Raw genomic sequence first — 57,671 nt, forward strand, 5'->3', positions numbered from 1 at the left:
TGACGTTGAACTGGCAGAAGAGACAGAATCAGCTTCGCAAGAGAATGACGAACTTGACGCGTTTGATATTGATGAAGAAGAGTTATCTCTAGAATCTGAAATGCCAACAGATAACGAGCTTGAAGATGACGTTATTGAAACGTTGAATACGGATACAGAAGAGCATAATGACGTTGAACTGGCAGAAGAAACAGGATCAGCTTCGCAAGAGAATGACGAACTTGACGCGTTTGATATTGATGACGAAGAGTTACTTCTAGAGTCAGAAATTCCAACAGATAGCGAAGACCTAAACGAAAGTACTATTAGTGATCTTCTTTCTGAACAAGAAGAACAAGAATCATTATTTGATGAGATTAATGTTGATGATGAACTTCTTTTAGATAACGAAGAACGTCCACAAGAGCAAGAAGTATCTTCTCAATTAGAAGAAACAGAGACGGCTACTGAAGAAGATGAGACGTTATCGGAACTGGATGATTTATTGGCTGATTTTGATACTGATGTAGAGATAAGTGATGAGGAAGCTGGCATTGAAACGCCAGAAATCGAAGAGCTTGTTACTGATGAAGAATCAGAGATACCATTATCTGACATGATTTCTGAAGATGAGAACGAAGACGAAAGTGATTTTTCATTGGATGATTTTGTTGCATCAAACGCAACTGACTTTACTGATGATTCACGTGAGCATGATACTGAGTTATCTGAAGCGAATAATGAAGAAGATATACTTCCTTTAGTTGATGATATAGAGAAAGAAGATCATCAATTTGATGGTTTATCAATTGAAGATGCTTTAGCTGCACTTGAAGAAGAAGATGATCTTCAAGTGACTCCTTTAACGGATGAGACGGCGGCACCTTTTAATTTTTCATCGCAAGTATCTGATGAAGAAAAAGAAGCATTAACGCATGTTGATAGTGCCGGTTTAGATATTGATAGTATGTTAGAAGATGGAGGAAGCGACTGGAGTGGTTTCTCTCTTGATGACACATCGAATGTTGACGACGCATTAGAAGATGAAGATTGGTCAGAGCAACCAAATTTAGAAAATACGCCGAATAGGGCGGATCAATTCCTAAGCATTGATGCTTTGATCGCTGAAGCTGAAAGCGGTGAAAGAACAGACATTGATGATGAAGAGTTAAACCTTGATGTTGGTTTGGATGAATTCCCTGATGTTCTAGGAAATGTAGAAGCTCATGATGTCGATATAAATAGCGATGCTCATAGTAAGCTAGACTTAGCGAAAGCTTACATTGAAATGTCCGATGATAAAGGCGCACTTGAATTATTAGAAGAGGTATTACGTTGTGATGATCCTCTGCTTAAAGTGGAAGCTGAGAAGTTGATGAAGCAACTCGATTAACTTTTACATCAACAATCTTAAAAAGGCGGTGGCAGTGAGCTCCGCCTTTTTTTATAATGGCGTATAACTGAATAAAAAGAATTGAAATCATGCGAATAGCTTTATGTATTGAGTACGATGGTGCCAGTTACCACGGTTGGCAGTCCCAAAAAGACGTAACAAGTGTCCAAGAAGAATTGGAAAAAGCCTTAATGGTCGTTGCTAATGAACCGATTGAGGTTATGTGTGCAGGCCGAACGGATGCTGGCGTACATGGAACAGGTCAAGTAGTACATTTTGATACAAATAGCGTGCGTAAATTGCCAGTGTGGATGGTAGGAGTGAATGCTAACCTACCAAAAAATATTGCGGTTCGTTGGGTTAAAGAAGTAAACGAAGATTTTCATGCTCGTTTTACTGCTACCGCGCGACGTTATCGTTATATTATTTTTAATAATCGTCAACGCCCAGCCATTTTTAGTCATGGTGTTAGTCATTATCATGAAACACTTGATGCTGATTTAATGCATGAAGCTGGCCAATATCTACTGGGAGAGAATGATTTTACGTCTTTTAGAGCGGTTCGCTGTCAGTCACGTACCCCTTGGCGTAATTTAATACACTTAAAAGTAACGCGTCATGGCGATTTTATTGTTATTGATATTAAAGCGAATGCCTTTGTTCATCATATGGTCCGAAACATTACAGGTAGCCTAATCGAAGTGGGCAGAGGCAAGAAAAAACCTGAGTGGGTGCAGTGGTTACTAGAAGCGAAAGACCGCAAGCTAGCAGGAGCAACAGCAAAAGCTGAAGGATTATATCTTATTGATGTTGATTACCCTAAAGAGTGGGATTTGCCTAGAGTTCCGTTAGGGCCTTTATTTTTACCAGATAATTGATTCAATTAATGATAAAGATTAAACCTTAAAATAGTGTAAAAAGTAGATGTGGATTCAATATTGAAAATAGGTACAACCAGTTTTTTATCTACACTGGTCATTATTTATGGTTTAATCATCGTTAATTGAATTTATTTCTCTTGCGATGGTGCGAGAGATCACTAATAGAAAAGGTCGTCCATGAGTTGGCTTGAAAAGATTTTTAATACAAGCAATATTGTTAGTTCACGTAAAGCATCTATCCCTGAAGGGGTTTGGACGAAGTGTACGTCATGTGAACAAGTGCTTTATTCAGCAGAGCTAGAGCGTAATCTAGAAGTATGCCCAAAATGTGATCATCACATGCGTATGAAAGCTCGTAAGCGCCTAGAAACATTTTTAGATGCGGAAGGTCGTGTTGAGCTTGGTCAAGAATTTGAACCAAAAGATCTTTTAAAATTTAAAGATTCAAAACGCTATAAAGATCGTATTTCAGCAGCACAAAAATCAAGTAATGAAACCGATGCGCTTATCGTAATGCAAGGCACATTGTTAGAATTGCCTATCGTTGCTTGTGCATTTGAATTCTCCTTCATGGGCGGTTCTATGGGTTCAGTTGTTGGCGCTCGCTTTGTTAAAGCAGTTGATGCAGCGATTGAAAACAACTGTCCATTAGTGTGTTTCTCTGCAAGTGGTGGTGCTCGTATGCAAGAGGCGCTTATGTCTCTAATGCAAATGGCAAAAACAAGTGCAGCACTGGCTCGTTTATCTCGTAAAGGCCTACCATTCTTCTCTGTATTAACTGACCCTACAATGGGCGGTGTTTCTGCAAGTTTAGCAATGCTGGGTGATATTAATATCGGTGAACCTAAAGCATTAATTGGCTTTGCTGGTCGTCGTGTTATTGAGCAAACAGTACGTGAAGATTTACCTGAAGGTTTCCAACGCAGTGAATTTTTATTAGAGCACGGTGCTATCGATATGATTGTTGACCGTCGTGAAATGCGTCAACGTATTGGTGGTTTGATGGCTAAAATGACAAATCAAGCATCACCATTAGTTGTTCCTGTTGATGGTTCTGTAAAAAATTAAATCAAATGTAAATTGTCTTAGGGTGTTATTTCTTTCTTTAAATAAGTACCTTAAGTCAATATACTGTAACTACGTTCCGTCAGTGAAGTAGTTGAACAATGACAACATTTGATTCTCCGACAGCCACATCTGATTTATCGGTGTGGCTTCGTTATTTAGAAAGTATTCATACTAGTGCGATTGATTTAGGCCTTGACCGTGTTCAGCGTGTCGCACAGAGAGCAAAATTGACAAAACCTGCCCCTACAGTGATTACTGTTGCGGGAACCAATGGTAAAGGATCTACCTGTGCGTTAATGGAATCTATTTTACTCAATGCAGGTTACCGTGTTGGTGTTTATAGCTCCCCTCATCTTATTCGTTACAATGAACGTATTCGTATCAATGGTAACGATCTATCTGATTCGCTTATCTCTCAATCTTTTGCTGCCATTGAAGCGTGGCGTAAAGACACACCATTAAGCCTTTTTGAATTTGGTACCTTAGCTGCGTTATGGGCTTTTAAAGCGCATCAAGTGGATGTGCTATTGCTTGAAGTCGGTCTTGGTGGCCGTTTAGATGCAACTAATGTTGTTGATCATGATGTGTCTATTATCACAAGTTTAGCGGTTGATCATGTTGATTGGCTTGGTGATGATATTAATGTGATTGGGTTTGAAAAAGCGGGGATATTCCGTTCAGACAAACCCGCAATATGTGGTCAACCTAATCCACCATCGAGCGTTGCTGCCCATGCGGATGATATTAATGCAGATTTGCATCAAGTAGGGTATCAATTTACTTATAAGGTAAATGAAGACAATAAAACATGGTCTTGGCAGAGTGGGGCATTTGACTTAACGGGTCTTCCTCTACCTAAATTACCGCTTGCTAATGCGGCAACGGCAATTATGGCGCTTGGCTGTGCTGATTTAGAATTAACGGATGTTAATATTGTCGAAGGGTTGAAAGCCGCACATTTACCGGGTCGTATGCAAATACTAACCCGTGGTGAAGAGATCATTGAGCCACTTATTCTTTTAGATGTCGCACATAATCCACATTCTGCTCATTATCTAGTACAACAAGTAAGACTGCGTTACCCAAATAAGAAAATTCATGCAGTAGTTGGTATGCTACATGATAAAGACATTGAATCGACAGTGAATGAGTTCACGGGCGTTGTTGATGTTTGGTATCCTGCTTCTCTTTCTGGGCCCCGTGCCGCGAAAGCAAGTGAACTTGTTGCATTTATAGAGCAAGAAACAACAGAATACAGTTCACCAGTTGAGGCATTTAAAGTTGCACTTCAACACGCTGGTAATGATGAATTAATTTTAGTTTTTGGTTCTTTCCATACGGTTGGTGAAGTATGGAATTACTGGAAACAAGGATCGTGAGGTACATGAGTGTCTAGTCCATTTCAACGACGTTTAGTTGGCACCATTATTTTGGTTGCTATTGGAGTTATTGTATTACCCGACTTATTTGATGGTAAGAAAAAATCGTATCAAGAAGAGTTTGCGAGTATTCCGATTAAACCTGAATTGTCTAAAGATGTAGAGCAATTCGCAATACAAGAACCGATTGATTTTGATGCAGAACTTCCAGGAGAACCTGTTGAAGTGACTGTTGGTAGTTCGCCGACAGAACCTGAGAAAGAAGTCCTAACCATTGTTACAAAACCCGCGTCGATTGAGGCAGAAAAAACACCTAAAATTGATTATGCTAAAAGTGCATGGATTATCCAACTCGGTGTTTTCAGAAATGCGGATAACGCAAAAAACTTGGCTTTGAAGTTAAGAAAACAAGGTTTCCAAGCGCATACTTTTCCTAAAAACCCTAAAGAAGGCGATTTAGTTAGAGTGGCAGTAGGCCCTGATGTGTCAAAACCCGATCTAGAGAAACAGCTACCTAAACTAAAAGAAATTACGGGACTAAATGGTCAATTGCTTAAATTTACACCACTAAACCCATAAGAAAACGTTTGCGTAGCGGATTTTTCTGTTAAAATGCGCAGCAAGAGAGAAAATATATATTATGATTTGGATCGATTTTGTCATTTTAGGCGTGATTAGCCTATCTGCTTTTATCAGTTTGATTAGAGGTTTTGTAAAAGAAGCCTTGTCATTGGTTATTTGGTTTGGTGCTTTCTTTGTTGCGAGCAACTTTTATCCAAAACTGGCGGCATATTTTACAAATATCCATGATGAAATGGTCAGAAACGGCAGTGCAATAGCTGCCTTATTTGTGGCCACCTTGATTGTCGGTGCTGTGGTTAACTATGTGGTTGCCCAGTTGGTGCAGAAAACAGGGCTGTCTGGAACAGATCGAGTGTTAGGTGTCGTTTTCGGTGGATTAAGAGGGGTGCTAATTATAGCGGCTGTTCTGTTTTTTATTGATGCCTTTACCTCATTGTCAGATTCGGAGTGGTGGAAGCAATCTCAATTGATACCGCAATTCTCGGTAGTAATTGAATGGTTCTTTGATTACTTAAAAGATACATCAAGTTTTCTTCCTGGCGCTAAATAGCGCCAGTTTTTTATCAAATAAAGGACTCTAGGACATGTGCGGTATTGTTGGAATCGTAGGCGCAACACCTGTAAACCAGTCAATCTATGACGCTTTGACTGTGTTACAACATCGTGGCCAAGACGCTGCTGGTATTATTACCGTAGAAAGCAATCGTTTCCGTCTAAGAAAGGCGAACGGTTTGGTTAAAGATGTATTTGAAGCAAAACACATGCAACGCCTAAAAGGTAACGTTGGTATCGGCCATGTTCGTTATCCTACTGCAGGCAGTTCTAGTGCTTCTGAAGCTCAACCTTTCTATGTTAACTCACCATTTGGGATCACATTGGCGCACAATGGTAATCTAACCAATGCGAATGAAATCCGTGAGACCTTATTTGAACAAGAACGTCGTCATGTTAATACAACGTCAGATTCAGAAGTATTATTAAATATTTTTGCTCATCATCTTGATTCAACCACTCATTACCCTCTTACTGCTGATGACATTTTTAAAACCGTCGCTAACGTGCATGAGCAAATTCGTGGTGCGTATGCGGTAACTGCAATGATAATCGGGCATGGTATGGTTGCATTCCGTGATCCAAATGGCATTCGTCCTTTGTGTTTAGGGAAGCGTGACGTTGAAGGTCGTACCGAGTACATGGTTGCGTCTGAATCTGTTGCTTTGGATGCGGTTGGTTTTGATTTTGTTCGTGATGTCGCTCCTGGCGAAGCCATTTATGCGCCATTTGAAGGCGGATTGTATACACAACAATGTGCGCACGATCCAAAGCTGAATCCATGCATTTTCGAGTTTGTGTATTTTGCTCGTCCAGATTCTTTTATTGATAAAATTTCGGTCTATAGCGCACGTCTTGAAATGGGCAAACGCTTAGGTGATAAAATTAAACGTGAGTGGGATGATCTCGACATTGATGTGGTTATTCCGATCCCTGAAACATCGTGTGATATTGCACTAGAAATCGCTCAAATTATTAATAAACCATACCGCCAGGGGTTTGTGAAAAACCGTTATGTTGGTCGTACGTTTATTATGCCAGGTCAGCAAGAACGTAAAAAATCAGTACGTCGAAAATTGAATGCAATCCGTTCTGAATTTAAAGATAAAAATGTACTGCTAGTCGACGATTCAATTGTTCGTGGCACAACATCAGAACAAATTATCCAAATGGCTCGTGATTCGGGTGCTAAAAATGTTTACATGGTGTCAGCAGCACCTGAGATTCGTTTCCCTAACGTATACGGTATTGATATGCCGAGTGCAAACGAGTTGATTGCTCATGGTCGTGAAGTCGATGAAATCTGCCAGAAAATTGGTGCAGATGCATTAATTTTCCAAGATTTATCTGATTTAGTTGATGCGGTTGGCTGTGGTAACCGAGAAGTTGAACAATTTGAAACATCGGTATTTAATGCACACTATGTTACCGGTGATGTAGATCAAAACTACCTAGAGTACCTCGAAAGTTTACGTGGGGATGATGCTAAGCAAGAAAGCGAAGCTCAAGATGTGGCAAGTTTAGATATTTACAATGAAGGCGTTTAAATTCGTTTAGAAATGAACGTATTTTAATTATGTTACGCCTATAAAGTTAAAAAAGCCTGTGATGTATTCACAGGCTTTTTTGTTATTTTGGAATATGATTACTAACAAAATCAATAAATAATCGTACTTTTTCAGGCTGATGATCTTTGTAGTTATAGATCATGTAAATGTCTCTAGGGTTTGCTGACCAATCTTTTAATACGCGAACTAATGAACCGTCTTCAAGGTACTTACTGATCATAATATCAGGCATTAACGTAATGCCTAAACCATCAGAACAAGCCATACGAATAACATTAAGCTCACTGGCTTCAAAACGACCCGCATCAGTAATCGTTACAGATTCACCCTCAATGTTAGTTAAGCGCCAGCGCATTAATGGGTGGCCTTTCAATAAGCTGTGATCATGCAATTCTTGCGCATGAGTCGGTTCAGAACGTTGCTCTAAGTAAATAGGGCTAGCGACTAAAATATCTTCTAATGAACCAATTTGGCGAGCAATAAGAGATGAGTCACGTTGTTTTCCAACTCTGAAAATGATGTCCCAATCTGTTGGGTCTAGCTGTTCAGGTTGATTGCTCATGGTTAGGTTGATATTAATATTAGGATAAATCAGCATAAATTGATTTAAAATAGGCTGTATCATGCGTTTTGTTAAATTAGAGGGAGCCGCAATATTAAGTTTCCCAGCGGCACCACGACACTCTTCGCTCAAATATTCACTGATATTAACTAGGTTAGACAGAATTGGAGAACATTCGTCATAAAATTTTTGACCAGATTCGGTGAGAGACAGTTTTCTTGCATGGCGGTTGAGAAGGCGAATATCTAAGGAATCTTCTAAGGCTTGAATGCGACGAGTAATTGTTGCAACAGGGATTAGAGTCTTTCTTGATGCTGCAGTATAGCTGCCATTATCCACTACTTGTCGAAACAAATTTAAATCATCTAACTTCATGATATTGAGATTCTCTCTGGTTTAGCGAATGTAGAATTGTAACTAAAACACTAAAGTAGGTGTTGTTATAAGTCAACTAAAGTGGAAATCTATCAGTAAAAGTCAGGTAATGATAATTTTGCGAGTAATATTGGTTAATTTATTTGTGCTCATTGAGATATCGAACTAAATTCATAAGATGAACAATAAAAAGGCGTCTTAACATTATTCGCTAATAAAACGTGCAGAGGGTAGTCGTATGTCGATAGAGCAAATAAAAGAAAAAACAAAAGAAGACAATACACCAGTCGAAGACTTATTGGTGAACAAAGACGTGTTAATTGTAGACGATGATCCCATATTCCGCTCTATGGTCAAAGCAGTTTTAGAATCTTACTCATGTAATGTTAAAGAGGCGAATAATGGTCTTGAAGGATTACAAATGCTACAGCATTCTTTGCCTGATGTTTTGTTGTGTGATTTATCTATGCCGATCTTGAATGGCCTTGAATTTGTAGAAGAGGTAGTGTTGGAATACCCAATGCTGCCAATCATTGTCATTTCGGGTACGGGAGACATGCAAGATGTAGCTAAGGTTTTAAGACTGGGAGCAAAAGATTTCTTGGTTAAACCAATCAGCAATGTATCCCTGTTAGTTAAATCATTAGTGTCGGCTTTAAAATTGAGTGAAGAAAGCAGTTTAAGAATGCAGGACTTTTCAAGTCAATGGTTCCGAACGTCTGATCTTGATAAAAGTTGCACTGAAGAATTGCATTGGCACTTAGAGCATTTGCAAAATGAACCGAACATTGGCCGAGAATTGTTATTTGAACTATTACCTGAGAGTGATGCTCAGCACGGCGAGTGGAAATTAGCGTACCGGTTATTGCAATCAACAGATGGTATGCCACTTATTTTTGATTATGAATGGTTATTGGATGGCCGTTTGTTTTTCTATCTTGTTGATTCTCAATCTGGTGGCGAGAATAGCGTCGTTTCTTGTTTACTTATACGAGCATTTTTTAATGATTTTATCCGAGATCAACATATTTCTCTGGACGTTATTTCTAAAATGGTCGAATCAATAGAGAAAGGGATGGGAACGATGGAAGAGAGCGAATCTATCTCTGCTCTTTTTGGTTATGTTGATTTTGCAGAGCAGGCGTTGTTTATTTTGTCAGCGGGTTTAGGGGCCGTATGGGAAAGCACACATTCACGTCATGTACTCCAGATCGGTGAACTCTTAACGTCTGAAAGATCCAATAATAAAGTGCAGCGCTTCCCAATAGCTAAAGCCAATAATAGCCTGTCTTTAAATTGCGTGGGTTGCAGTAGTTTTAGAATGGAATTGAATTCGTTTTAAAGGTTGATTCGTTTTTTTAAATAGAGCGATAATGGCAGTTAGTTGTATTTAAATTGTAGAGATACTTTGCTTAAATTTTCTCATAAAATGCTGTGGTTTTTCTTTGGTGGATTCTTTTTATTGTTAGGCATTATCGGTATTGTTTTGCCTTTATTGCCGACAACGCCTTTTGTTCTTCTGGCTAGTGCTTGTTTTATGCGGGCTTCTCCAAAAATCCATTTGTGGTTAATTTCACATCGCTATTTAGGCCCCCCAATTGTGGAATGGCAAAGTAAAAAAACGATTAACAAAAAGATTAAGAAGAAAGCCGTTATTATGATCGTTGGCAGCTTTGTTTTTTCTATCTGTATAGCCCCAGTAATCTGGGTTAAAGGGATTATTGCTGTGATCGGAATAGCACTCTTAATTTGGTTTTCAAAAATACCGTCGTCCTAACTTGCTCATAGTGAAGAAAGTGAATACCATTAGTCGGTTAATTTTTTAAGATACCGGCTATCGGTACAATTAGGTCTTTAAACCATGTCTACAGAAACATTAGAACTTATCAAAAATAGCATTAAATCTGTTCCTGATTATCCAAAAGCAGGCATCATGTTCCGTGATGTTACAAGCTTGATGGAAGATCCAAAAGCTTACCAAGCAACGATTCAGTTATTGGTTGAAAAGTACAAGCAAGGTGGTTTTACCAAGATCGTTGGAACTGAAGCTCGTGGTTTCTTATTTGGTGCTCCTTTGGCACTAGAATTAGGTGTTGGTTTTGTCCCAGTTCGTAAACCGGGTAAATTGCCACGTCCAACGATTGCACAAACGTATGATCTTGAATACGGAACAGATACGTTAGAAATTCACACAGACGCAATTGTTGAAGGTGATAAGGTTCTTGTTGTTGATGATTTACTTGCAACTGGCGGAACCATCGAAGCAACAGTGAAACTTATTCGCCAACTTGGTGGTGATGTTCAGCACGCTGCATTTGTTATCAACCTTCCAGAAATTGGTGGTGAAACGCGTTTAGAAGGCTTAGGTCTAAACGTGTACAGTATTTGTGAGTTTCCTGGTCACTAATTCTTCATATACACAATAAATGTAATGAGATCTCTCTATCAATGAAGATCTCATTTTTTTGCTGTGCTACGATTTAGATCTATTTTATTTTGGGCTGTATTCTATGAGCTATCAAGTTCTGGCACGTAAATGGCGACCACATCATTTTAAAGATGTTGTTGGTCAATCCCATGTGCTTACGGCGTTGGAAAACGCGCTTGACCATAATCGACTTCATCACGCTTACTTATTTAGTGGCACTCGCGGTGTGGGTAAAACTACTATTGCTCGTTTGTTCGCTAAAGGACTAAACTGTGAAGAGGGGATTACATCAACACCTTGTGGCGTGTGTTCTACCTGTAAAGAAATTGATGAAGGACGATTTGTCGATTTACTTGAGATTGATGCCGCTTCTAGAACCAAAGTAGAAGATACTCGTGATCTATTAGATAACGTTCAATATAAACCTGCGCGTGGTCGTTTTAAGGTTTACTTGATCGATGAAGTTCACATGCTATCGCGACACAGTTTCAATGCATTATTAAAAACATTGGAAGAGCCGCCAGAATACGTCAAATTCATATTAGCCACGACCGATCCACAAAAATTGCCTGTGACGATTTTATCTCGTTGCTTACAGTTTCATCTGAAACACATCAGTGTTGATCAAATTCATGCGCAATTAGATCTCGTTTTAGACAAAGAAGAAGTGTCTAAAGATGGAAGAGCGTTAGGGCTGATAGCTCATGCTGCAGATGGCAGTATGCGTGATGCATTAAGTTTGACCGATCAAGCTATTGCGTTAGGTAATGGTAATGTAACTGCTGATATTGTGTCTATGATGTTGGGTACGTTAGATACCGATCAAGCGATTCGTATTCTAGAAGCGATCAGCACAAAAAACATGCAAACGCTGATGAGCTGTATCAATGATTTAGCAGATATTGGTGTCGAGTGGGATGGGTTAGCAAAAGAAATTGCGGCACAACTGCATAAATTGGCGATGTACCAAGCGTTACCTGCAACGTTAGATAAAACTCAACCGGATGCTGAGAGAATTGAATTATTGAGTGGTCAGTTATCACCACAAGAAGTTCAATTGTTCTACCAAATTGCATTACAAAGCCGTAATGATTTACCTTTAGCCCCAACCGAAAAAACGGGCGTAGAGATGATGTTATTGCGTATGGTCGCATTTCGTCCTGTGCATGCTCAAGCAATAGAGGCATTACCGATTGCCGTGCCTAGTATGGAACCTGCTGCCGTAAATGTTGCACCTCAACAACCTGCGCCAGTCTCTAGAGTTCAGCAAGTTATTGCATCAGCTCCAAATGCTGAAGTGCCTGTTGCTCCTAAGCCAATGCAACTGCAAGCAGTATCTCAAACGGTGTATTCTCCGGTTTCTAATTCGCAACAATCTAGTTCAGCACCGTTAGATTCTACAGAGGCTCAACCGCCAGTATATGATGCACCACCATTGGGGGAATCATCACAATCTGATTCCGCACCAGTGCAAAATATACCTCAAGAGCCTATAGCAGCCCCAAGAAGTGGGTTGTTAGGTGTGCGTAATCAATTACGTAGTGCAAAAAATAATTTATCAAATACAACCACCGGTACTAGCCCAAAAAAGGGTAGTGCGGCATCCGATAAGAAAAAAACGAGCTCAGTGTTAGAACGTATTGCTGAAAAGCAACATCTCGCTCCTCGTACTCAGGTGTCGCAACTTGGAACGTCTGTTTCTCAAGAGAAAAAGCCAGAAGAACCATACCGTTGGAAAGCCAGTCAGCCTGAAGTGAAAAAAGTAGTGAGTGATATTACTCCTACGAAATTAAAGCAGGCACTTGAACATGAAAAAACACCTGAGATGGTTCAAGAACTTGTTGATGAAACAATAAAGCAAGATACGTGGTCTGCATTAGCGATGTCATTAGCGTTGCCTAAATTGGTACAACAACTTGTATTGAATTCTTCTTTTGAAGAACATGACGATCAGGTTTCATTGCATTTACGTTCTGCACAATCACATTTAATTAATGACAAGGCGCATGAATTGGTTAGCCAAGCGTTGAGCTCTGCTCTAAACAAAGAGATTAAATTAAATATTGAGATTAGTGCAGAAGGTACAAGTCCGTTAGAGTTACGTGAGCAAATGTATCAAACTAAATTACAGACGGCATACCAGAGCTTGCAACAAGATCCTCATGTTAATTTCTTTATGCAGCGTTACGGTGCAGAAATAGATCAAGAAAGCGTGAGACCAATTTAAAGAAAGATAAGGTAAGAATGGGTTGAAATTCTACATATCATCCCCATTTTTGTAGTATTAAAGATATAAACACTAAGAGAGAATGAATATGTTCGGTGGAAAAGGCGGCATGGGCAACTTAATGAAGCAAGCCCAGCAAATGCAAGATCGCATGCAGAAAATGCAAGAAGAAATTGGAAACATGGAAATCACTGGTGAATCTGGTGCTGGCCTTGTTAAAGTAACAATCACTGGTTCTCACAGTGTTCGTCGTGTTGAAATTGATCCAAGCTTAATGGAAGAAGACGAAAAAGAAATGCTAGAAGATTTGATCGCAGCAGCGTTCAATGATGCATCTCGTCGTATTGAAGAAACACAAAAAGAAAGAATGGCGGGTGTAACTGGTGGAATGCAAATGCCACCAGGATTTAAAATGCCATTCTAATTTATCTTAATTGATAAAAACTAAGATGAATAACGCATTATTTATCTTAGGGTAATTAGGCGGCTCATAGCTGCCTTTTTCTATTTAGGAATATAAGAAATTATGCGAACCAGTGGTTTATTAGAACAATTAATGGAATCGTTACGATGCCTTCCCGGTGTTGGACCAAAATCAGCCCAGCGAATGGCATTTCATCTTCTACAGCGTAATCGACAAGGTGGTATGCAATTAGCCGATGCACTTTCTCGTGCCATGTCTGAAATTGGGCATTGTTCAGAGTGTCGAACGTTTACCGAAGAAGACACGTGTGCAATTTGTCTTAATCCTAAGCGTCAAATGAACGGTGAGCTGTGTATTGTTGAAAGCCCTGCCGATATCGTTGCTGTGGAAGCCACGGGACAATTCTCAGGTCGCTATTTTGTATTGATGGGGCATTTATCCCCATTAGACGGTATTGGCCCAAGTGATATTGGACTGGATTTACTTGACCACCGCTTAGGGCGTGGGGACATTAAAGAAGTCATTCTTGCCACAAACCCAACGGTGGAAGGTGAAGCTACGGCGCACTACATTGCGGAGATATGCCAAGAGCATCACGTGTCTGCAAGTCGTATTGCTCACGGTGTGCCAATGGGAGGTGAGTTAGAGTTAGTTGACGGTACTACGTTGTCTCATTCTATTTTGGGTCGTCAGAAGCTTTATTAGCCACTAAAAAGACACACAATTGGAGCATTCCACCACTGAGTGCTCCAAATAAATGAGCGTCTGTTGCGACACTGGCGTTAATTAGGGAAATCGTGGATGCGCTTGCTCCAAATAGTTGCTCCCAACCTATTTTAGCGAGAACGCCCAGTAAGAGAAGCCAACCAGTATAACGTTTGTGCTTAATGTCTTCGATGGCAGCCCAAACAAAGAGCCCATGTAATACGCCAGATAAACCTACGTAGCGCTCAATTGGTGAGAGAAGTAAAAGTGAACCAACCATAACACTGAGGGCAAGCAATAATCCCCACAGTTTCTTTGTATTTAGATAATCTTTAAAGATGACGCTAAAAATACACAGTGCGGCACTGTTCATCAATAAATGGGGGAGGTTAGTGTGTGTAAAGTTACCTGTAACAAGCCGCCAAAGCTCACCATTGATGATTAAACTCTTATCCCATACAAGATAACCAGAAATTACGTTTAGTTGAGCTAGAGCAAGCACAGCTAAAATAGGTAATAGTAATTTAATCAAACAAAAGGTCCTCTGTGATTCGATTTTGCCTGCAATGCTTAAAAACAAAAAAAGCCTGTATTTGTGAGTGGATAACACCAATCACAACGGATGTTGAATTAATCATACTACAGCATCCAACAGAAGCTAAGCGCCCATTAGGTACCGCGAAAATATTGTCGTTAAGTCTGGCAAATTGTCGTACGTTTATTGGTGAAAACTTTACCGAGCATAACGAGTTAAATCAATTGTTAGCACAAGATGACTATCTTCATCAGGTGCTCTTTCTCGATAGTGAAAGTAAGGAAATTAACGGAAAAAAGATAGATTCAGATCAGAAACAACGGATTATCTTATTGGATGGTACGTGGAAAAAAGCGTATAAAATGTGGCAATTATCGACCAATTTACATGGACTTCCAAAAGTTCATTTGGATACCGAGTTATCAGGTAATTATCGAGTGCGTAAGGCACCTAAAGATAATGCGTTATCAACCGCGGAAGCGGGATACCATGTTTTGAGTCAATTGGATTTAGACGGTTCGATTGTGGAAGATGGAGATAAGTTCGATTCAATTTTGATTGCGTTCGATAACATGATCGAATTTCATATTAGTCAAATGCCTGAAGGGGTTTACCAAAAGAACTACCGTTCAGAGTAGTTCTTTTGGTGGTATCAACAGATCGTTAAATTGGCACAAAGAGTTGATTATATAAACGCTGCGCATAACCGTCAGTCATACCAGCGATATAGTCGGCAATGATCCGGTGGTGGTTTGTGCCACTTTCTTTTGCTTCACGCCATTCTCTTTTATCATTTTCGGGTAATAGACGCTCTGGATCTGAATTCAGTGCGTCAAAAATTTCCATTACAATTTGTTGGCCTTTATATTCAATACGTTGCATTTCAGAATTATGAATTACGTATTGACCGACAAATTTCTTAAGAATGTCTAGAGCGTAGCTCATTGATGGGCTTAGATAAGCATTCCATTTTAGTAATTCTGATTCGAATGATTGCTCTTCTTCAAAGGTGCTTTTTTGGATGGTAATGGACGTTAATAACGCATTAACCATGCCGCCGATGCCGTCTTTACGTTGATATTGCAGGCCTGAAAACAGCTTATCTCCAATGTTATTTATATGCGCTTCAAACCACTCATCCCCACATTCAGCAAGTTTGCTTGCGACTGATTCTTGCCATTGGTTACGAGTCACTATACCCATGACTATCGCGTCTTCAAGATCATGAATGCCATAAGCAATGTCATCGGCTAGTTCCATGATTGAGCAATCAATGGATTTGAAACGGGTTTTTTTATGTACTTTGTCATTTTCTTTTTGAAAGCGAAAAGTAGAGAATAACGCTTTATCGGCTTCAGATAATGGGGCGGTTATCCAATGTAGAATGTCCTCATCATCACGATAAATTCCTTTAGGCGGATGCCATTCAATGGATTTTAAGTGACGTAAATTAGTCACATCATCCGGTCTGTATTTAGAATGAACTTGGTCAAGAAAAGCAGGGTATTTTAATACACCCATTAATGTTCTTCTTGCTAGGTTCATTCCGAAATGTTCGGTATAAGGTTCTAATTTACTCAAAATACGCAGAGTTTGTCCGTTGCCTTCAAAGCCGCCATGATTACGCATCATGTAATTTAGCGCGATTTCCCCACCGTGGCCAAAAGGCGGATGACCAATATCATGAGCGAGACAAATACTCTCCATCAAACTGGTTGAGGTTAATAAATGACGAAACTCTGGTTGCCTCAATTTCAATTGAGCCACAATACCGGTCCCAATTTGAGAGACTTCTAAAGAATGAGTAAGGCGAGTGCGATAAAAGTCATTTGCGCTGCCGGGGCCATGGACTTGAGTTTTTGCTTGCAGGCGACGAAAGGCAGCCGAGTGGAGAATACGAGCGCGATCTCGTTGAAAAACGCTGCGTTGATCATTACGACGTAACTTTTGTTCGTTACTGATGCGGTCTTCCCAATGGGGAGAAAGGGTAATATCTATCGTTTTATTCATTATTATTGTTCTCGAATTAATTATTACCCTGTGATCATTACAGACTTGGCATAAAAAGATCAATCAGTTATTTGAGAAATAGAAGCATCACATAATTGAACATTATTGTTATTTAGTCGTTTAGATACCTTGCTATAATCATGTTCTATCTGTTGAATGGAATAAGAAAAATGGATGATGTAGTTAAGTTAAAATCAGAGTTTACGCAATTTCAAGACGCTTACCAACGTAATCCTTATCCAATAAAAGAGGAGAGGTTGGGCCATTTATCGACATTGAAAGCCGCATTACTGGCAGAGCAAGTTGCGGTCATTGACGCGTTAACCGCAGATTATGGGTTTCGTAGCAAATTTGATTCGACGATTTGTGATGTTATGCCAACCATTCAACACATCAATTACACCGTAAAACGTGTACCAAAATGGCTTAAACCTGAAAAACGCAAAGCGGGATTATTGCTGTCACCATCAACGCTATCGATTACTTATCAGCCGCTTGGGGTTGTTGGTATTATTGTGCCGTGGAACTTTCCTATATTTTTAAGTATAGCGCCTATTGTGACGGCATTAGCGGCGGGTAATCGAGTGATGGTAAAGCTAAGTGAATATACACCAGAAACAAATCAGGTATTGCGTCGTGTATTTTCATCATTGACTGAACATATTTGCGTCATCGAAGGGGACGGAAATATAGCCGCTGAATTTTCTCAATTACCCTTTAACCATTTATTATTTACAGGCTCAACTCAAATAGGAAAGTTAGTTGCGAGTTCGGCGGCTAAGAACTTAACCCCTGTGACTCTTGAGCTTGGAGGAAAATCTCCTGTAATCATTGCTGATGATGCTGAAATAAGTACCGCTGTAGATGCCATTATGCTCGGTAAATCGATTAATGCAGGGCAGATATGTGTTGCGCCTGATTATGTCTTTATTCCGAAAGACAAAGTAGATGCGTTTATTCAGCGTTATTCGCAGCGTTTTCTACAGGCATTTCCTGAGAAAAAAGGAAAAAGAGAATACAGTCATATTATTAATCAGACTCAGTATGATCGGTTAACTCATTACAGCCAAGACGCTCAAAATAAAGGGGCAACAATTATTTCTATTGGTGAATCAAGTAATGACCAAGGACGATTATTTTTACCGCAACTGATGACGAACGTCAGTGATGAGATGTTGGTGATGCAAGAAGAGATTTTTGGTCCTATTTTACCTATCATTGGTTACGATAACGTAGATGAAGCGATCACTTATATTCAAGCGCACCCTCGTCCGCTAGCGTTATATATCATGTCGAACGATAAAGAGATGATTCAGAATATAATAAAACAGACTCACAGTGGTGGGGTCGCCGTGAATGATACTATGATGCATGTGGCAGCAGATGATGCGCCTTTTGGTGGTATTGGTGATTCTGGTTTAGGGAGTTATCACGGTATTGAAGGCTTTAAAACCTTTTCTCATGCGAAGACAACCTTACAAACACCTAAATGGCTCCCTCGTTCAAGATTGCTATTAAAGCATAAAAAATGGATGCTGAAATTACTGAGCATCAAATTCATAAAATAGCCTGCGTTATTATAGGTTGGCAAAGGAGGGGATAGGTCGTATGATCTGATTCCCTTTTTTATCACGAATCGTTTATTTATGTCTCAACATCAACCAGTCCAAGGGGCATCTTGGATGTTAACTGCGGGCCTTGCCTTTGCTATCGTTAACAGTATTGCCCAATATTTAAGCATTAATTTTGGATTGCCTTCAACCATGGTTGCTTTGGTGCAATATGCGATTGCTTTAGTGGTTATTTTGCCTTATTTACGCACATTAGGGATCCGAAATTCACTAAGAACTGAATACTTTGGTATGCATGTTATACGTGTCTCTCTCGCTGTTGTTGGTATTCAATTGTGGCTATGGGCATTAGCCTACCCAGTGCCTATTTGGCAGGGTATTGCACTGTTAATGACATCCCCATTATTTGCGACGATAGGTTCAGGGCTTATTTTAAAAGAGAAAGTAGGTGTCGCTCGTTGGTGTGCAACATTAGCAGGCTTTGTTGGTGCAATGATCATTCTTGAACCGTGGGCTGATGATTTTACATGGGCAACATTATTACCCGTTGGAGCTGCGTTTTTTTGGGCGTGCTATTCATTAATGGTAAAGAAAATGTCATCAAAAGATTCACCATCAACCATGGTGGTGTATTTGCTGATATTGATCACGCCGTTTAATATTTTATTAGCGTTACCTGAATGGCAAGTACCTAGTGATATGACGATGTGGATGTTGTTATTTGGTGCTGGTGTCATGACGGCGTTGGCACAATGGGCTATTGTAAAAGCATATTCAGCGGCAGATGCGTCTTTTGTACAGCCTTTTGACCATGCCAAATTACCATTAAATGTCTTGGCCGGTTGGATGGTTTTTGGATGGGCTCCTCCGGGACGTTTATGGCTAGGTGCTGCGATTATTATTGCATCGGTAGCCTTTATTACGCAGTGGGAACGTAAGAAACAGACCGTAATTAAATAACATAAATACATTTGCTGACGTTAACAATGAGAAAAGCCGATTCAACTAACCGTATTGTTAAGTTGAACAGGCTTTTTTATGTTGATGCTAAGTCAGTTGTAAAAACTACTTCACCGCATCTTCAAGAATTGCACGAGATACATCAAGAGTAATTGCTTGGTTCTCACCTAAAGCAACCATGCCATGAGTTTCAAGTTGTTTGATGATGGTATCAATTGCTGATGCTTTATCATCACCGTGCTCTGTTAACTCAGTTGGTGAGTTTAGGCTATGGTAGAAGGTTTCAATTGCAATAATTGTACGTTCTGCTAAATCATCAGACGCTTCTAGGCCAAATACGTTTTTACCCATTTGCTCTAATTTTGCTCGTTTCGCTTCAATTTGGTTACGAAGTAAAGACGGTTGAATGATAGAAAGAGAACGAGCGTGATCAACGTGATACAGAGCCGTTAGTTCATGACCGATCATGTGTGTTGCCCAGTCATGTGGAACACCAGAACCAATTAAGCCGTTTAATGCTTGGTTAGCTGTCCACATTAGGTTTGAACGCCACTCGTTATTATCACGGTTATCGTATTGAGCGCCAAGAGTCAGTAGGTTACGAAGTAAGGTTTCAGCATAACCGTCTTGAACCATTGCACCGATTGGCATTGTTAGGTATTGCTCACAAGTATGAACCCATGCATCGACTAATCCATTGATTAATTGACGTTCAGGTAGCGTCTTCATTGAATCAGGATCAAGTACCGCAAATTTAGGCTGTACTGCTGCTGCCATGAAAGGCAGTTTTGTTTGAGTTGATTTTTGTGTAATAACTGAACCAGAGTTAGATTCAGAACCTGTCGCTGGTAGCGTTAGAATAGCACCCAGTGGAATTGCTTCTGTCACGGTGTGCTTACCGATCAGAATATCCCAACCATTGCCATCGTATTTTGCTGCAGCGGCAACGTATTTAGAACCGTCGATAACTGAACCACCACCAACCGCCAGAATGTAATCAATCTTTTCTGCTTTTGCGATAGCAACGGCGTTATCTAATGTCTCAACCGTTGGGTTAGGCTCAACGCCTGAAAACTCAATCCAAGAGTGGTCAGCTAAAGCGGCAACAACTTGGTCGTAAACGCCATTGTTCTTGATAGAGCCGCCGCCATAAATGACTAATACTTTTTTATCTTGTGGGATAGATGTTGCGATGGCAGCGATTTGACCTTGGCCAAAATGAATTTGGGTAGGATTAACATAAGAAAATTTCATTGCTGTACCTCATTGGTTCCAAAAGAAGAATGCCCTGTTTTTTACAAAGCTTATTATTTCAATAAGTGCATATTAGTCTTGAACTGTAACTTTAGAAAGGTGAATTACTGTATTTTTATTGCCTATTTCTACAATTGGCTGTATTTTTTAAAACAGAAGTAAATAGATGTGATCATAGTCTAATAAAGGAAAAATGATGGAATCTCTTGGTGATTTAATGCAAAGTTATGCCGACAGCTATGGTTTTAATGATCTTGAAGGGATCAGGGAAACGGCAGTACCCGGAGTGTGGTTTTATCGCAGTAGCAAAGGGAATCAACGGCAACCATTTGTTTACCAATCAGGGATTATTGTTATGGGGCGAGGGCATAAGCACATACATATCGGTAATCAACCTGTTCATTATGGTCCTGATGATTATTTGGTTGTTGGTGTCCCAATGCCATTAGAGTGTGAAGCCTTTCCAGAAAAAGGTGAACCATTATTGGGATTAAGTATTGATGTTGATTCGGCCTTATTGCATCGATTAGTGAGTGAATTAGAAAATGCCAAGTTTCAGGTTTCAGCGCATTCTGAGCAAGACGGCTTTGGATTAATATCGGTTAAAATGGCTGATGATATGCTTGAGAGTTGTAAGCGTTTAATGCTCGCTTTACACAGTGATTTAGATACTCAAATGCTCGGAGAGTCATTACTTACTGAGATTGTTTATCGAGTGCTTACTGGTCCAGAAGGACACGTATTATTTAACCTTGCTCATCATGACAGTCAATATGCTCGTGTAGCAAAAGCCTTAAATAAAGTGCACCAATCTTACGCTGATGGGCTTACGGTTCAGAATTTGGCTGAAGAAGCGAACATGAGTGTTTCTGCGTTTCATTCGGCATTCCGAAAAGTGACACTAGAGTCACCATTGCAGTATTTAAAGAAAGTCCGTTTGAATAAAGCGAAAGAGCTTATTCAATTGGAAGGTCGAAGAGTAAATGATGCTGCTCACCTTGTAGGTTATACCAGTACATCTCAATTTAGCCGTGAGTTTAAGCGTCATTTTAATATGACGCCTAAAGGGGTAATTGCTTAGTTTGAGTGCTTAAGGGCGACACAATAGAAATGCAGTGGCCCTTTTATATATTCTGTAATATTGATTAGTTCTGCTTGGTTGCAGTTTAATGCAAGTGCAAATCCGTGTAAGTAATCAGCCAGTAGATCGAGCGCATTTTTCTTTGCTTCATCGCTTAAGTTTAATTTTCGGATGACGGCATTGAAGCGCTCGGTAAATACCGCCGCAGGGCTGTGAGACGACATAGAAAGCAGGGTTTCAAGTAGGCCTGGGTAAGTCTGAAGTAATGCTAAGTAACTGGCACATAATAGATTTAGCTCATTCTCCCAATCCTCTTTACTGTCAGGTTGATATATATCTTCAATTAATGATGTTGTGATGGTTTCAAGTAAGGCATTTTTATTGCTGAAATAATAATAGATTGCCATCGCGTCGACATTCAAATGTAAAGCCAACTTACGAATACTGGGGACTTTCCCATCTTCTTTCATCAAACTCTTTGCCATATTCATAATTGAATCTTGGCTAAGATGCTTATTTGAACCACTAGGTCTTCCGCGCTTTTTCTCCTTGACAGACATCGAATCCTCTCGTTAAACTAATCTTTAATTTCTACAGTGTAGAATAATTATATAGAAAGAAATATATAAAGCCAAGTGAAGATCATAAACGAATAAAATTCGGAGCCTACAATGTCAAACAGCGTATTTATAGCAACAAGTTTAGATGGATATATTGCAGATAAGAATGGCGGTATTGATTGGTTACATACAATACCAAATCCAGATCAAAATTCGATGGGGTATGTAGAACATTTTGACCGTATTGATGCAATGGTGATGGGACGAAATACGCTTGATATGGTATTAAGTTTTGGTGTCGATTGGCCGTATTCCAAACCTGTTTTTGTATTAAGCAATACAATGACCTCCGTCCCTGTTGGTTACGAAGATAAAATTTTTTTAGTTAAAGGCCCATTAAAAGAGGTTCTTAAAGGTATCAATGAGCAAGGATTTGAACATTTATACATTGATGGTGGTGTGACGATTCAAAGCTTCTTAAAAGAAGATCTGATTGATGAAATGATCATTACCACTATTCCGGTACTTTTAGGTGGTGGATCGCCACTGTTTGGTGATTTAAACGCTCCCTTAAATTTCAAATTCGTGAAGAATGAGATTTTTCTTAATGCCATCGTTCAGAATCATTTTGTGCGAGAGCGTTGAGTTATTTTTTTAATCATTAATTTAGTCCTGAAGATCCTTATTTTTGTTATTTAATTCTTCACTACTTATTTCTGTATGGCAGAGATTGAGCAGTGAAGTCATATATAAGATAGCTTCCACTTCAATCCAATTTGTTGTCATGATTAATTTTGATTGGTAATAATCTTTTAGTGCTGTCGTATGTATTGTTGGTAATAATTTCATAATTGAACCTAATATTGTTATTGAAGAAACAAATTATTTCAAATTATAAGGAAGCAAAAAAGAGAGTTTATTTATTAATTTACTTCCTTTTAATGCGTTTTTTGGCTGTTATTTCGCTCAAGTTTGGTATGTTTGCTTTAAATGAGGAAGTTTATTCGATAAGGTAGGTGATGTTTTGGTTGAAGATAAATTAGCTCTTTATTATTTTAGAATCGTGAAGTTAGGTGTTAGAACTGAGATTTCGATTACATTAAATGAGGTAGCCGATCTTGTTTTTACTAGCGCAAGGCATTGTCGTACTATTTTAAAAGAGATGAGTAGTTTGGGATGGCTAGAGTGGCGACCTAAAGTTGGTCGGAATCAACGCTCTATTCTTTACTTAAATTATCACGCTGACGAGTTACAATCAGAACTCGCTAAAATAATGATTTCTAATGGTAAGTATGAAAAAGCTCTTTCTTTAATCAATAATGATCGAGCTTTATTTGGTTCATTACTTCAAAACACATCTGGTGTGGTTCGACGTGAAGGTCAGCTGCATATTCAGCTTACTTACCGCCGCTCTTTTTCTGCATTATTGCCACATCGGTCATTAAGAAATAGTGAGCGTTTTCTTTTACGACAGGTTTACTGTTGTTTAACCGAATGTGATAGCAATGGCAAACTCTCTTCTCAACTCGCACATCATTGGGTTTACGATGGTGAATTGTATCAATGGCGTTTTTATCTACGTCCGAATCTATCCTTTCACGATGGAAGTGTAATTACCGCTGAATGTATTGTTGAATTATTTCAAAAGTTAAAAATCTTGTCAGAATATCAACATGAATTGGCGCATGTTGTTGCTATATCCGCTACCAATTCACACTGTATTCAGTTTCAATTAGACCAACCCGATCTTGGCTTTGCGGGATTACTTGCAGATGCTCGTTATTCTATTCAACCAGTTTCTCAACTATTTTCCTTAAAAGGAATTGTTGGTAGTGGTGCATTTCAAGTAGAAGAGCATTCAGAAACACGATTACAATTGCAGGCATTTGACCGATATTATGGATGTAGAGCATTGGCTGATAGCGTCACTATATGGAAGGTGATGAGAGATTCATTAGGTAAAATAGGAATGCAAAGTGGCGAAGCCGATGTAGATAAAGAGGCTACTTGCACTCATTATCTTGAAAAGAATGAAGATAATAAAAAAGTTGAAAATAATGAAATAAAAACACGAATTGAAGATGGATGTTTACTTGCACTTTTTAACCATAATTCAGGCTTATCACTATTACAGCGTAAATATTTAAGCCAGATCTTAGCACCAGATAAATTGCAGGAACAATTCATTCAGTCTAAAGGTAAAATAGAAGCAGTACCGGCGTATAATTTACTTCAAAACTGGATGACAACAATTCATTCGCCTTCGGAAAAACAGGAATTACCTAAGATACTGACGATTGCCGTATTTGATCATCAAGCTTTGTTTCGATGTGCGAGTATCATTAAGGAAGTATTAAATCAAAGTGGCGTTAAGTGTCAGATTAATAGTTATGCATTTGATGATTTTTACCAAAGGGCGAGAGAGAAGACACTTCTTGAAGACATCATCTTAACTAGCTTAGATTTAGATGATAACAGGCCTACATCAGTATATCGTTGGCTTTTATCAAATCCAATTTTACATCAAAGTCTTTCTACTGATATTCAGGAATGGTTGAAAGCAGAGTTAATAAATATTAGGAACGGGAGTGAGTTAACGGATTACTTAGGTAAATTAGAATCTGTCGCTTCAAGTATGATTAGTGATTACAGGTTATTACCTTTATTTCATCATCGGCAGACTCTCCGTTTTCAGGGAGTGCTTAAAGGCGTGTCTATTACTGGGTGGGGTTGGCCTGCAATTCAAGATGTTTGGACTGAAGATTAATTAGCATAAAAAAGGTCTGCAATTATGCAGACCTTCGTTTGTTTAGTACGTATTTATTATTGCTTATAAGTATGTAAGAAACGCTCTAAGCGTCCGATCGCAACTTCTAAGTCATCTACGCGAGGCAGTGTAACGATACGGAAGTGATCAGGTGTTGGCCAGTTAAAACCGGTACCTTGAACGAGTAATACTTTTTCTTTGATCAAGAAATCCAGTACGAATTTCTGGTCATCTTTAATTTTGTACATCTTCGGATCAAGTTTAGGGAACAAGTACATTGCGCCCTTTGGCTTAACACAACTCACGCCTGGAATTTGTGTGATTAATTCATACGCTTTATCACGTTGCTCCAATAAACGGCCACCCGGAAGCAGAAGTTCATTAATACTTTGATAACCACCCAATGCGGTTTGAATAGCATGCTGCATTGGTACGTTGGCACATAAGCGCATTGAAGCCAACATATCAAGACCTGCAATATACCCTTGAGCATGATCTTTAGGGCCATTCAAGAACATCCAGCCACCACGGAAACCACAAACACGATAAGCTTTAGATAAACCGTTAAATGTTACGGTAAGTAAATCGGGTGCTAGTGTCGCCAATGTCGTGTGAATTGCGCCGTCATAAAGAACTTTGTCATAAATTTCATCAGCAAAAATGATCAAATTGTTTTGACGAGCAATTTCGACTATTTGCAATAAGAAGTCACGGCTGTATACCGCACCTGTTGGATTGTTTGGGTTAATTAATACAATCCCTTTGGTGTTCGGTGTGATTTTCTTTTTGATGTCGTCAAGATCTGGGTACCAATCAGCACCTTCATCACATAAGTAATGAACAGGATTACCACCAGATAACGATACTGCCGCAGTCCATAAAGGATAGTCAGGTGCAGGAACCAGCATTTCGTCGCCATTGTTAAGCAACGCTTGCATTGCCATTACGATTAATTCAGAAGCCCCGTTACCGATGTACACATCTTCTACGTCAAGATCTAATAAACCACGACGTTGATAGTGTTGTACAACCGCTTTACGCGCTGAATAAATGCCTTTTGAGTCACCGTAACCTTGTGAGGTTGGTAGGTTTTTAATTACATCAACAAGGATTTCTTCAGGGGCGTCAAAACCAAACTGGGCGGGATTCCCAATGTTTAGTTTAAGAATTTTCTGCCCTTCTTCTTCCATTCTTTTAGCATGTTTAAGAACAGGACCGCGAATGTCGTAGCATACACTGCTAAGTTTTGATGACATTGCAATATTTTGCATGGTTTAACCTTGTTGATATAAAAAACGATATAAGCCCAAATTACACTATTTCTTATAGACTGAGAAACAATTTTTAGAAAAAAATCGTGTAAAAATGGCTCTTGCAGTATTTACGTCTGGAGGGTGAGGATAATTTAGATTGATTTAGCCTTCACAAAGAGACACATTTTGATACCAGTTTTATTTTTTAGACATACTATTGATGTGAATTATTTTTTATTTGCTGCACTTTTGCTAGAATCACTACATCTAACAAGGAAATAGCAAGCAATTCGGCTTGTGTATAACGGTGCCATGATGGCTGAAAACGATCAGGAGAGGTTAATTTGTCCACTTTTCAAGATGCCATTGAATCGATTCGTCATCAAATAGCACAAGCAACATCATCTCATACCATTTGTATTGACTTAGATTGGGCGGTTGGTGATCAACTTATTGATTGGCTTGAAGCGCAACCGATTTACCCTAAGTTTTATTGGCAATCTCGTGATGGTGAAGAAGAAGTTGCGGTGTTAGGCCAAGTGAAGACTTTTACTGACCCAAAGGCGGCGCAACAAATATTAGCGCCTCAACAACGAGTGTGGGGTGGGCGATCGTTTGATGGACGCACTGAGCGAAACCGTCGTTGTATGTCTTCTTTTTTCTTTTTGCCTAAAGTTGAAATTACGCGTTTAAAATCATCGTGGCATTTCATGGTCAATTTGTCAGATGATAATTCTCGTTTATTGTCAACGTTAGATAAGTTAAGTGAGCAATTTACGTCATTATCTGAATTGCATTGTCGTGTTCAACAACGTATCAATACGCCTGAAAAAGAAGATTGGTCAAACATGGTCAATAAAGCGTTGACTGCCATCTCAAATAAGAAATTTGAAAAGGTGGTATTAGCACGAAAAACAACACTAACGCTTGACCAACCGTTGTCGTCTGCACAATTTTTAAAAGCGAGTCGTAAAGCCAATAGCCACAGTTTTCATTTTATGATGGCGTTGGATAGCGAACATTGTTTTATCGGTTCAACCCCTGAGCGTTTATATGTTCGTAATGGGTATGCGTTAAAAACAGAAGCGTTAGCGGGAACCATTGGTCGTGGTCATGATGAAGAAGAAGATGATCAACTTGCATCATGGTTAATCTCTGACAAGAAAAACCAATATGAAAACCGTCTTGTAGTGGATGATATTGTTAATCGCTTATCTAAATTCAGTCTTTCAATGAAGGTAGCTGAAAAATCTGAGCTGGTTAAATTACGTAAAGTTCAACATTTAAAACGTCCAATTTCAGCTGAAATTAATCAAGAATGCAGTGATTCTCAATTGCTTGATAATTTACAGCCAACAGCGGCTATTGCGGGGTTACCTCGCATGTCTGCATTGGACTTTATTATTGATAACGAACCTTTTGCTCGTGGTTGGTACAGTGGTGCCGTTGGTTTTTTAAGCCAACAACGCAGTGAGTTTTGTGTCGCGATCCGAAGCGCATTGGTTATGGGCAATAAACTTCATCTTTTTGCTGGTGCAGGTATCGTTCCTGGTTCAGAGCCAAGCAGTGAATGGGATGAATTAGATAGAAAGACATCAACGTTATGCACCTTATTAGAATCTGATATTACAATGAATCCAGAAATTACGGAGTCGCAAGTCGCATGATGCAACCAGAGCAACAAGTTATGCTAAACCAAGTTTGGGCTGAATTAATTATTGAAGAATTGGTTCGAAATGGAGTAAAGCATGTTTGTATTGCTCCGGGATCTCGCTCAACACCATTAACTCTTGCTGCCTCAGAGCATGAGAACTTATCGATTCATACGCATTTTGATGAGCGTGGATTAGGGTTTTTAGCCTTAGGTATTGCGAAAGCTTCGCTGCAACCTGTTGCTGTTATTGTGACTTCGGGTACCGCCGTAGCCAATTTATTGCCTTCAGTGGTTGAATCTGGATTAACCAAAGAAAAACTTATTCTCTTAACGGCAGACCGTCCTGTTGAATTGATCGATTGCGGAGCCAATCAAGCCATTAATCAACATAATATTTTCTCTTCTCATGTGTGCCATTCTCTTTCTTTACCTTCTCCTAGTTTGAATGTACCTGCTCAATGGGTATTAAGTCGTTTGGATCAAGCTTGCTTTACTCAGAAAGAGCAAGGCGGGGCGATTCATGTGAACTGTCCTTTTCCTGAACCTTTTTATGGCAAAAAAGACGAAACCCTTTTACTCGCGTATTTAGCGCCGATTCAAGCGTGGAAAACAACAACGCTTCCTTATGTCGAACAATTAACGCCAAACTATGATGTCGCTGTATCTCCTCAGTGGATGCAAGTCGCTCAAAAGAAAGGGGTCGTGATCATCGGCAAAGTGACGTTAGTTGAGGCGCAAGCGGCTGCAGAACTAGGTCGAGAGTTAGGTTGGCCTGTTTTGTCTGATCCTCAATCTGGTTATTGTTCTGAATGGGCTCATTATGATTTATGGATGCAAAACCAAAACTGTTTAGCGTTATTGGGTGATGTAGAGTGCGTGCTTCAATTTGGTGCGCGTTTGGTATCAAAGCGTCTTAGTGCGTGGTTATCTATGTACGATCAACAGTATTGGATAGTGGATACACATCCCGAGTTACTTGATTCAACGTTCCGTCAGCATACTCGTTATCATGCCTCTATTATTGATTGGTGTACGGCACACACAGAACGCTTACAAGGAAGAGATTGTTACTTTGATCATGCCCCATTAACGCAATGGAGTGAGTCATTAAAAGTGGCCTCTCAAAATATCTTGGCGCTTACGTGCTCAATGGTTTGTCATACTGAGACATTATCTGAATTAAGTTTCGCACTGACGGTTGGCCAAAAGGTAAATCACTGTGACTGGTTTATTGGTAACAGTTTAATTGTTCGTTTATTAGATATGGTTGGTGAGATTAATCAGCAACCCGTTTATACCAACCGTGGTGCTTCTGGTATTGATGGGTTAATGGCAACAGCAATGGGGGTTCATCTTTCGAATCAGAGCCCTTTATTGTGCTTAGTGGGTGATACGTCATTACTTTATGATTTGAATTCATTAGCATTATTAAAACAAGCGACACAACCGATTGTTGTCGTCGTTTTAAATAATGATGGTGGTGGTATTTTTGATTTACTGCCTGTTAATGAAAAGAAAAAAGATGATTTCTATCGTATGCCTCATCATTTAGAATTTAGCCACGCGGCTGCCATGTTTGGGTTGACCTACCATAAGCCCGAAACTTTAAGCTGTGCAATATCCATGATCAATGACGGTTTAAAAAGCGGTGTTCACTTAGTTGAAATTAATACACCGTCAGGTCAAGCAGGCGAAGAATTAACACGATTATTCCAAACCATTCAACATGCCACTTTATTCTAAATTGATTGAACCCATAGAAAGCACTACACAACCTTGCGTGGTGTTTTTACATGGACTATTGGGCTCAACAAAAGAGTGGGATCAGATAGCTTCCGTCATTGCTCAATCACACCCTGTATTATTAATTGATCTTCCTGGGCACGGTAAAAGTCAGTCGGTGGAATTGGAAGAGTCAACCGGATTTGAACAAGCATGCCAGCTTATTATTGAGCAGTGCCACAGTTCTCCGTATCAAGAGTTTGTGCTTGTCGGTTACTCTTTAGGAGGGCGTTTGGCGATGTATCTGAGTGCTTTTTTTCAGCTTCCTAATGACATAACCCTCCGAGGTTTGTGCGTTGAAGGAGGGAACTTTGGTTTAATCTCAAAAGAAGAAAAGCACATTCGTTGGCAAAATGACACGATGTGGGCAGAACGATTTGAACAACAACCGATTGCTGATGTTTTAGACAATTGGTACCAACAAAAGGTATTTTCTTCACTAAACCCTGAGCAAAGACAAGTTTTAGTGGTAAAGAGAAGTGATAATCTTGGACTCTCGATTGGAATGATGTTGAGATCAACCTCACTGGCTAAGCAACCATATTTGCTTAACGAGCTGCATCGTTGCACCATCCCTACGCTTTATATTTGCGGTGAAGCAGATCAAAAATTTCAACACTTGGCTGAGCAAAGTCAATTAACGTATCAAATCATTGCTCAGGCTGGTCATAACGCTCATGTGGAACAGCCCGAACGCTTTACACATGTACTTAATACATTCTTACAACAATGGACATAACCCCATGGCAAGAACTGTTGGCATTTCAGAAGAAGAACTTTACGCTCCAGTAAATTGGACAGATTGCACTGCGCAATATGAAGACATTCAATATCATAAATCTGCAGATGGCATTGCAAAAATTACGATTGCACGTCCGCAAGTACGTAACGCATTCCGTCCTGGTACGGTTAAAGAGATGATGGATGCGCTAGCAGATGCTCGCTATGACGAGAAAGTTGGCGTTATTATTCTAACGGGGTTAGGCGAAGAGGCTTTCTGTTCTGGTGGTGATCAGAAGATCCGTGGCGATTACGGTGGTTATCGTGATGACAGTGGCACACACCACTTAAACGTATTGGATTTCCAACGTCAAATTCGTACGTGTCCAAAACCAGTGATTGCTGCGGTTGCAGGCTACGCTGTTGGTGGTGGTCATGTTCTTCATATGATGTGTGATTTAACTATCGCAGCAGAGAACGCTCAATTTGGTCAAACAGGCCCTAAAGTCGGTTCTTTTGATGGCGGTTGGGGTGCATCTTACATGGCTCGTATCGTAGGCCAGAAAAAAGCCCGAGAGATTTGGTTCTTATGTCGTTTCTATGATGCTCAAGAAGCACTAGACATGGGTTTAGTAAACACCGTCGTCCCTGTTGCTGATTTAGAGAAAGAAACGGTTCGCTGGTGTCGTGAGACGCTACAACATAGTCCAATGGCATTACGTTGTCTAAAAGCAGCATTAAATGCAGATTGTGATGGTCAAGCCGGTCTTCAAGAACTTGCTGGTAATGCAACAATGATGTTCTACATGACTGAAGAAGGTCAAGAAGGTCGTAACGCATTTAATGAAAAGCGCCGCCCTGATTTCGATAAATTCCCTCGTAATCCATAAGCGACACTATCACTTATTTTGATAAGTTTGAGAGGCTCTCTGAGTCTCTTTTTTCTTTTTATTGGTTGGAGTAACAAATGAAAACAGCCAAGATATATCAATATCAACTCCCTATGGACAGTGGAGTGATTCTTCGTGAGCAACGTCTTCAACAAAGAGATGGGTTGATCATTGAATTAAGTGATGGAAAACACACAGCAAAAGGTGAAATTGCGCCTTTACCTGAATTTAGCCAAGAAAATTTAGAACAAGCACGTGAAGATCTAATCTCATTAACTCAAGCGTGGTTAAATGATGAAGTTCTGGATGTGGATGCCAATTGTCCCTCTGTTGCTTTTGGTTTTAGCATGGCATTACTTGAGCTTGAAAATAATCTACCTGAAGTTGGTAATTATCAAGCAGCTCCTTTGTGTTCTGGTGATCCAGACGATTTAGTGGTGAAGCTAAATGAGATGAGCGGTAAGAAAGTCGCGAAAATTAAAGTTGGAATGTATGAAGCGATTCGTGATGGAATGGTTGCGAATATGTTTTTAGAGTTGATCCCCGATCTCTCTTTGCGTCTTGATGCTAATCGCGGTTGGACTCCTAAAAAAGCAGAGCAATTTGCGAATTATGTTAGCCCGCAATACCGTTCTCGCATTGAGTTTTTAGAAGAGCCTTGTCATAGCCCAGAAGAAAGTCTTGAATTTTCTAAAGCGACGGGAATTGCCATTGCGTGGGATGAAACCGTACGTGATGAAGGTTTTGAAGTGAAAGCTCAAGATGGCGTGGCGGCAATCGTAATTAAACCGACGCTAGTTGGCTCTGTCGGTAAATGTATTGAACTTGTTGAGCAGGCACACCAATTAGGAATGCAAGCCGTGATCAGTTCAAGTATTGAATCAAGTTTAGCGCTAACACAACTTGCACGACTTGCTGCTTGGAAAACACCGAATACGATCCCTGGTTTAGATACCATCGATTTATTTAAAATGCAGTTAGACACACCGTGGCCTCATTGTGAGTTACCGATGCAAGCGCTGTCCGATCTCGAGGTGATATGGGTAAGTTAATTACGCCTGAATTTACAACTTGGCCGTGGGTTAAGTGGAGTGAAACACGCGAGCTTGAAATCGCATTACGAGATGGTGATACGATCTGGACATGGGCTGAAGTATCGACTCAAATAAATCGCTACGCGAACGGATTACTCCAGCAAGGTGTTAAACGTGACGAAGTCGTTGTCGGTATTTCTAAGAACTGCATTGAATTAGTCTGGTTGCAACTTGCTTGTGTCCGTATCGGAGCACGTTTTGCAAGTATTAATCCCAAAAAACCAGAGTGCGAACTTCATCAGTTAGTTACGAGTATTTCTGCGAGTTATATTTGGTTTGGTAAAGACCAAAAAACAATCTCGGGAACGTGGCATCATTTACAATTGATTAATGCTGAATATGGCGTCATAGCAGCCACTTGGCAGTTGGGTCGGTTAGCCACATTGACCTTTACTTCTGGGTCGACTGGCTTACCAAAAGCCGTTGCACACAGTGCGAATAATCATTTACATTCTGCGGCAGGCTTACTTAGTTGGATGGATTTTGATGTATGCGATTCGTGGTTATTATCGTTACCACTATTTCATGTATCTGGTCTTGCGATTGTGTGGCGTTGGCTACTCTCCGGTGCAACATTAGTCATGCCGACATCGAACGGACTTCTTCATGATTTATCTAGTGTCACTCATGCGTCATTAGTGCCAACACAGCTAGCTCAAATCTTGGCGGACGACCAAGTATCCCGTTTAGCCTTAAAGCGCGTATTGTTAGGGGGAGCCGTTATCCCTCCTGAACTAACGGACGCGGCTGAATTGCAAGGTATTGAATGCTGGTTAGGCTATGGTATGACAGAGATGGGTTCTACTGTTACCGCTAAGCGAGCGGATGGTCATACTGGCGTTGGAAATGTCCTCCCTTATCGAGAGATTAAAATTGATCATGGTGAGGTTTTAGTTCGAGGCGAAACGTTAGCACTTGGCTATTATCGTTCATCTGGCATCATCGATATTGCTGAAGACGATGGCTGGTTTAAAACAAAAGATTTAGGTGATGTTTCTACGGGTGAGCTGCATATTAAAGGACGTGCTGATAACATGTTTATTTCTGGAGGGGAGAATATACACCCTGAAAAAATTGAACAAGCGTTATTATTGCATCCAATGATTGAGCAAGTGATTGTCGTTGAAAGCGTGGATGAACAATTTGGTTATCGACCTGTTGCCGCTGTCGTTACTACATCAGAAATTAAGGAAGAAGAGCTTACTTATTTCTTATCTGACAAACTTACCTCGTATGAATTGCCTATTCGTTATGAATTAATGCCTGAGTCGTTACTCAATACGGGCATTAAAATATCTCGACAAAAAGTAAGAGAGTGGGTGAACGATTTATTACCCGCATAAATAAATTATCAGGGTGTGCATTTTATTAAAGATATCGTGCTTTAATAAATCGAGATACACGCCCTGAAAATCGGTAAAAAAGATACACGGTTACGCATAAATTCATTGCTGATAATAATCCAAAAAACTGCGGTATTGATAAATTTACGACAGAAAGCATTATAATTCCGAGAAGGGCACTGCCTACCATGAACAGGGCATTATAAATGTTATTTGCAGCAATAATTTGAGAACGATACTTTGGTTGTGGGTAGGTTTGAATCATGACATAAAGTGGAACAATAAATATCCCACCAGACACGCCGAGTAAAAACAAACTGATGAAAACAGGCAATAAATCCAAGTTAGATAATAATTGAATAAAACCTATAGCATCAACGGGTGCGGTTGGGGTCATGACATAAAGGATTGAGCCAAATACAGAGATACCTAAACTGCCTAATGGAATTATCCCCAATTCAATTTTATGCTTTGAAATCACATCGCAAGCTAATGATCCTATCGCAATACCAATAGAAAAAAGAGCTAATAACACGGTTACCGTTGTTGCATTGCCATTCAAATGTAAATGGGTGTAATTTGGGAATTGAGTAAGGTAGCTTGCGCCTAAAAACCAGAACCAACTTATTCCCATAATTGCTAAAAATACCACAGGGTTACGTTTGGCTATTTGAATTGTGTGTTTTGTTTGCTTAACTGGACGCCATTGGAAGTTAAGCGTTGGGTTCATGGCTTTGGCGTAAGGAATCGAACGGCTCGTTAAATAGCCTAAGATAGCCAAGAGTACGACAGCGGCGGCGGCGATATAGTGAGCATATTCTTGTGATGCAATAAACCCCGCACCAATGGTCCCAAACAAAATAGCGAGAAAGGTGCCTGTTTCTACTAATGCATTCCCAGAGACTAATTCTTCTTTTTTTAATTGTTGAGGGAGTAGTGCGTATTTTACTGGCCCAAAAAAGGCGGATTGTGTGCCCATTAAAAACAATAAGATTAACAGTAGAGTGTAGTTTTGCAGAATAAAGGCAACAGCTCCCAATAACATAATACCAATTTCGGCCAATTTTACTTTACGGATAAACGCTGATTTTTCATATTTGTCGGCTAAAATTCCGGCAGGTGCGGAGAATAGAAAAAAAGGAAGAATAAATAAACCAGCGGCTAAATTTATAAATAAATTGGATGAGATAGGCAAAGAATCGGCACTGGCAAAAGCTACAAATAATAAAAGGGTATTTTTATAAATATTGTCGTTAAATGCACCTAAAGCTTGAGTCATGAAATATGGAAAAAATCGACGCTGAGTAAGTAGTTGCGCTTGCTTCGCCATAAAAATCCTTTTAGTAACTCAAAAATTAAACTAGCTGATCTTCCATTGATTAATGTAATTATCAAATAAGTTATCGATTAATTGGTGCCCATCAAATGGTAAGCCGGAGAAAAATAAATCATCAACACTTAATTGTGTAATTCCGTGAACGCTTGCCCAAATAACACGACTGGTTACGACTATATCACCATCACTCTTTGAGGGGTTAATGGTTCGAATAATACTTTCTAGCATTGTCATTATTTGATTGATGCGGTCTTCTTGCCATTCCGGTAATAATTCACCATTCATATTATGCTCAAAGATTAGCTGCCAGCGATTAGGGTGTTGTTTTGCAAAGTCGTAATAGCAGTAAGCAATGGCTTTTAATGCTTCTTCTGATGTTGTGCTATTTTCTATACCTAATGCGATTCGTTGCATCAGTTCATCAAGTGTTTGGGCAATGGAGCGAAGCAGTAATAAATTGTAACTACCAAAAATATTGACGAGCGTGCTAGGGACATAACCAATGCTTTTGGCTAATTTTCTTAAACTGAGTTCGTGATGTGAGTGTTCTTCAAGATACAACTTCACATTATTTAATGCCATTTCACGTATTTCTTGATGAGAATGGTCATTTCTGCGAGCCATAATAACCTTTAATGAGTAATGTTGAACAATGTTCTTAATTCTAAATGTAATTGGTGATTCTTCAAGTAAGAGTTTTATCAATTAGGGCGGAAAGCACAATGTTGAGAATCAAACTAATATCGTTTTAACACTCTGAAACATACTCATCCATATTAAAGCTCCCAATGTGCAGCGATGCAGGCTATTATCGGATCAAATTATTTTAATAGAGTAAAGGAAGAGATAATGAAACGTCTTTTATCTGTTGCTGCCCTTATGTTTGTTTTTGTTTTTGCTGCTCCTCATGCAGAGGCAAAGAAATTTGGTGGTGGTAAATCATTTGGTAAGAGCTTTAAAACAGCCCCTGCACCAAAACAAAAACAACAAAATACCAACACAATTGGTAAGCAAGATACCGCTAAAGGAGCATCAAGTAAGAAAGGCCTTATGGGCGGATTACTTGGCGGCCTTCTTGTCGGTGGCCTTCTAGCATCAATGTTTGGCGGCGGCGGCTTTGAAGGTATCCAATTTATGGATATCATTATTATGGCTGGTGTTGCATTTGTTTTATTCAAACTTTTCCGTATGTTTATGGCGTCCAAAGCCGGAAGCATAAATCAGAGGCAAGGGGCCGCCTACGCAGGCCCACAAGCGTCTCATGATGAAAAGCCGAGTTTCCGTGATAACCAACAGTATTTCCAAGGCGATCAAGCTCAACCACAAACACAAGCAACAGGTGGTTTTGGTTCGATTGGTTCTGATGAAGTGCCGCATAACTACCCACCGGGTTTTGATTTGCAAGGTTTCATCAATGGTTCTCGTGAGCACTACCGTATTTTACAAGGTGCATGGAACCATAACCAACTTGAAACTATTCAAGAGTACGTATCAATCAGTCTTTACAATGATTTGGTTCAAGAACGTGCAAACCTTGAAGGTGAGCAACATACTGACGTTATGTTTGTTGATGCAGAAGTTGTTCGTGCTGAGCACAATGCAAGCAGTGCACAATTAAGCCTACAGTTCTCAGGACGTTACCGTGATTCAGTGGAAGGTCTTGAAGAAGACATCACTGATGTTTGGCATTTAGAGCGCGATCTTACGCAGCCTAATGCACCATGGTTAATCATCGGTATTCAAGCTTAAGTGCTTTAGATACAAGAAAGTTGATTAAAAAATATCCTCATAGAGAGTAATCCTATGGGGATTTTTTATAGGTGTGATCTAGCTCTGTTTTAATCTTTGAAAGACAGTCTATGCTGAAATCAGTTAATAAATAAGAGAGATTATATATGCCATTTAATAAAGATATTATTGAAGAAATGAACCTTCTCAAGCAATTCCCACTAGAAAGCACTCAAGCGGGTTTAAAAGTTCATTCAGACGCAGCACCCGAAGCAATCGAAGCAATGAAGCGTCTTTTCACGAAAGGATTGGTAACACAAAATGATGGTGGTTATTTAACAGCCCACGGTACTGAAGTCTCAGAGCAAGTACAAAACGTTATTCGCGTATTATCGTAATTAAAGCGTCATTGATTCTAATTCAGTGATCGTTTGCAATGCTTGTTCTGAGGTTGAACCACACACGTCAGGGCAAGCTTTAAATTGGTGACACACCTTTGGGCGTTCAGCCTGACCAAATAGCTTACACAGATTCTCATCGTTCAATTGAACACAACGTACACCTGCAGGTTTCCCATTTGGCATTCCAGGAATAAATGAAGTAATACTTGGGGCAATACAGCAGGCACCGCAATATAATCTACATTCCATACATCATCTCATTGCATCAATTAAAGGATGCGCAAAATACCACTCTTCATCTTTCAGGTCAAAGTTAGTCTGGATTCTTATCTTGTGATCTGTAAACCACTTGCACTTTTATCGCAAGATGGGTATAAAACCGCCTCTTCCCATAATGAGTGTAAAGCAATGACTGAGCAATTTTGGCAACAAAAAAAACTAGAAGAGATGACAGAGCAAGAGTGGGAATCTCTTTGTGACGGCTGTGGGAAGTGCTGTTTACATAAATTAATGGATGAAGATACCGATGAAGTTTACTACACCAACGTTGCGTGTAGTTGGCTAAATAGCAAAACGTGTTCATGCAAGGATTACGCTAAGCGTTTTACCTCTGGTGAAGAGTGCTTAAAACTGAGTCGTGAGAATATCGCCGAGTTTAACTGGCTCCCAGTAACTTGTGCATATCGTTTATTAGCAGAAGGCAATCCGATCCCAGAATGGCACCCATTGATTACCGGATCTAAATCAGCGATGCATGCAGCTGGCGAAAGCGTTAGAAATAAAGTTGTGTATGCGATTGATGTGAAGAACTGGGAAGATCACATTACAAATCATCCAAATAGATAACGTGTATGTCTGATAAACCAAAAACACAAAAACCTGACCGTAAAACTGCGATGCTGAATATCATCGAATTAGTGAAAGCGGATTTTCCATTTGATGCGCCAGAAGCTCAGATATGTGGTGATACGTGTGTTGGTTGTCCGCGTAAATTGATTGAATTGGTGGAAGGTGAATTATTGTATTGGGAGTCTTACGTTGAACGTGGAGAAATCCCCAATTTTTCAGAGATCGAAAGTTTTGCCAAACTGTGTAAAAACGTTCGTCGTGGCTTAGTTAGAAATGGAATTTTAGAGCCGCTACCAAGGTAACTTAGTACTATCAAAATTTAATAATTACCCGCTATTGTTAATCGATAGCTGGGTAATATCCCTCCATGAATGTTCTTCTTTTTCTCTTCATTGTTGTTGCACGGAATACTTGTGTTTCTCTATGTAAACAAATTGTTGTCTGTTTTTAGACATTAGCGCTTGAGGCTATCTGCGCATCTTAATACAATTTAACAATACATTATAAGAAACAAATAATAGAAACCAGTCAGCCAACAATAAGATAATTATTATGAAATTAGAAGCGATCGATTACACTGCTGAAAATGCAGCAGAGCTGTTTGTTAAGTCATTAAGAGAAACGGGATTTGGTGTACTGAAAAATCATCCAATTCAACAAGATCTTGTACAAAGTATTTACGATAATTGGTATTCATTCTTTAATAGTGAAGAGAAAGAAAATTTTCAGTTTAATGTAGACACGCAAGACGGTTTTTTCCCAGCCTCAGTGTCTGAAGTTGCGAAAGGTCATACAAAAAAAGACATTAAAGAATACTTCCATTACTACCCTACAGGGCAATGTCCTGCTGAATTGAAAGCACAAATTCAAGAGTATTATGATAATGCGAATACTTTAGCATCAGAATTGCTTTCTTGGGTTGAAGCGCACTCACCATCAGACGTGTCTGAGTTATTCTCTCAATCGCTTTCTAGCATGGTTGAGCAGAGTGATAAGACCTTACTTCGTATTCTTCATTACCCACCGTTAGAAGGCGATGAGGAGCTTGGTGCTATTCGTGCTGGTGCACATGAAGACATCAATTTATTAACGATACTTCCTGCCGCTAATGAACCAGGTTTGCAAGTTAAGACAAAAGAAAACGAATGGTTAGATGTGCCGTGTGATTTTGGTAATCTAATTATTAATATTGGCGATATGCTGCAAGAAGCGTCAGAAGGGTATTATCCATCAACAACACATCGCGTTGTGAACCCTGAAGGTGCTGACAAAACAAAATCTCGTATTTCATTGCCTTTGTTTTTACACCCTAAACCAGATGTGGTTTTATCTGAACGCCACACCGCAAATAGTTATTTGATGGAACGTTTACGTGAGTTGGGCGTAATTTAATTGCCCTAGTAGTTTATAAAAAGCGAGTAGCCTTGGTTACTCGCTTTTTTTGTATCTGTGTGACCTAGATTGTCTATTGATGTTTACTCTGTGGAGAGGCGCGTACATAAGTGATTTTATTTTTCTATAATGACATGAGATGAAAAATGAAGGAGTAAAGATATGGAATATCGAATCGTCAAGATAACCCCTGAACATGATAATGATATTTGTTACATCATCAAAAATGTTGGCGTTGAGTTTGGTGCGGTAGGAGAGGGTTTTGGCCCTTCAGATGATGAGGTTCTTGAAATGAGTAAGCATTATCATGAAAAGAATCGAAGCCGATATTTAATACTATTGCTGAATGGGCGAGTTGTTGGCGGTTGTGGTATTGCCCCTTTTGATAGCAGTGAAACGACCTGTGAGCTAAGAAAACTCTTTTTGTTACCAGAGGCTCGTGGGCGGGGTTTTGGTAAAACCATGGCAGATAAAATATTAAACTTTGCTAAAGAAGCGGGTTTTACTCAATGTTATTTAGATACACTTTCAAGTATGAAATCAGCCGTTAAATTGTATGAGAATTTGGGTTTTGAGCATTTACCAAAACCGATTGATGGAACGTTACATAATGGCTGTGATGTTTGGATGTTAAAAAGCTTAGTTAAGGAAAGATAGATTCGATATCTTTCTTTTATAGACAAAAGCAATCGTTTGCTTATATTGTCTGTTCATGTATTATCCGCCGCATATTTTCGTGTAACAATGTAATTCAAACAGGGTATAAATATATGAAAGGCTTTCGTTGTTGTTTTATTGCTTTAACTATGATGTTTTCATTTTCGGTAAGTGCAATGCCACAACCCATTCTTCTTCAAGGCGCAATGGATATTGAAGTTGAGTATATGGTTGCTCAATTGGAAAATAAAAAAGAAGAGACGATTGGGTCTTGGACTTTTTGGGAAGGAACAATTGACGGCTATCCAGTGGTTGTCTCAAGAACGGAAGTGGGTATTGCTAATGCTTCAGCCTCTACCGTACTTGGGATTGAAAAGTTTTCACCAAGTATGATTGTTAACCAAGGTACATCGGGTGGACATGATCCTGAATTGTATCGAGGTGATATTGTTTTAGCTGTAAAGAGTTTCAATATGGGGGCAAACCGCTCTGAGTTTTCTGAAGCGAGTGCTGGTATTCAACCTGAAAAATGGAAAAATTTTACCGTTACTATGCGTCTTAGAGAAGATAACAAGCTAGTTGAGCATGATGCATTTTACTCTGAACCCACATTAGTTGATTTTGCTTTCGAGAATGTAAGTCACCCAGGTAAAGGTAAGGTAGTGAAGGGCGTGATTGGAACCGCTGATGAATGGAATCGCGAGGTGGCGAGAATTAACTGGTTGCATAAAACATATCAAACTTCAGCTGAAGAGATGGAAAGTTCTTCTGCTGCGTTAGTTGCTAAGGCTTACAATATTCCGTTTATAGGTATTCGTATTTTGTCAAACACTGACCTACACAATCAAGATTTTGATCCTGAGACCGCAACCGTGAATCAGAAGTACGTGATTGATTTTGTGAAAAAGTGGGTTGCGAGCCAAAAATAAATTTACTTTATATAACGAAAAAGCCCCAGCATTTCTGCTAGGGCTTCGAAATTGGTGGAGGGATAGGGATTTGAACCCTAGAACCGCTATTAACGGTTGCCGGTTTTCAAGACCGGTGCTTTCGACCACTCAGCCATCCCTCCAACGCCGTGAATAATAGGCGTAAGCCCTCATCATGTAAAGCATTCTTTTAAATATAAAAATCGTTCGCTCTAAATTCGATCAGATCGAGTGATTTTAAAGCGAAAATTAATGTTTTTTGTTTTATACCAACTCCAGTACTTATCTGTTTATTCTTATTTGTTAAATCACTTAAGTGCGATGTTAAAAGTTTTAATGGTAAAATAACTACTTATCAGAACGTTTACTTTGTTCTTAAGTGATTTTTCTTCGTAATAAATAGATAGCTACGTGAGTTGAGTGGCCTTATTTTAAAATCGGCCGTGCGTTTATTGCTTGAGTCGGACGATTATTACCATTATAAAGCGCTGTAAATTGTGCTAGCTGTTCTGATGAGATCTCAATAGGGTTTTTCATCACTAGCCAAGTAACCCCTTCCGAACAAGGTGGGGTAGTTAATGAACCGTTGAAACGGTAATAAGCTTGATCACGAGGAAGAAGCTTCGTTAGATCTAATTGATTTTCAAGATCTACTTGCCCTGATTGTGGCATTTTAGCCCATATTTTTGTCAATTCAGAATTAGGTTTTCCTTCTTTTAGCATCACTCCAATAACGGCAAGGTTGCCATCTTTATCTGCATGGACTAAGTGCATTTCTAATGGGAATGAGTGACCCTCAATGAGGTTTTCGCTTGGGGCATGGAAATGAAGTTGTAAAAGCGTAAAGGTTTTCCCTTCAATTTGAATGGATTGCTTTGCGTCAAAATTAACTTGTACCGTATGTCCATTATTGACGACATTTTTCCCCGCTTTTGAATAGTTGAAAATAATTGGGTCTAATGTGCTCTCGATAGCGTGAGTAATATCTATCGGTGACTGGTTTACTCCTGATTGACAGGTTCCATGCCAATTTGTGGGTGCGGTTTCACCTGAGTAACTCCATTCAGAGGCAGAGACAGTGTAGCTGGTTGATAGAACCGTTAAAGCCGCTAACGTTGTAATGATTTTTTTCATGGTATTTATATAACCTTATTGTTTTAGATAATCACCGATAGGCTAATATAAATACAATTTGGTTGATAATAGTTTAAATGAAGTTTTGCAACCTACTTCCAAATATTTGAAATGTTTTGATCGTTTGTTTTATTTTTAAAACATTTATAAAGGAAGATCGATTACACGGATATTGATGGGTTAATCGTGAAGACGTTAATAATGTTTTAGATAATAATGGTGATGGAAAAGAGGGCGTTTGAATTGTGATTTCATAATTAGCAGATACAAAAAAGGCATCGTCTTTAGACAATGCCTTCGTTGTATTGGCGGAGCGGACGGGACTCGAACCCGCGACCCCCGGCGTGACAGGCCGGTATTCTAACCAACTGAACTACCGCTCCAATTTTTTGAAACCCAGACTCTATCTGAATTTCGAAAGTGGTGGAGGGATAGGGATTTGAACCCTAGAACCGCTATTAACGGTTGCCGGTTTTCAAGACCGGTGCTTTCGACCACTCAGCCATCCCTCCAGTGCGGTGAATAATAGTAATATCCTTACTTTTTGTAAAGCATAAAATTAAAAAAAACGACTGACTGCTCTATTTTTGTGCGTTGTGCTTTATTTTTAACTCATTTTGTCTTTTTTTACTCTATTAATTACTCATGCTTTTATAGGCATGTTAACTATTTCGTGTGAAAAAATGAATTATAAACAGAGAGATATAAAAAATCCCTTTATGAGTAAAGGGATTTTTAGTGTATTACTTTTTCAGAATTAATGCTTTTCGCAAGCGTTAGTTCTTTGGGTGATAAAAGCGTTTTAGCTCTGAAATACCTTGCATTAATAATGATAATTTTGGTTTTTCATCACGCAGACGTTGATAATTTTCATCGTATACTTTGTAGTTACCAAATTTATCAATGACGACGGTATTTTTGTCTGTAATTAATGCAATGTTTTGTCGGTCACCAGCAAGCAACCAACTGCGATCATCATTAGGACTAAATAAATTTATGCCGCTACTGTAGCTTTCAGCCGGTGTTGTTGTGCTAAGAAATGACTCCATTAACGTTGGCGTTAAATCGAGATGACTTGAGCGTGTAGTGATCAGTTCAGGTTCAGCATTGGGCCAATGAATAAGCATTGGAACACGTAATTGATATTGGCTAAAGTTTGTGTTTGAGCCCCAACTATTACTATTTGTTTCATCAAATTCCATACCGTGATTTGATGTAATAATTACGATGGTTTTTTCCCAATCAGGAGATTGCTTAAGTGTGTTTAATACTGCTTTAAGCTGTTGATCCGTTTTTTGAACTGCTTTACGGTAGTTCGCTTCAAAGGCATGTTGACCTGCATTCGTTGATATTGACCCTACATCATCATATTCAGACACGGCAGTCAGTTCTAAATAGCTAAACCAAGGTTGATCTGTTGTTTGTTGAGTAAACCAAGTATTCCACTGGGATATGGCTTTCGTATCGCTCATCTTCTCTGGTTTTTCTGCTAACTCTCCATGAGTGAAGATAAGCTGTTTATAAAGAGAAGAGTCAAAGTCATCACCACTAAATAAACCAAAGGTATAATTACGATTATGTAATTCCGCTAATACTGGCGACGCTTTATGCGAGTTTCGGAAGTTATCAACGTAGCTGCCTGGTAATCCATAAAACAAGCCAAATAAACTGGTTGGATTATTACTGGCGCTGTAGTGATTATTATAATTTAAATTATTTTGAGCAAAACGAGTTAGGTTTGGAGTGTCAGTATGGTTCAGCGTATCGGCTCTTAGGCTATCGACCATAATAATCTGAAGGTTATACTCTTTTTGCTTGCTTTTAAATTTGATCGGTTCAAGAGGGTATCGCATGGCTTCTGTTGCGCCACCTGTTCCTTCGTCTTCGATTTGTTTTGCTAACGCTTCACGATCAATAAAACCATGCTTCTCTAAGAATGAGCGAGCCGTCATTGGATAAGACAGTGGGAAAGTCGCGCGTTGTGCTGTTACTGGGCCATAAGCAGATGCATCTGCCCAAGTATGAATTAGGTGGCTACCAATAAAGGCAACTGAAAATAAGATGGCAAAAGGGCGACCGACTTGTTTATGGGCCAATTTACGTAGTTTGTTCCATACCCATTCAGACAGAGATAGCTGCAATAAGAAAATAACGGGCACAACAATAAATAAATATTGCCACTGGGTATTTAAGTTTGATTTATCATTATTTAGCAGCATATCCCAGACTAAGGGGGTTATGTGCAAATGAAGGTTTTGATAAGCGTAAGTATCAAGCAGTAATAAGGTCATGCCTGCAGTAGCAATGATGACACTCAATACACGCATTAATCGTTGAGATGGGGTAATAAACGTTAAGGGAAACAGAACAAGTATATAGAATCCAAAAACGAGAAAACCAAAATGACCTATCCAGTTTAAAACCAGATAGGTCTGACCGAGAAGAGTTTCAGGCCATGGTGATTGCGAAATGTAACGCGAACCAATAAGCATTGCTGCAATGATATTGAAAAAGCTGAACCAGTGGCCCCAAGTAATTAACTTGGACACTTTATCGCCGTATGTATTTCCGCTATCGACCATGTGAATTGAATTCTCGCTCTTAGTGAGTTTTTGGAATATCTAATGAGCTAAGCAGCGCTTGAGCAAATTTTTCAGCGATAATTTTACGCTGTTCTGCTGGCACTTCTTGGTTTAGTACATTAGTCGCAATGTTACCAACCAACATTAGAGATAGATCTGCAGGAGCACGATGTTTATCTAATACATCGACCATCTCTGTTAACATTTGTTCAATTTGTTTGTTGCTGTATTTCGAAGTAATAGCCATAAGTCTTTTCAGTTAATGATAGTGAAAGCGGCTTATGATAACCTACTATGTACGTCAACTAAAAACCTTTTCTATTATGAGTTTAATCCTTTCAAACGTAATTTTACATAAATTAGTAAAAAATGAGCAAGATGAGCTTGAAGTTTGTCTACGAAATCAACTTCTTGAGAATGAAGAATTTACTGAAGCCTTAGTTTCTGAGCTGCACAGAGTGTTTAATTCAAAAGCAGGTAAAGGTTTTGGTATTTTCAAGACTGAAAGTGAATTTGGTCACTGGTTAGGTTCTGTTCGTAAGAATGAAACCCCATTCTTAGAGTTTAGTAATAAATCTGCGGAAAAGCTGAAATCTGAGCTGATCAAATACCCATTTGCAGAAGAAGGTATCCTCGTTATCGCAGAGTACCAATCTTTAGTAACAGAATATTTATTTGTGGCAGTTTTGCCATCAAATGAGAGCATGAAAGTTACTGATGAGCTGAATATCAGTGCGACTGATTATCTCGATATTGCGAAAATGGATATCGCAGCGCGTATTGATTTATCAACATGGGAAACAGATTCAGACTCTAATCGGTACCTTACTTTTATTAAAGGTAGAGTGGGTCGCAAAGTATCTGACTTCTTCTTAGATTTCTTACAAGCAGATGTTGGTATGGATACGAAGGTTCAAAACCAAGTATTAATGCAAGCCGTTGAAGATTTCTGTGCTGATGAACGGTTAGAGAAAGAAGAAAAACAACAGTACCGTAAGCAAGTATATGATTACTGTAATGGTCAATTACAAGCTGGTGAAGAGTTAACGGTAAAAGAATTATCAGGTGAATTACCGACATCGGAATCTGGTTCTAATTTCTATCAATTTGCTGAAGAGCAGGGTTATGAGCTAGAAGAGTCTTTTCCTGTTGATCGTACGGCATTACGTAAGCTGACTAAGTTTGTGGGAGCTGGTGGTGGTTTGTCATTGAATTTTGATGCAATGTTATTGGGGGAGCGTGTATTTTACGATCCAGAAACCGATACATTAACCATTAAGGGCACTCCTCCTAACCTAAAAGATCAATTAACACGCCGTTTAGGTTCTTCTGAATCATAGATGGTATGTATTTGTTCATGTAATAAATGTGAAAATAGCGGTATTTTTATCGTAGATATTAACTATCTAAGTTAATTGTTTTTTACAAAATGCTACCCTATCTATTCTTAATTATAATAATTTGGCTAGGTAGGGTTGTTTATGAAACACACCTCAAAATTCTTTTCTATATTTCTATCTCTATTTGTACTTAATGGGTGTTCTTTACTGGAACTGAAAATTGAATCCCAATCGGTACCTCTAACAACCGCGGAGTTAAATACGCGTATTTTAACTCGTGCATACAGTAAACATTTCTTTAGTGAAGTTGAATCCGCCGCAGACGAAATCTCAGCGATGTATCCGAAAGATGATACCTTGCATCAATCTTATGTCTTGTTGTGGAAAATACACGCAGAAGAGGGGTTACAACATGCAGCGTATCAAGTGTCACCGACTATTTCGTTAATTGATACATGGGTCTTTGCCGCTCAAATGGAACAATTCTTTTCTGATGCTGGGAAGGGTGCCGACGTGTTTGAAGGGAATATTGATTTTAAAACGAGTCAATTACTGCATGTTGACATTGAGGCATTAGCAAAGAAGCTATTACCAAGTTCTGAATTTAATGAAGCAAAAGACTTTATTGCACAATTTGTTGCAGAGCATCCCTTTGATAGCGTAGCTATGAGAAGAACCCCAGCTCTAAAAGCATGGCTAGCCGATCAAAATATTGATGAGACAGAAGCGGTAGCAACGCTTGGTTCAATGCCAGAAGCGCTTGGTGATGTTTCTGATCAACTTAGTTTAGTCTCTGAGCAAACACCAAAAATCATGACATGGAAAGCTCAGCTTATCGCGATGAACAGCAATCTGAATGGCGATGACATTAATAAAACAATGGAAAGCTTACGAAACACATCGGAGTCATTCCAAGATTTTGTTAATAATAATCCAGAATACATGCAAAATTTAGCAGAACAAATGAGTTTGCAATTACAGCCATTATTGGATGATTTAGACAATAAAACAGATGATAAATTAAACCAGTTAAGTGCAGAGCGTATCGCTTTGGAAGCGATGGTAGCAAGAGAGCGCCAAGAACTGGTTAATATGGTAGAGAGAGAACGTAAAGCGATTGCAGTAATTGTCTCTCAAGAGCGTGAGAAGTTCACTCAAGATCTCGACCAAGTCTCACAAGATGTACTAACGCTTGCGATGGATAAAGTGATTGATTTGATTAAGAGCACGATCATCTACTTTATCTTGTTCATCTTGGCTATTTTCTTTGCTCCTTTAGGCTTAGGTTATTTCTTAGGGAAACGAGCGGCAGTAAAGAAAACAGTGGTATAAAAATCACAATGATGACAAATATCATGCAAAAGTAAATCAGATACAATAGACATAAAAAATGCCAGTGTTTGAGTTCACAATCACTGGCATTTTTTTATTTAAAACAGAGTCGTTCTATTTTTATTATGCAGTTTTTGTTTCTACTGCAATGACGTCATCTGTTTCTTCTGTGGTAATAATTGGGTCACATTTATCAACAAACCAGCCCATGTAAGACGTAACAATAGTCACGATAATACAAACAAAGCTTAACCACATGAATGGTGCGTAAGACAGTGTCGCTACACCTAAAATACTCGCCATGTAGATACCGTTATCACTCCACGGCACCATACCTGATGTTAACGTACCACCAAATTCTGCGTTACGAGATAAGTTTTTACGCTTGTAACCTAAACGGTCGTAGTTTTTCGCACAAATCTTTGGGGTAAGGATAAGTGATACATACATTGCTGAGCCGAAGATGTTACCAAAGAAGGCTGTCGCAATAGTACTTGTCGCAAGTGAGCCTGGACCTTGCACGCGTTTTTCGAATAGTTTAGCGACCGTTTCTAGTACACCGACTTTATCCAGTAGACCACCAAAGCCTAAACCAAAGATAATGACCGCTACCGAACCTAGCATTGAAGACATGCCACCACGATTTAGAATTGAATCGATAAAACCAACCCCTGATTCAATTGAATATGGAGCCCACGCTGTATTAAATGCGGTTAAGAAGTTGATGTCTTGAACCATTACAGCCCAGATAATTCCTAGTAATGAGCCAAAGCTGATCACAGGGAAAGAAGGCATACGCATTGCTAATAGGCCAAGAACAATAACAACAGGAACGAATGAAAATGGAGTAATAACGAATTGTTCTTCCATTGCTAAGATAACTGAATCCACTTGGCTCATATCAACGTTGCCTGCGAAATGGAAACCAAAGGCAGTAAACATAATACCAGTAATAATGTAGCTGATAAGGGCAACAGGAAGCATGCCTTTAATATGTTCTACGACCTCAACACCAGACATAGAAGAAGCAAGAATTACGGAATCAGACAGTGGTGACATTTTATCACCGAAGTAACAACCAGAAAGGATAGCACCGGCAGTAATTGGAGCCGGAACACCAAGTCCTTGACCAATCCCCATCATTGCAATACCCGCAGTACCCGCGGCACCCCAAGAGGTTCCTGTTGCAAGTGCTGTTAATGAACAGATGATCATTGTGGCAAGTAGAAAGATTGATGGGTGAATGGCTTTTAAACCATAGTAAATAATTGTAGGAACAATACCACCAGAGATCCAAGTACCAACTAAGGCACCTACAGCCAAGAGAATTAACACCGCTCCTAGTCCATTAGATATTCCATTTAGAGCTGCTTTTTCTAAAGATTTATAATCATGGCCTAACTTAATACCTAACGTAATTATAATGAACCAGCCTATGTAAAGTGCTAGTTGAATTGGTAGGTCAAGTTGTGCCGTGAATGAAAAGGCAAGAAGTAGAAATAGCCCTAAAGAAATAATTACCTGCGTTAACGAAGGTAATTTTGTCGTTGCTTGCTTCATGTATAAAGCCTCTTTTTTGTATGCATGAATAAAATTCATACGATAAGGGATTGTGTTTCCTAAACGGGGCTAACTGTACCTGATGATCAAGAAGAGATCGATTAAGTATGATTGAATTGTGATTATCATCTCTAGTCTTGTTAATTCACGCTCTTCTTGGTTGTAAAAGTGTTAATTCGACGTTTTAAAATGTTTCATCTTGGTTTCTCTTGTGTTGGTTTGGTTTTATTTTCTTTTAAATAATGTGGGTATTACTAGATTTAAATATCATTTAATTGGTTATATTTAAATTAATCGTTCGATTTTTTAGTTTAATTATTGATTTAATGAAGTGTAATTAAGTATGTATTTTGTTACTTATTTATTTTTCGTAGGTTAAATCTGAAATTTGCTTCTAATGTATAAAAGCCTTAGAAATCTATGGGGATAAAATCATAATTAAGGAGGTAAATAAATTAAATGATGATAAATTGCACAAATGAAATTCTTTAGTTGTCTGTTTTTCTTTTATTGATGGGTATAAAAAACATAATTCTTAGCCAAATAGTGCTTGAGATCTTTCTCTGTTCATCATATAGATGGGATAGAGAAAATTATTTTTTAAATACAGGGAGAGTACAATGAGAGTAGGTTTAGTTGGCTGGCGTGGCATGGTAGGTTCGGTATTAATGCAACGTATGGTTGAAGAGAGAGATTTTGATCTTATTGAACCTGTATTTTATACCACGTCACAAGTTGGTATTCCTGCGCCTAATTTAGGCAAGGGCGAAAGTCTATTGCAAGATGCGTTTGATATAGAATCATTGTCTAAACTTGATGCAATTATTACTTGTCAGGGTGGCAGTTATACAGAGAAAGTCTATCCTGCGTTACGTAAAGCAGGTTGGAAAGGGTATTGGATTGATGCCGCATCAACATTACGTATGAAAGACGATGCGATTATTAGTTTAGATCCTGTCAATTTCGATCAAATTCAACAAGGTATTCATTCTGGTACTACTACGTATGTAGGTGGTAACTGTACCGTAAGTTTAATGCTTATGGGACTGGGTGGTCTTTATAAAGCAGGGCTTGTTGAGTGGGTGAGCGCAATGACGTACCAAGCGGCGTCTGGCGCGGGTGCTAAAAATATGCGCGAGTTGATTTCTCAAATGGGTGTTATCAATGACAGTGTAACGTCTGAATTAGCGAACCCATCAAGTTCTATTTTGGATATTGATAAAAAAGTCGCAGAAACGTTACGCTCAGATTCATTCCCTACTTCTGAATTCGGTGCGCCATTAGCGGGTTCATTGATCCCTTGGATTGATGTAAAGCGTGAGAACGGTCAAAGTAAAGAAGAATGGAAAGCGACCGTTGAAACTAACAAGATCCTAGGTCTACAAGATTCTCCAATAGCGATTGATGGTACGTGTGTGCGTATCGGAGCAATGCGTTGTCACTCACAAGCACTGACAATTAAACTGAAACAAGATGTGCCGATGGATGAGATTGAAGAGATCATAGCTACGCATAATGATTGGGTTAAAGTGATCCCGAATGATCGTGATATTACGGCACAAGAACTGACGCCTGCAAAAGTAACGGGTACGTTATCGGTTCCTGTTGGCCGTTTACGTAAGATGTCTATGGGGAATGATTTCCTAAATGCATTTACCGTTGGTGATCAATTATTGTGGGGTGCCGCAGAGCCACTTCGCCGTACATTACGTATTATCCTTAACGAAAAAAGATAATATATATTTCGGTTTTTAGAATTAAAAAAGGCTTCCCATGAGTGATCAGGGAAGCCTTTTTATTATTTTAAGACATCTGTAGTTAGTAAGTTAACTCACCACGTAGATTTTGCTGCATCATCGTACGCATGGTTTCATAAGGCAGGTTTTTGCTTAATAAGTAATGTAACTTAGCAAGAGCTGCTTCTGGTGTCATATCGTAGCCGCTGATCACGCCAGCTTCAGCAAGAGCACAACCCGTAGCATAGCCACCCATGTTTACTTTTCCTGATAAACACTGAGTTAAATTGATGACGACAACGCCGCGCTCAGAAGCTTCTTTTAATTGTGCCAAAAGCTCAGGATTTTGAGGGGCATTACCAACACCAAAGGTCAGTAATATCATCGCATTTACAGGTTGACGTAATGTATTTTTAATCACTTCCGCAGAGATGCCTGGATACATGGTAACGACACCAATGGGCTGTGGTGTAATGTTGTTAACCGTAAATTCACCTTCAGGTTGCTTATTAATTTCAACACCGTTGATTTGGATATTAATACCAGCTTCCAATAATGGAGGTAAATTTGGTGAACTGAATGCGTTAAAGCCATCGGCATGAGATTTTGTACTGCGGTTACCGCGAATAAGTTTGTTATTGAAAAATAACGTCACTTCGTTAATTGGATAATTTGCGGCAATGTGCAGTGCATTTAATAAGTTACTTTGGCCATCAGAGCGAAGTTCTGCAAGAGGGATCTGTGAACCGGTAACAATAACTGGTTTACCGAGGTTCTCTAGCATAAATGAAAGTGCAGATGCTGTGTAGGCCATGGTATCCGTACCATGAAGAATTACAAATCCGTCGTATTTATCGTAGTTAGCACGAATATCATCTGCAATACGCTGCCAGTCTTCTGGAGTCATGTCAGATGAATCGATTAATGGCTCATATTCGTGAATGGTGAAAATTGGCATTTCAGCACGGTGAAACTCTGGCATTTGCTTTAATTGATGTTGCATAAAGCCTGATGCAGGGACATAGCCATGATCATCAGATTTTAACATGCCGATTGTGCCGCCTGTGTAGGCGATATAAATGTGTTTTCTTTCCATAATAACAACGGTACAGAGTTATGGGAGGTGGTGGGATTATACTGGTCATTCTGCATAAAGAAAGCCCGACATGTGTCGGGCTCGTCATGCTTTTACAGATTACTGCAATTGAGGCAGAACAGATATTGTCCTTTTGGGTCATTAAAGTTATTTAACATGTTTATATCTGTTGCAACTTTGCTTATGGCTGGTTGCAATGCTTCAGGCGCTAATGAAAATAATTCAGCTTTTACACTGACATTTAAGCTCATGCTTAACTCTTCAAGAAATTGTTCCATCGGTGTTAATGGTTCCTTTACCCAATACAGATTATATGCATCCATATTGGCGAGTTCAGCCGCAGCTTGAACAGCATCATCAAAATCACCTAGCTGGTCAATCAAACCATGCTCAAGGGCATCTTTCCCTGTCCATACTCGACCTTGAGCGACATTATCAACAGCATCTAAAGACATATCACGATGATCGCTGACTAATTTAATGAATCGGTAATAACCATGTTCAATACCTAATTGCATGACTTGAGCAACGTCTTTATCAAGCGGGCGAGTAAGGCCAATTCCATTAAAAGGTGATGTTGAAATGCCATCGCTGTGGATGCCCATTTTTTCTAACCCTTTTTCAAAAGTGGTTAAAATACCAAAAATACCAATAGAGCCAGTAATCGTTGTTGGTTGAGCAATGATCTTATCAGCACTTGCGGAGATCCAATAACCACCAGAGGCAGCGACACTCGACATAGAAATAACAACAGGCTTACCTGCTTCTTGTAGAGCATCAACTTCGTTACGAATAATTTCAGAAGCAAAAGCACTGCCTCCTGGACTATCTACTCTCAAAACGACAGCTTTCACATTATCATCATCACGAGCTTGGCGTAATAATGCGGCAGTTGAATCGCCTCCGACAGTACCTTGACGTTGAGTTCCATCCATAATTGCGCCACTAGCGACAACAACAGCAATGTCTTTTGCATCAGGGATAATCGAAGGGTGAACTTGAGGGAGATAATCGTAATAGCTTATTTGTTTAAAGCTATCATAACCATTTGACCCAAATTCAGTAATAAGGTCTTTACGAACTTCTTGACGAGTAGCGAGCTTGTCAACTAAACCAAGTTCCACCGTCATTTGTGATAAATCACCATTTAATGCCGTCAATTTTGCAATAAACTGATCCATTGGCATCGTTAATGTTTTTGCGTCAATTTGGCGATTGGTTGAGACATCACCTAAATACGCATCCCAAAGCTGAGTTAGCCATGCTGACGTGGATTCTTTAGCAGCATCAGACATGTCATTACGTAAGTAAGGTTCTACGGCTGATTTATAAGTACCTACGCGAAAAACGTGTGTCGATACATTGAGTTTTTCTAATAAATCTTTGTAGTACAGAGTGTAAGCTCCGTAGCCACGTAATAAGACTGCGCCGTCAGGAGCCATAAAAATTTTGTCAGCGTAACTTGCTAAATAGTATTGGCTTTGGTTGTAATAATCACCGATGGCATAGACGGGTTTACCAGACGCTTTAAATGTATTGATGGCTTTTGCGATATAACGCAATTTAGTTAGACTTGTTTCATTCATTTCTTTTAAATGAAGAACTAAACCTGACACATTATCATCTTTAGCGGCATAGCGAATTGTATCTACGATATCGAATAAGACGTTTTCTTGTGATCGTTGGCTACCGAGTAAATCGGCCGTAACGCGTTCTAGCGGCTCTCTGAATTTACTTTCTTCAACAATTGGGCCAGAGAGATCCAGAATGAGTGCTTTTTTCTCAACGGTTTGATCTTGTTGAATATCATCGGTGCTTAAAAAAGTAAAAGCAATGACACCGATAAAAGCTAAGAAAAACAAATTAAGTACTAGCTGACGAGTAAAGGAAAGTAACTTCCATATCGCCTGAAAACATTTACTTATGAAGTGGAATAACCCTTTCATATATTTCCTTATTATTTATTTCATTATGCTTTTATCCTACTCTAACTTAAGTAGAAAGTAACTATAGGCGTGAATGAGAATCAAAGTGATTTACTGATTTGCAACGTAAAATAAATGAGAAGCATGAAAATAATGATGGATGTTGCATATTTGTAAATTCATCATTGTGTGTCCAGTAAATAATTACTATTCTGGTCTGACCACAATAACAATAAGCGATGGATTGCCATGACGTACCCACACCTATTTCAACCATTAGACTTGGGTTTTACCCAATTAAAAAATCGAGTATTAATGGGCTCGATGCATACGGGTTTAGAAGAAAGTAACGATGGCTTTAAAAAACTATCCTCTTTTTATGCAGCACGAGCGAAAGGGGGCGTTGGTTTGATTGTTACTGGTGGGTTTGCACCAAACTTTAGAGGTAGATTAACCCCATTTAGCGCCCAATTTAGTTCTGCTAGAGCAGCAGAAAAACATAAAGCACTCACATCTGCTGTACATGACAACGGTGGGAAAATTGCTCTGCAATTACTTCATGCTGGGCGTTATGCAATGCATCCCCTCGCGTTAAGTGCTTCAGATATACGCTCTCCAATTGGTATGTTTACGCCCTCTCAAATGAGTGAGCGCCAAATTCATAAGACGATAGGTGATTTTGCAAACAGTGCCCATTACGCTAAACAAGCCAATTATGATGGTATTGAAGTGATGGGATCTGAAGGCTATCTCATTAATCAATTTATCTGTGCTCGTACAAATATGCGTTATGACGACTGGGGCGGAAATTATCACAATAGAATGCGTTTCCCCTTAGAAATAATTAAAGCGATACGAGAAAAAGTAGGAGCGGATTTTATTATTATTTTCCGTTTATCAATGCTTGATTTGGTAGAGCAAGGCAGCACATTTGAAGAGGTTGTTGAGTTAGCTCAAGCCTTAGAAAAAGCGGGCGTGACTATTTTAAATACTGGTATTGGGTGGCATGAAACTCGAATACCAACGATATCGACACAAGTGCCAAGAGCGGCGTTTAGTTGGGTGACTGAAAAACTAAAAAATAAAGTATCTATTCCGTTGATCACCTGCAATCGAATTAACACACCGGAAGTAGCCGAAAATATATTGGCTTCAGGTCAAGCCGACATGGTTTCTATGGCGCGTCCATTTCTGGCTGATGCAGAGTTCGTCAATAAAGCAGAACAAGATAAGGCCGACTTAATTAATACGTGCATTGGCTGTAATCAGGCATGTTTGGACCATGTGTTTAAAGCAAAACGAGCCACGTGCTTAGTGAATCCCCAAGCCTGCTATGAAACGGAATTAGTGTTAGATCCCATTACCTCAAAAAGAAATATTGCCATTATTGGGGCTGGCATGGCAGGGCTATCTTGTGCCACTTCAGCGGCTGAACGTGGTTATAACGTGACATTATTTGAACGAAATGACCGTATTGGTGGGCAATTTAACTTAGCAATGGAAATCCCTGGCAAAGAAGAGTTTAAAGAAACAATTCGTTATTTCTCGAACAAGGTAAACCATGAAAATATCACATTGAAATTGAATCATACCGTTACGATGGAAGAGTTGAGCAAATTTGATGATGTCGTGGTGGCGACAGGGGTTAAACCTAGAGCGCCGACTCTTGAAGGAAGTGAGCACCCTAAAGTCATCGATTACCAAACTTACATTAAAACTAAGCCACATTTGGGACAGAAAGTCGCCGTAATTGGCGCTGGTGGTATTGGTATTGATGTCGCAACGATGATTACCGAGCCTGAAAATCAGACGCTAGACAGTTGGTTGCAAGAGTGGAATATTGATAAAAACATTGAATTTGAAGGCGGACTTAAACCTCAACAAACGGATAAAACAACGCGTGAAGTCTGGTTGATGCAACGTCGTAGTGGCAGTGTTGGTAAAGGGCCAGGGAAAACGACAGGTTGGATTCACAAACGCACGTTAGAGAAACGGGGTGTGAATATGTTGGCGGGCGTTGAATATCTGAAAGTGAATGATGAAGGTTTATATATTCGACATAATGATGAAGTGAAATTATTAGACGTTGACCAAGTATTAATGTGTGCAGGGCAAGTTTCGGTCAACGAATTGGTTGATACATTAATTAAAGCAAACATTACACATCATGTTATTGGTGGTGCAGAGCATGCCGGTGAGCTAGACGCTAAACGAGCTATTCGTCAAGGTGTTGAGTTGGCTGCAAATTTATAATAGCGCTTAGATTGACTAGAAAACTTGATAACTGTCTATTCGTACAGGTATAGTGCTGATGTTATTCACAACATCAGCACTTTTTTATGTCACGATTATTTATTGCAGAAAAACCAAGTTTAGGGCGAGCGATTGCAGCTGGCTTAGCCAAGCCACAAAAAAATCACCAAGGCTATATTGAATGTGGTAATGGTGACATTGTGACTTGGTGTATCGGTCACTTATTAGAACAAGTAGAGCCAGATGCTTATGACGACAAGTATAAATCTTGGCGTATGGAGCATCTGCCAATTGTGCCTGAACAGTGGCAACTTCGACCTAGAAAGTCATCGAGTAAGCAATTGACGGTGATTCGAAAATTACTTAAAACGGCCTCTCAAGTTATTCACGCGGGAGATCCCGATCGAGAAGGTCAGTTATTAGTTGATGAAGTCCTTGATTACTTAAAGTTATCGAAGACAAAAAAAGCGGCGACTCAACGTTTGCTTATTAGTGATTTGAACTTACCCGCGGTAAAACGTGCCTTATCTGCTATGAGAAGTAATCAAGAATTTATTCCTCTTTCTATCTCTGCATTAGCTCGTTCTCGTGCTGATTGGCTATATGGCATGAACATGACTCGAGCTTATACTTTGCTAGGGCAACGAGGTGGATATCAAGGTGTTTTATCAGTAGGCCGAGTACAAACACCCGTTTTGGGACTTGTGACCCGTCGAGATGAAGAGATCGCACATTTTATTCCTAACGCGTATTTTACGTTGGACGCGCTTATCCCTTACCATAATCCAAACCTCAATGGTGGATTACCCTTTGATATTCGTGCTAAATGGAAACCAAGCGAGGCATGTCAGCAATGGCAAGATGAAGATGGGCGAGTTCTTAATCTCAAATTAGTCGAAAATGTTGCCCAACGAATTGCGAATCAACCTGCCACAGTGACTAAAGCTGAAAATAAAGAAACGAAGCAGAATGCGCCTTTGCCGTATTCATTATCTGCATTGCAAATTGATGCATCAAAACGATATAACTTAAGTGCTCAGCAAGTACTGGATTCTTGTCAGGCGCTTTATGAAAAGCATAAATTAATTACGTACCCGCGTTCGGACAGCCGTTATTTACCCAAAGATCACTATAAACAGCGTGAACAAGTGTGTGCTGCGATCGGGAATAATGACAAGCAGTTATCTAATGCCGTGAATAATGCCGATGTAAATTTGCGTTCTCGGGCTTGGAACGACAGTAAAGTAGATGCTCACCATGCGATTATTCCAACCCCTAAATCCAGTGGGGCTGCAGGGTTATCTGGCTATGAAGAAAAGGTGTATCACCTTATTGCGCGTCAGTATTTAATGCAATTTTATCCGGCCGCTATTTATGCGGAAGCAGAACTTATTTTTGATATTGCGGGTGGTGTATTTTCTGCAAAAGGAAAACAAATGCTTTTTGCAGGGTGGCGTATATTATTAGGTAAAACACACACCCAAAATGCTGACGATGATGTAGCGAATAAAGTACCTCCATTAAAAAAAGGGGAAGTACATACGTGTCGTGAGGGAGAGATTAAACACAAAATGACAGAGCCGCCAAAATACTTTACCGAAGCCACCTTATTACAAGCAATGACAGGGATAGCACGCTTTGTTGAAGATAAAGAGTTGAAGAAAGTATTAAGGGATACCGATGGTCTAGGAACAGAAGCGACTCGTGCCGGTATTCTAGATACTCTTTTTAAACGTCAATTATTGATTCGTAATGGAAAAAATATTAATGCGAGTGACGCAGGAAAAGGCTTAATTCACGCATTGCCTAGAGAAGCAACTTATC

General features: G+C 39.4%; 53 protein-coding genes, 3 tRNA genes and 1 pseudogene (1 of these 57 running past the window's edge). 37 read left to right on the plus strand and 20 right to left on the minus strand.

Features of this window, described 5'->3' with window-relative positions; all coding sequences use genetic code 11:
- The 7 genes from A6E04_RS18050 to purF form a co-directional block, all read left to right on the plus strand.
- Positions 1 to 1,372, plus strand: a 1,372-nt coding sequence (locus A6E04_RS18050; protein ID WP_280513417.1) for a FimV/HubP family polar landmark protein, incomplete at its 5' end; no start/stop codon positions are given.
- 89 nt (positions 1,373 to 1,461) lie between these two features.
- Entirely contained in the window at positions 1,462 to 2,250 is a 789-nt protein-coding gene (truA, locus tag A6E04_RS18055) for a tRNA pseudouridine(38-40) synthase TruA (protein WP_017022940.1), read from the plus strand.
- Between the two features lie 180 nt (positions 2,251 to 2,430).
- A complete protein-coding gene (accD, locus tag A6E04_RS18060; RefSeq protein ID WP_012549831.1) occupies positions 2,431 to 3,321 on the plus strand; it encodes an acetyl-CoA carboxylase, carboxyltransferase subunit beta in 891 nt (296 codons plus the stop codon).
- Between the two features lie 98 nt (positions 3,322 to 3,419).
- Positions 3,420 to 4,700, plus strand: a complete 1,281-nt coding sequence (gene folC, locus A6E04_RS18065) for a bifunctional tetrahydrofolate synthase/dihydrofolate synthase (protein ID WP_065612030.1) — start codon at positions 3,420 to 3,422, stop codon at positions 4,698 to 4,700.
- Positions 4,701 to 4,709: 9 nt separating this feature from the next.
- A complete protein-coding gene (locus tag A6E04_RS18070; protein WP_065612031.1) occupies positions 4,710 to 5,279 on the plus strand; it encodes an SPOR domain-containing protein in 570 nt (189 codons plus the stop codon).
- A 61-nt stretch (positions 5,280 to 5,340) separates the two neighbouring features.
- Positions 5,341 to 5,832 (plus strand): CvpA family protein, encoded by a 492-nt coding sequence (locus tag A6E04_RS18075; RefSeq protein WP_012549834.1) that lies wholly within the window; start codon positions 5,341 to 5,343, stop codon positions 5,830 to 5,832.
- A 34-nt stretch (positions 5,833 to 5,866) separates the two neighbouring features.
- Positions 5,867 to 7,381: an amidophosphoribosyltransferase gene (gene purF / locus A6E04_RS18080; protein ID WP_017022943.1), complete on the plus strand. Its 1,515-nt coding sequence runs from the start codon at positions 5,867 to 5,869 to the stop codon at positions 7,379 to 7,381.
- A gap of 82 nt (positions 7,382 to 7,463) precedes the next feature.
- Here the strand turns inward: purF and A6E04_RS18085 are convergent, their stop codons facing one another.
- Positions 7,464 to 8,339: a LysR family transcriptional regulator gene (locus tag A6E04_RS18085; RefSeq protein ID WP_012549836.1), complete on the minus strand. Its 876-nt coding sequence runs from the start codon at positions 8,337 to 8,339 to the stop codon at positions 7,464 to 7,466.
- A gap of 238 nt (positions 8,340 to 8,577) precedes the next feature.
- On the opposite strand from A6E04_RS18085, the gene A6E04_RS18090 reads away from it, so the two are divergent.
- From A6E04_RS18090 to recR, 6 genes are all read left to right on the plus strand, one after another.
- Positions 8,578 to 9,681 (plus strand): response regulator, encoded by a 1,104-nt coding sequence (locus A6E04_RS18090; protein ID WP_065612032.1) that lies wholly within the window; start codon positions 8,578 to 8,580, stop codon positions 9,679 to 9,681.
- Positions 9,682 to 9,747: 66 nt separating this feature from the next.
- Positions 9,748 to 10,116, plus strand: coding sequence for a YbaN family protein (locus A6E04_RS18095; RefSeq protein WP_244886293.1), 369 nt, complete (start codon positions 9,748 to 9,750; stop codon positions 10,114 to 10,116).
- Between the two features lie 84 nt (positions 10,117 to 10,200).
- The gene (apt, locus tag A6E04_RS18100) at positions 10,201 to 10,746 is read left to right on the plus strand and encodes an adenine phosphoribosyltransferase (protein WP_012549839.1); all 546 of its coding nucleotides are present in this window, start codon (positions 10,201 to 10,203) and stop codon (positions 10,744 to 10,746) included.
- A gap of 103 nt (positions 10,747 to 10,849) precedes the next feature.
- Positions 10,850 to 12,994, plus strand: coding sequence for a DNA polymerase III subunit gamma/tau (gene dnaX / locus A6E04_RS18105; RefSeq protein ID WP_065612033.1), 2,145 nt, complete (start codon positions 10,850 to 10,852; stop codon positions 12,992 to 12,994).
- Between the two features lie 88 nt (positions 12,995 to 13,082).
- Positions 13,083 to 13,418, plus strand: coding sequence for a YbaB/EbfC family nucleoid-associated protein (locus A6E04_RS18110; protein ID WP_012549841.1), 336 nt, complete (start codon positions 13,083 to 13,085; stop codon positions 13,416 to 13,418).
- 102 nt (positions 13,419 to 13,520) lie between these two features.
- Entirely contained in the window at positions 13,521 to 14,123 is a 603-nt protein-coding gene (gene recR, locus A6E04_RS18115) for a recombination mediator RecR (protein ID WP_012549842.1), read from the plus strand.
- Here recR and rrtA read toward each other — a convergent pair.
- On the minus strand, positions 14,095 to 14,655 hold the full coding sequence (rrtA, locus tag A6E04_RS18120; RefSeq protein WP_012549843.1) for a rhombosortase: 561 nt from the start codon (positions 14,653 to 14,655) through the stop codon (positions 14,095 to 14,097). The genes recR and rrtA overlap by 29 nt on opposite strands.
- Positions 14,656 to 14,669: 14 nt before the next feature.
- Between rrtA and A6E04_RS18125 the strand changes: the two genes are divergently transcribed.
- Positions 14,670 to 15,296, plus strand: a complete 627-nt coding sequence (locus A6E04_RS18125; RefSeq protein ID WP_065612034.1) for a tRNA-uridine aminocarboxypropyltransferase — start codon at positions 14,670 to 14,672, stop codon at positions 15,294 to 15,296.
- 25 nt (positions 15,297 to 15,321) lie between these two features.
- Here the strand turns inward: A6E04_RS18125 and A6E04_RS18130 are convergent, their stop codons facing one another.
- Complete coding sequence (locus tag A6E04_RS18130) at positions 15,322 to 16,668, minus strand: anti-phage deoxyguanosine triphosphatase (protein ID WP_065612035.1); 1,347 nt, start codon at positions 16,666 to 16,668, stop codon at positions 15,322 to 15,324.
- 170 nt (positions 16,669 to 16,838) lie between these two features.
- On the opposite strand from A6E04_RS18130, the gene A6E04_RS18135 reads away from it, so the two are divergent.
- On the plus strand, positions 16,839 to 18,236 hold the full coding sequence (locus tag A6E04_RS18135; protein WP_244886294.1) for a coniferyl aldehyde dehydrogenase: 1,398 nt from the start codon (positions 16,839 to 16,841) through the stop codon (positions 18,234 to 18,236).
- 78 nt (positions 18,237 to 18,314) lie between these two features.
- A complete protein-coding gene (locus A6E04_RS18140; RefSeq protein ID WP_012549847.1) occupies positions 18,315 to 19,199 on the plus strand; it encodes a DMT family transporter in 885 nt (294 codons plus the stop codon).
- 105 nt (positions 19,200 to 19,304) lie between these two features.
- On the opposite strand, the gene A6E04_RS18145 is transcribed toward A6E04_RS18140, so the two are convergent.
- Entirely contained in the window at positions 19,305 to 20,453 is a 1,149-nt protein-coding gene (locus A6E04_RS18145; RefSeq protein ID WP_023603572.1) for an iron-containing alcohol dehydrogenase, read from the minus strand.
- A gap of 196 nt (positions 20,454 to 20,649) precedes the next feature.
- Between A6E04_RS18145 and A6E04_RS18150 the strand changes: the two genes are divergently transcribed.
- Positions 20,650 to 21,534 (plus strand): AraC family transcriptional regulator, encoded by an 885-nt coding sequence (locus A6E04_RS18150; protein WP_065612037.1) that lies wholly within the window; start codon positions 20,650 to 20,652, stop codon positions 21,532 to 21,534.
- On the opposite strand, the gene A6E04_RS18155 is transcribed toward A6E04_RS18150, so the two are convergent.
- The gene (locus A6E04_RS18155; protein WP_023603571.1) at positions 21,531 to 22,094 is read right to left on the minus strand and encodes a TetR/AcrR family transcriptional regulator; all 564 of its coding nucleotides are present in this window, start codon (positions 22,092 to 22,094) and stop codon (positions 21,531 to 21,533) included. The genes A6E04_RS18150 and A6E04_RS18155 overlap by 4 nt on opposite strands.
- A gap of 111 nt (positions 22,095 to 22,205) precedes the next feature.
- Here A6E04_RS18155 and A6E04_RS18160 point away from each other — a divergent pair, with 111 nt between their 5' ends.
- On the plus strand, positions 22,206 to 22,739 hold the full coding sequence (locus A6E04_RS18160) for a dihydrofolate reductase family protein (RefSeq protein WP_017022954.1): 534 nt from the start codon (positions 22,206 to 22,208) through the stop codon (positions 22,737 to 22,739).
- 21 nt (positions 22,740 to 22,760) lie between these two features.
- Here A6E04_RS18160 and A6E04_RS18165 read toward each other — a convergent pair whose 3' ends face one another.
- The gene (locus A6E04_RS18165) at positions 22,761 to 22,943 is read right to left on the minus strand and encodes a hypothetical protein (protein ID WP_023603569.1); all 183 of its coding nucleotides are present in this window, start codon (positions 22,941 to 22,943) and stop codon (positions 22,761 to 22,763) included.
- A gap of 175 nt (positions 22,944 to 23,118) precedes the next feature.
- Here A6E04_RS18165 and A6E04_RS18170 point away from each other — a divergent pair, with 175 nt between their 5' ends.
- Positions 23,119 to 24,861, plus strand: coding sequence for an SgrR family transcriptional regulator (locus tag A6E04_RS18170; RefSeq protein WP_023603568.1), 1,743 nt, complete (start codon positions 23,119 to 23,121; stop codon positions 24,859 to 24,861).
- 56 nt (positions 24,862 to 24,917) lie between these two features.
- On the opposite strand, the gene A6E04_RS18175 is transcribed toward A6E04_RS18170, so the two are convergent.
- Together A6E04_RS18175 and A6E04_RS21375 are read right to left on the minus strand one after the other, a co-directional pair.
- Complete coding sequence (locus A6E04_RS18175; RefSeq protein ID WP_012549851.1) at positions 24,918 to 26,132, minus strand: pyridoxal phosphate-dependent aminotransferase; 1,215 nt, start codon at positions 26,130 to 26,132, stop codon at positions 24,918 to 24,920.
- Positions 26,133 to 26,328: 196 nt separating this feature from the next.
- Positions 26,329 to 26,466 (minus strand): hypothetical protein, encoded by a 138-nt coding sequence (locus A6E04_RS21375; protein WP_023603567.1) that lies wholly within the window; start codon positions 26,464 to 26,466, stop codon positions 26,329 to 26,331.
- Here A6E04_RS21375 and A6E04_RS18180 point away from each other — a divergent pair.
- From A6E04_RS18180 to menE, 6 genes are all read left to right on the plus strand, one after another.
- Positions 26,459 to 27,781, plus strand: coding sequence for an isochorismate synthase (locus A6E04_RS18180; protein WP_017022957.1), 1,323 nt, complete (start codon positions 26,459 to 26,461; stop codon positions 27,779 to 27,781). The two genes, A6E04_RS21375 and A6E04_RS18180, sit on opposite strands and share 8 nt — an antisense overlap.
- Positions 27,778 to 29,511: a 2-succinyl-5-enolpyruvyl-6-hydroxy-3-cyclohexene-1-carboxylic-acid synthase gene (gene menD / locus A6E04_RS18185; protein WP_065612038.1), complete on the plus strand. Its 1,734-nt coding sequence runs from the start codon at positions 27,778 to 27,780 to the stop codon at positions 29,509 to 29,511. Before A6E04_RS18180 ends, menD begins: the two co-directional genes overlap by 4 nt.
- Positions 29,495 to 30,289, plus strand: a complete 795-nt coding sequence (gene menH, locus A6E04_RS18190) for a 2-succinyl-6-hydroxy-2,4-cyclohexadiene-1-carboxylate synthase (RefSeq protein ID WP_065612039.1) — start codon at positions 29,495 to 29,497, stop codon at positions 30,287 to 30,289. The genes menD and menH overlap by 17 nt, the downstream gene beginning before the upstream one ends.
- 4 nt (positions 30,290 to 30,293) lie before the next feature.
- Positions 30,294 to 31,160 carry a 1,4-dihydroxy-2-naphthoyl-CoA synthase gene (gene menB, locus A6E04_RS18195; protein WP_017022960.1) on the plus strand — a complete coding sequence of 289 codons (867 nt, stop codon included), beginning with the start codon at positions 30,294 to 30,296 and terminating at the stop codon, positions 31,158 to 31,160.
- A gap of 77 nt (positions 31,161 to 31,237) precedes the next feature.
- Positions 31,238 to 32,212, plus strand: coding sequence for an o-succinylbenzoate synthase (menC, locus tag A6E04_RS18200; protein ID WP_017022961.1), 975 nt, complete (start codon positions 31,238 to 31,240; stop codon positions 32,210 to 32,212).
- Entirely contained in the window at positions 32,200 to 33,597 is a 1,398-nt protein-coding gene (menE, locus tag A6E04_RS18205; RefSeq protein WP_023603563.1) for an o-succinylbenzoate--CoA ligase, read from the plus strand. The genes menC and menE overlap by 13 nt, the downstream gene beginning before the upstream one ends.
- A 43-nt stretch (positions 33,598 to 33,640) precedes the next feature.
- Here the strand turns inward: menE and A6E04_RS18210 are convergent.
- A pseudogene (locus A6E04_RS18210) lies at positions 33,641 to 34,927 on the minus strand (MFS transporter); the annotation flags it as partial.
- Positions 34,928 to 34,957: 30 nt separating this feature from the next.
- A complete protein-coding gene (locus A6E04_RS18215) occupies positions 34,958 to 35,557 on the minus strand; it encodes a TetR/AcrR family transcriptional regulator (RefSeq protein WP_012549762.1) in 600 nt (199 codons plus the stop codon).
- 225 nt (positions 35,558 to 35,782) lie between these two features.
- Between A6E04_RS18215 and A6E04_RS18220 the strand changes: the two genes are divergently transcribed.
- Positions 35,783 to 36,682 carry a Tim44 domain-containing protein gene (locus tag A6E04_RS18220; protein WP_023603561.1) on the plus strand — a complete coding sequence of 300 codons (900 nt, stop codon included), beginning with the start codon at positions 35,783 to 35,785 and terminating at the stop codon, positions 36,680 to 36,682.
- Positions 36,683 to 36,828: 146 nt separating this feature from the next.
- Complete coding sequence (locus tag A6E04_RS18225) at positions 36,829 to 37,059, plus strand: TIGR02647 family protein (protein WP_012549764.1); 231 nt, start codon at positions 36,829 to 36,831, stop codon at positions 37,057 to 37,059.
- Here the strand turns inward: A6E04_RS18225 and A6E04_RS18230 are convergent, their stop codons facing one another.
- Positions 37,060 to 37,311, minus strand: a complete 252-nt coding sequence (locus A6E04_RS18230) for a YkgJ family cysteine cluster protein (RefSeq protein WP_017022965.1) — start codon at positions 37,309 to 37,311, stop codon at positions 37,060 to 37,062.
- Positions 37,312 to 37,470: 159 nt separating this feature from the next.
- On the opposite strand from A6E04_RS18230, the gene A6E04_RS18235 reads away from it, so the two are divergent.
- The 5 genes from A6E04_RS18235 (at position 37,471) to A6E04_RS18255 (ending at position 40,889) form a co-directional block, all read left to right on the plus strand.
- On the plus strand, positions 37,471 to 37,908 hold the full coding sequence (locus A6E04_RS18235; protein WP_023603560.1) for a YcgN family cysteine cluster protein: 438 nt from the start codon (positions 37,471 to 37,473) through the stop codon (positions 37,906 to 37,908).
- Between the two features lie 5 nt (positions 37,909 to 37,913).
- Entirely contained in the window at positions 37,914 to 38,213 is a 300-nt protein-coding gene (locus tag A6E04_RS18240) for a hypothetical protein (protein ID WP_017020795.1), read from the plus strand.
- A 250-nt stretch (positions 38,214 to 38,463) separates the two neighbouring features.
- Positions 38,464 to 39,303 carry an isopenicillin N synthase family dioxygenase gene (locus A6E04_RS18245; protein WP_012549810.1) on the plus strand — a complete coding sequence of 280 codons (840 nt, stop codon included), beginning with the start codon at positions 38,464 to 38,466 and terminating at the stop codon, positions 39,301 to 39,303.
- A 162-nt stretch (positions 39,304 to 39,465) separates the two neighbouring features.
- Complete coding sequence (locus A6E04_RS18250; protein WP_012549811.1) at positions 39,466 to 39,960, plus strand: GNAT family N-acetyltransferase; 495 nt, start codon at positions 39,466 to 39,468, stop codon at positions 39,958 to 39,960.
- A gap of 113 nt (positions 39,961 to 40,073) precedes the next feature.
- Positions 40,074 to 40,889 carry a 5'-methylthioadenosine/S-adenosylhomocysteine nucleosidase gene (locus A6E04_RS18255; protein ID WP_017020793.1) on the plus strand — a complete coding sequence of 272 codons (816 nt, stop codon included), beginning with the start codon at positions 40,074 to 40,076 and terminating at the stop codon, positions 40,887 to 40,889.
- Positions 40,890 to 40,941: 52 nt separating this feature from the next.
- On the opposite strand, the gene A6E04_RS18260 is transcribed toward A6E04_RS18255, so the two are convergent.
- The 6 genes from A6E04_RS18260 to A6E04_RS18285 all read right to left on the minus strand — a co-directional run bounded on the left by A6E04_RS18260 (position 40,942) and on the right by A6E04_RS18285 (position 44,852).
- Positions 40,942 to 41,032, minus strand: a tRNA-Ser gene (locus tag A6E04_RS18260).
- Positions 41,033 to 41,315: 283 nt separating this feature from the next.
- Positions 41,316 to 42,023 (minus strand): carbonic anhydrase, encoded by a 708-nt coding sequence (locus A6E04_RS18265; RefSeq protein ID WP_017022883.1) that lies wholly within the window; start codon positions 42,021 to 42,023, stop codon positions 41,316 to 41,318.
- Positions 42,024 to 42,329: 306 nt separating this feature from the next.
- A tRNA-Asp gene (locus A6E04_RS18270) sits at positions 42,330 to 42,406 on the minus strand.
- Positions 42,407 to 42,444: 38 nt separating this feature from the next.
- Positions 42,445 to 42,535 (minus strand) — tRNA-Ser (locus tag A6E04_RS18275).
- Between the two features lie 264 nt (positions 42,536 to 42,799).
- A complete protein-coding gene (locus A6E04_RS18280; RefSeq protein ID WP_065612040.1) occupies positions 42,800 to 44,605 on the minus strand; it encodes a DUF3413 domain-containing protein in 1,806 nt (601 codons plus the stop codon).
- A gap of 19 nt (positions 44,606 to 44,624) precedes the next feature.
- A complete protein-coding gene (locus A6E04_RS18285) occupies positions 44,625 to 44,852 on the minus strand; it encodes a YejL family protein (RefSeq protein WP_012549815.1) in 228 nt (75 codons plus the stop codon).
- Positions 44,853 to 44,928: 76 nt separating this feature from the next.
- On the opposite strand from A6E04_RS18285, the gene yejK reads away from it, so the two are divergent.
- Both yejK and A6E04_RS18295 read left to right on the plus strand, forming a co-directional pair.
- On the plus strand, positions 44,929 to 45,945 hold the full coding sequence (yejK, locus tag A6E04_RS18290) for a nucleoid-associated protein YejK (RefSeq protein ID WP_065612097.1): 1,017 nt from the start codon (positions 44,929 to 44,931) through the stop codon (positions 45,943 to 45,945).
- Positions 45,946 to 46,086: 141 nt separating this feature from the next.
- Positions 46,087 to 47,277: a chemotaxis protein gene (locus A6E04_RS18295; protein ID WP_065612041.1), complete on the plus strand. Its 1,191-nt coding sequence runs from the start codon at positions 46,087 to 46,089 to the stop codon at positions 47,275 to 47,277.
- A gap of 123 nt (positions 47,278 to 47,400) precedes the next feature.
- On the opposite strand, the gene nhaC is transcribed toward A6E04_RS18295, so the two are convergent.
- A complete protein-coding gene (gene nhaC, locus A6E04_RS18300; protein ID WP_065612098.1) occupies positions 47,401 to 48,837 on the minus strand; it encodes a Na+/H+ antiporter NhaC in 1,437 nt (478 codons plus the stop codon).
- 620 nt (positions 48,838 to 49,457) lie between these two features.
- On the opposite strand from nhaC, the gene asd reads away from it, so the two are divergent.
- Positions 49,458 to 50,573 carry an aspartate-semialdehyde dehydrogenase gene (gene asd, locus A6E04_RS18305; RefSeq protein WP_012550685.1) on the plus strand — a complete coding sequence of 372 codons (1,116 nt, stop codon included), beginning with the start codon at positions 49,458 to 49,460 and terminating at the stop codon, positions 50,571 to 50,573.
- Between the two features lie 82 nt (positions 50,574 to 50,655).
- On the opposite strand, the gene ansA is transcribed toward asd, so the two are convergent.
- Positions 50,656 to 51,669 carry an asparaginase gene (gene ansA / locus A6E04_RS18310; RefSeq protein ID WP_012550684.1) on the minus strand — a complete coding sequence of 338 codons (1,014 nt, stop codon included), beginning with the start codon at positions 51,667 to 51,669 and terminating at the stop codon, positions 50,656 to 50,658.
- Between the two features lie 92 nt (positions 51,670 to 51,761).
- Positions 51,762 to 53,615, minus strand: coding sequence for a signal peptide peptidase SppA (gene sppA / locus A6E04_RS18315; protein WP_017022824.1), 1,854 nt, complete (start codon positions 53,613 to 53,615; stop codon positions 51,762 to 51,764).
- Between the two features lie 228 nt (positions 53,616 to 53,843).
- Between sppA and A6E04_RS18320 the strand changes: the two genes are divergently transcribed.
- Positions 53,844 to 55,847, plus strand: coding sequence for an NADPH-dependent 2,4-dienoyl-CoA reductase (locus A6E04_RS18320; protein ID WP_065612042.1), 2,004 nt, complete (start codon positions 53,844 to 53,846; stop codon positions 55,845 to 55,847).
- Between the two features lie 86 nt (positions 55,848 to 55,933).
- Positions 55,934 to 57,671, plus strand: partial view of a DNA topoisomerase III gene (locus tag A6E04_RS18325; RefSeq protein WP_012550681.1) — the 5' portion only. 206 nt of this gene lie beyond the right edge of the window; the window shows 1,738 of its 1,944 coding nt (coding positions 1-1,738); the start codon lies at positions 55,934 to 55,936; the stop codon falls past the right edge of the window.

The sequence above is a fragment of the Aliivibrio logei genome (genome assembly GCF_001691055.1).
Classification (GTDB): Bacteria; Pseudomonadota; Gammaproteobacteria; order Enterobacterales; family Vibrionaceae; genus Aliivibrio; species Aliivibrio salmonicida.

What these genes read in the sequence shown, in the direction of transcription:
- folC (WP_065612030.1), top strand. Translation starts at nt 3,420, where the DNA reads ATGACAACATTTGATTCTCCGACAGCCACATCTGATTTATCGGTGTGG.
- truA (WP_017022940.1), top strand. Translation starts at nt 1,462, where the DNA reads ATGCGAATAGCTTTATGTATTGAGTACGATGGTGCCAGTTACCACGGT.
- A6E04_RS18285 (WP_012549815.1), bottom strand. Translation starts at nt 44,852, where the DNA reads ATGGCTATTACTTCGAAATACAGCAACAAACAAATTGAACAAATGTTA.
- nhaC (WP_065612098.1), bottom strand. Translation starts at nt 48,837, where the DNA reads ATGAAGCAAGCAACGACAAAATTACCTTCGTTAACGCAGGTAATTATT.
- A6E04_RS18245 (WP_012549810.1), top strand. Translation starts at nt 38,464, where the DNA reads ATGAAATTAGAAGCGATCGATTACACTGCTGAAAATGCAGCAGAGCTG.
- menC (WP_017022961.1), top strand. Translation starts at nt 31,238, where the DNA reads ATGAAAACAGCCAAGATATATCAATATCAACTCCCTATGGACAGTGGA.
- A6E04_RS18255 (WP_017020793.1), top strand. Translation starts at nt 40,074, where the DNA reads ATGAAAGGCTTTCGTTGTTGTTTTATTGCTTTAACTATGATGTTTTCA.
- A6E04_RS18145 (WP_023603572.1), bottom strand. Translation starts at nt 20,453, where the DNA reads ATGAAATTTTCTTATGTTAATCCTACCCAAATTCATTTTGGCCAAGGT.
- menE (WP_023603563.1), top strand. Translation starts at nt 32,200, where the DNA reads ATGGGTAAGTTAATTACGCCTGAATTTACAACTTGGCCGTGGGTTAAG.
- A6E04_RS18250 (WP_012549811.1), top strand. Translation starts at nt 39,466, where the DNA reads ATGGAATATCGAATCGTCAAGATAACCCCTGAACATGATAATGATATT.
- A6E04_RS18320 (WP_065612042.1), top strand. Translation starts at nt 53,844, where the DNA reads ATGACGTACCCACACCTATTTCAACCATTAGACTTGGGTTTTACCCAA.
- purF (WP_017022943.1), top strand. Translation starts at nt 5,867, where the DNA reads ATGTGCGGTATTGTTGGAATCGTAGGCGCAACACCTGTAAACCAGTCA.
- A6E04_RS18295 (WP_065612041.1), top strand. Translation starts at nt 46,087, where the DNA reads ATGAAACACACCTCAAAATTCTTTTCTATATTTCTATCTCTATTTGTA.
- ansA (WP_012550684.1), bottom strand. Translation starts at nt 51,669, where the DNA reads ATGGAAAGAAAACACATTTATATCGCCTACACAGGCGGCACAATCGGC.
- A6E04_RS18155 (WP_023603571.1), bottom strand. Translation starts at nt 22,094, where the DNA reads ATGTCTGTCAAGGAGAAAAAGCGCGGAAGACCTAGTGGTTCAAATAAG.
- A6E04_RS18110 (WP_012549841.1), top strand. Translation starts at nt 13,083, where the DNA reads ATGTTCGGTGGAAAAGGCGGCATGGGCAACTTAATGAAGCAAGCCCAG.
- yejK (WP_065612097.1), top strand. Translation starts at nt 44,929, where the DNA reads ATGAGTTTAATCCTTTCAAACGTAATTTTACATAAATTAGTAAAAAAT.
- A6E04_RS18220 (WP_023603561.1), top strand. Translation starts at nt 35,783, where the DNA reads ATGAAACGTCTTTTATCTGTTGCTGCCCTTATGTTTGTTTTTGTTTTT.
- recR (WP_012549842.1), top strand. Translation starts at nt 13,521, where the DNA reads ATGCGAACCAGTGGTTTATTAGAACAATTAATGGAATCGTTACGATGC.
- sppA (WP_017022824.1), bottom strand. Translation starts at nt 53,615, where the DNA reads ATGAAAGGGTTATTCCACTTCATAAGTAAATGTTTTCAGGCGATATGG.
- asd (WP_012550685.1), top strand. Translation starts at nt 49,458, where the DNA reads ATGAGAGTAGGTTTAGTTGGCTGGCGTGGCATGGTAGGTTCGGTATTA.
- dnaX (WP_065612033.1), top strand. Translation starts at nt 10,850, where the DNA reads ATGAGCTATCAAGTTCTGGCACGTAAATGGCGACCACATCATTTTAAA.
- A6E04_RS18235 (WP_023603560.1), top strand. Translation starts at nt 37,471, where the DNA reads ATGACTGAGCAATTTTGGCAACAAAAAAAACTAGAAGAGATGACAGAG.
- accD (WP_012549831.1), top strand. Translation starts at nt 2,431, where the DNA reads ATGAGTTGGCTTGAAAAGATTTTTAATACAAGCAATATTGTTAGTTCA.
- A6E04_RS18230 (WP_017022965.1), bottom strand. Translation starts at nt 37,311, where the DNA reads ATGGAATGTAGATTATATTGCGGTGCCTGCTGTATTGCCCCAAGTATT.
- menH (WP_065612039.1), top strand. Translation starts at nt 29,495, where the DNA reads ATGCCACTTTATTCTAAATTGATTGAACCCATAGAAAGCACTACACAA.
- menD (WP_065612038.1), top strand. Translation starts at nt 27,778, where the DNA reads ATGATGCAACCAGAGCAACAAGTTATGCTAAACCAAGTTTGGGCTGAA.
- A6E04_RS18225 (WP_012549764.1), top strand. Translation starts at nt 36,829, where the DNA reads ATGCCATTTAATAAAGATATTATTGAAGAAATGAACCTTCTCAAGCAA.
- A6E04_RS18130 (WP_065612035.1), bottom strand. Translation starts at nt 16,668, where the DNA reads ATGAATAAAACGATAGATATTACCCTTTCTCCCCATTGGGAAGACCGC.
- A6E04_RS18215 (WP_012549762.1), bottom strand. Translation starts at nt 35,557, where the DNA reads ATGGCTCGCAGAAATGACCATTCTCATCAAGAAATACGTGAAATGGCA.
- A6E04_RS18265 (WP_017022883.1), bottom strand. Translation starts at nt 42,023, where the DNA reads ATGAAAAAAATCATTACAACGTTAGCGGCTTTAACGGTTCTATCAACC.
- A6E04_RS18140 (WP_012549847.1), top strand. Translation starts at nt 18,315, where the DNA reads ATGTCTCAACATCAACCAGTCCAAGGGGCATCTTGGATGTTAACTGCG.
- A6E04_RS18280 (WP_065612040.1), bottom strand. Translation starts at nt 44,605, where the DNA reads ATGGTCGATAGCGGAAATACATACGGCGATAAAGTGTCCAAGTTAATT.
- A6E04_RS18175 (WP_012549851.1), bottom strand. Translation starts at nt 26,132, where the DNA reads ATGCAAAATATTGCAATGTCATCAAAACTTAGCAGTGTATGCTACGAC.
- apt (WP_012549839.1), top strand. Translation starts at nt 10,201, where the DNA reads ATGTCTACAGAAACATTAGAACTTATCAAAAATAGCATTAAATCTGTT.
- A6E04_RS18240 (WP_017020795.1), top strand. Translation starts at nt 37,914, where the DNA reads ATGTCTGATAAACCAAAAACACAAAAACCTGACCGTAAAACTGCGATG.
- A6E04_RS18160 (WP_017022954.1), top strand. Translation starts at nt 22,206, where the DNA reads ATGTCAAACAGCGTATTTATAGCAACAAGTTTAGATGGATATATTGCA.
- A6E04_RS18090 (WP_065612032.1), top strand. Translation starts at nt 8,578, where the DNA reads ATGTCGATAGAGCAAATAAAAGAAAAAACAAAAGAAGACAATACACCA.
- A6E04_RS18085 (WP_012549836.1), bottom strand. Translation starts at nt 8,339, where the DNA reads ATGAAGTTAGATGATTTAAATTTGTTTCGACAAGTAGTGGATAATGGC.
- A6E04_RS18150 (WP_065612037.1), top strand. Translation starts at nt 20,650, where the DNA reads ATGGAATCTCTTGGTGATTTAATGCAAAGTTATGCCGACAGCTATGGT.
- A6E04_RS18075 (WP_012549834.1), top strand. Translation starts at nt 5,341, where the DNA reads ATGATTTGGATCGATTTTGTCATTTTAGGCGTGATTAGCCTATCTGCT.
- A6E04_RS18165 (WP_023603569.1), bottom strand. Translation starts at nt 22,943, where the DNA reads ATGAAATTATTACCAACAATACATACGACAGCACTAAAAGATTATTAC.
- menB (WP_017022960.1), top strand. Translation starts at nt 30,294, where the DNA reads ATGGCAAGAACTGTTGGCATTTCAGAAGAAGAACTTTACGCTCCAGTA.
- A6E04_RS18135 (WP_244886294.1), top strand. Translation starts at nt 16,839, where the DNA reads ATGGATGATGTAGTTAAGTTAAAATCAGAGTTTACGCAATTTCAAGAC.